Source organism: Pseudomonas sp. FFUP_PS_473 (genome assembly GCF_002858665.1).
GTDB lineage: Bacteria > Pseudomonadota > Gammaproteobacteria > Pseudomonadales > Pseudomonadaceae > Aquipseudomonas > Aquipseudomonas defluvii.
On the sequence record NZ_PJQQ01000013.1, the window covers coordinates 1 to 56,674 of the forward strand.

Annotated in this window: 51 protein-coding genes and 2 pseudogenes (1 of these 53 cut by a window edge); 27 read left to right on the top strand and 26 right to left on the bottom strand. The window is 59.7% G+C overall.

Annotated elements, in window-relative coordinates; all coding sequences use genetic code 11:
* Positions 1-184: 184 nt before the first annotated feature.
* The gene (locus CYD26_RS10895) at positions 185-928 is read right to left on the bottom strand and encodes a phosphatase PAP2 family protein (RefSeq protein WP_102052608.1); all 744 of its coding nucleotides are present in this window, start codon (positions 926-928) and stop codon (positions 185-187) included.
* Between the two features lie 226 nt (positions 929-1,154).
* On the opposite strand from CYD26_RS10895, the gene colR reads away from it, so the two are divergent.
* The 5 genes and pseudogenes from colR to CYD26_RS25490 all read left to right on the top strand — a co-directional run bounded on the left by colR (position 1,155) and on the right by CYD26_RS25490 (position 4,315).
* Positions 1,155-1,838, top strand: a complete 684-nt coding sequence (colR, locus tag CYD26_RS10900; RefSeq protein WP_065758939.1) for a two-component system response regulator ColR — start codon at positions 1,155-1,157, stop codon at positions 1,836-1,838.
* Positions 1,828-3,138, top strand: coding sequence for a HAMP domain-containing sensor histidine kinase (locus CYD26_RS10905; protein ID WP_065758940.1), 1,311 nt, complete (start codon positions 1,828-1,830; stop codon positions 3,136-3,138). Before colR ends, CYD26_RS10905 begins: the two co-directional genes overlap by 11 nt.
* Positions 3,139-3,259: 121 nt before the next feature.
* Positions 3,260-3,943 carry a class I SAM-dependent methyltransferase gene (locus tag CYD26_RS10910; RefSeq protein ID WP_102052609.1) on the top strand — a complete coding sequence of 228 codons (684 nt, stop codon included), beginning with the start codon at positions 3,260-3,262 and terminating at the stop codon, positions 3,941-3,943.
* Positions 3,944-4,001: 58 nt separating this feature from the next.
* Positions 4,002-4,097 (top strand): annotated as a pseudogene (locus CYD26_RS25485) (InaA protein); the annotation flags it as partial.
* Complete coding sequence (locus CYD26_RS25490; protein ID WP_065758942.1) at positions 4,097-4,315, top strand: hypothetical protein; 219 nt, start codon at positions 4,097-4,099, stop codon at positions 4,313-4,315. The pseudogene CYD26_RS25485 and the gene CYD26_RS25490, both read left to right, overlap by 1 nt.
* Positions 4,316-4,374: 59 nt before the next feature.
* On the opposite strand, the gene CYD26_RS10925 is transcribed toward CYD26_RS25490, so the two are convergent.
* The 11 genes from CYD26_RS10925 to CYD26_RS10975 all read right to left on the bottom strand — a co-directional run bounded on the left by CYD26_RS10925 (position 4,375) and on the right by CYD26_RS10975 (position 18,898).
* A complete protein-coding gene (locus CYD26_RS10925) occupies positions 4,375-7,428 on the bottom strand; it encodes a multidrug efflux RND transporter permease subunit (protein ID WP_102052610.1) in 3,054 nt (1,017 codons plus the stop codon).
* Between the two features lie 13 nt (positions 7,429-7,441).
* Positions 7,442-8,593 carry an efflux RND transporter periplasmic adaptor subunit gene (locus tag CYD26_RS10930; protein ID WP_102052611.1) on the bottom strand — a complete coding sequence of 384 codons (1,152 nt, stop codon included), beginning with the start codon at positions 8,591-8,593 and terminating at the stop codon, positions 7,442-7,444.
* Between the two features lie 126 nt (positions 8,594-8,719).
* On the bottom strand, positions 8,720-9,817 hold the full coding sequence (locus CYD26_RS10935) for a DUF1513 domain-containing protein (protein ID WP_065758945.1): 1,098 nt from the start codon (positions 9,815-9,817) through the stop codon (positions 8,720-8,722).
* A 2-nt stretch (positions 9,818-9,819) separates the two neighbouring features.
* Entirely contained in the window at positions 9,820-10,884 is a 1,065-nt protein-coding gene (locus CYD26_RS10940) for an imelysin family protein (RefSeq protein WP_065758946.1), read from the bottom strand.
* A gap of 15 nt (positions 10,885-10,899) precedes the next feature.
* Positions 10,900-12,318 (bottom strand): di-heme oxidoredictase family protein, encoded by a 1,419-nt coding sequence (locus CYD26_RS10945; protein ID WP_065758947.1) that lies wholly within the window; start codon positions 12,316-12,318, stop codon positions 10,900-10,902.
* A gap of 194 nt (positions 12,319-12,512) precedes the next feature.
* Complete coding sequence (locus tag CYD26_RS10950; protein WP_102052612.1) at positions 12,513-12,896, bottom strand: hypothetical protein; 384 nt, start codon at positions 12,894-12,896, stop codon at positions 12,513-12,515.
* Positions 12,897-12,921: 25 nt separating this feature from the next.
* Positions 12,922-13,404, bottom strand: coding sequence for a hypothetical protein (locus CYD26_RS10955; RefSeq protein ID WP_102052613.1), 483 nt, complete (start codon positions 13,402-13,404; stop codon positions 12,922-12,924).
* Positions 13,405-13,707: 303 nt separating this feature from the next.
* Positions 13,708-15,039 carry an imelysin family protein gene (locus tag CYD26_RS10960; protein WP_102052614.1) on the bottom strand — a complete coding sequence of 444 codons (1,332 nt, stop codon included), beginning with the start codon at positions 15,037-15,039 and terminating at the stop codon, positions 13,708-13,710.
* A gap of 138 nt (positions 15,040-15,177) precedes the next feature.
* A complete protein-coding gene (locus tag CYD26_RS10965; protein ID WP_065758951.1) occupies positions 15,178-17,229 on the bottom strand; it encodes a bifunctional diguanylate cyclase/phosphodiesterase in 2,052 nt (683 codons plus the stop codon).
* Positions 17,230-17,511: 282 nt separating this feature from the next.
* The gene (locus tag CYD26_RS10970; protein ID WP_065761069.1) at positions 17,512-18,108 is read right to left on the bottom strand and encodes a superoxide dismutase; all 597 of its coding nucleotides are present in this window, start codon (positions 18,106-18,108) and stop codon (positions 17,512-17,514) included.
* A gap of 190 nt (positions 18,109-18,298) precedes the next feature.
* Positions 18,299-18,898 (bottom strand): LysE/ArgO family amino acid transporter, encoded by a 600-nt coding sequence (locus CYD26_RS10975; protein WP_065761068.1) that lies wholly within the window; start codon positions 18,896-18,898, stop codon positions 18,299-18,301.
* Between the two features lie 134 nt (positions 18,899-19,032).
* On the opposite strand from CYD26_RS10975, the gene CYD26_RS10980 reads away from it, so the two are divergent.
* The 3 genes from CYD26_RS10980 (at position 19,033) to CYD26_RS10990 (ending at position 21,878) form a co-directional block, all read left to right on the top strand.
* Positions 19,033-19,923 (top strand): LysR family transcriptional regulator ArgP, encoded by an 891-nt coding sequence (locus tag CYD26_RS10980; RefSeq protein ID WP_099775696.1) that lies wholly within the window; start codon positions 19,033-19,035, stop codon positions 19,921-19,923.
* Positions 19,924-19,972: 49 nt separating this feature from the next.
* Positions 19,973-20,968, top strand: coding sequence for an NAD(P)-dependent oxidoreductase (locus CYD26_RS10985; protein ID WP_065761066.1), 996 nt, complete (start codon positions 19,973-19,975; stop codon positions 20,966-20,968).
* Positions 20,969-21,056: 88 nt separating this feature from the next.
* Positions 21,057-21,878, top strand: coding sequence for an ATPase (locus CYD26_RS10990; RefSeq protein ID WP_102052615.1), 822 nt, complete (start codon positions 21,057-21,059; stop codon positions 21,876-21,878).
* 107 nt (positions 21,879-21,985) lie between these two features.
* On the opposite strand, the gene CYD26_RS10995 is transcribed toward CYD26_RS10990, so the two are convergent.
* The 3 genes from CYD26_RS10995 to CYD26_RS11005 are packed head-to-tail and all read right to left on the bottom strand — an operon-like array spanning position 21,986 to position 24,541.
* A complete protein-coding gene (locus tag CYD26_RS10995; protein ID WP_065761064.1) occupies positions 21,986-23,035 on the bottom strand; it encodes an alkene reductase in 1,050 nt (349 codons plus the stop codon).
* Positions 23,036-23,055: 20 nt separating this feature from the next.
* Positions 23,056-24,225 carry an MFS transporter gene (locus CYD26_RS11000; RefSeq protein ID WP_065761063.1) on the bottom strand — a complete coding sequence of 390 codons (1,170 nt, stop codon included), beginning with the start codon at positions 24,223-24,225 and terminating at the stop codon, positions 23,056-23,058.
* Positions 24,226-24,238: 13 nt separating this feature from the next.
* A complete protein-coding gene (locus CYD26_RS11005) occupies positions 24,239-24,541 on the bottom strand; it encodes a helix-turn-helix transcriptional regulator (RefSeq protein ID WP_065761062.1) in 303 nt (100 codons plus the stop codon).
* 153 nt (positions 24,542-24,694) lie between these two features.
* On the opposite strand from CYD26_RS11005, the gene CYD26_RS11010 reads away from it, so the two are divergent.
* Positions 24,695-25,270 (top strand): ACP phosphodiesterase, encoded by a 576-nt coding sequence (locus CYD26_RS11010; protein ID WP_065761061.1) that lies wholly within the window; start codon positions 24,695-24,697, stop codon positions 25,268-25,270.
* Here CYD26_RS11010 and CYD26_RS11015 read toward each other — a convergent pair.
* On the bottom strand, positions 25,267-26,052 hold the full coding sequence (locus CYD26_RS11015) for a 1-acyl-sn-glycerol-3-phosphate acyltransferase (protein WP_099775691.1): 786 nt from the start codon (positions 26,050-26,052) through the stop codon (positions 25,267-25,269). The genes CYD26_RS11010 and CYD26_RS11015 overlap by 4 nt on opposite strands.
* Positions 26,052-26,807 (bottom strand): L-ornithine N(alpha)-acyltransferase, encoded by a 756-nt coding sequence (gene olsB / locus CYD26_RS11020; protein ID WP_065761059.1) that lies wholly within the window; start codon positions 26,805-26,807, stop codon positions 26,052-26,054. The genes CYD26_RS11015 and olsB overlap by 1 nt, the downstream gene beginning before the upstream one ends.
* Before the next feature lie 134 nt (positions 26,808-26,941).
* Between olsB and CYD26_RS11025 the strand changes: the two genes are divergently transcribed.
* The 7 genes from CYD26_RS11025 to CYD26_RS11055 all read left to right on the top strand — a co-directional run bounded on the left by CYD26_RS11025 (position 26,942) and on the right by CYD26_RS11055 (position 32,026).
* A complete protein-coding gene (locus CYD26_RS11025) occupies positions 26,942-27,829 on the top strand; it encodes an acyl-CoA dehydrogenase (RefSeq protein WP_102052616.1) in 888 nt (295 codons plus the stop codon).
* Between the two features lie 44 nt (positions 27,830-27,873).
* The gene (locus tag CYD26_RS11030) at positions 27,874-28,962 is read left to right on the top strand and encodes a serine hydrolase (RefSeq protein ID WP_102052617.1); all 1,089 of its coding nucleotides are present in this window, start codon (positions 27,874-27,876) and stop codon (positions 28,960-28,962) included.
* The gene (locus CYD26_RS11035) at positions 28,959-29,255 is read left to right on the top strand and encodes an amidase (protein WP_102052618.1); all 297 of its coding nucleotides are present in this window, start codon (positions 28,959-28,961) and stop codon (positions 29,253-29,255) included. The genes CYD26_RS11030 and CYD26_RS11035 overlap by 4 nt, the downstream gene beginning before the upstream one ends.
* Before the next feature lie 45 nt (positions 29,256-29,300).
* Positions 29,301-29,882, top strand: a complete 582-nt coding sequence (locus tag CYD26_RS11040; protein ID WP_065761055.1) for a YceI family protein — start codon at positions 29,301-29,303, stop codon at positions 29,880-29,882.
* A gap of 1 nt (position 29,883) precedes the next feature.
* A complete protein-coding gene (locus CYD26_RS11045) occupies positions 29,884-31,041 on the top strand; it encodes a phosphatidylserine/phosphatidylglycerophosphate/cardiolipin synthase family protein (protein ID WP_102052619.1) in 1,158 nt (385 codons plus the stop codon).
* A 96-nt stretch (positions 31,042-31,137) separates the two neighbouring features.
* Positions 31,138-31,719 (top strand): DJ-1/PfpI family protein, encoded by a 582-nt coding sequence (locus tag CYD26_RS11050; RefSeq protein WP_065761053.1) that lies wholly within the window; start codon positions 31,138-31,140, stop codon positions 31,717-31,719.
* 10 nt (positions 31,720-31,729) lie between these two features.
* Complete coding sequence (locus CYD26_RS11055) at positions 31,730-32,026, top strand: ribbon-helix-helix domain-containing protein (RefSeq protein ID WP_102052620.1); 297 nt, start codon at positions 31,730-31,732, stop codon at positions 32,024-32,026.
* A gap of 45 nt (positions 32,027-32,071) precedes the next feature.
* On the opposite strand, the gene CYD26_RS11060 is transcribed toward CYD26_RS11055, so the two are convergent.
* Complete coding sequence (locus tag CYD26_RS11060) at positions 32,072-33,595, bottom strand: fumarate hydratase (protein WP_099775683.1); 1,524 nt, start codon at positions 33,593-33,595, stop codon at positions 32,072-32,074.
* A gap of 297 nt (positions 33,596-33,892) precedes the next feature.
* Here CYD26_RS11060 and CYD26_RS11065 point away from each other — a divergent pair, with 297 nt between their 5' ends.
* Together CYD26_RS11065 and CYD26_RS11070 are read left to right on the top strand one after the other, a co-directional pair.
* The gene (locus CYD26_RS11065) at positions 33,893-35,005 is read left to right on the top strand and encodes a diguanylate cyclase (protein WP_065761050.1); all 1,113 of its coding nucleotides are present in this window, start codon (positions 33,893-33,895) and stop codon (positions 35,003-35,005) included.
* On the top strand, positions 34,998-35,936 hold the full coding sequence (locus CYD26_RS11070; protein WP_102052621.1) for an iron-sulfur-binding ferredoxin reductase: 939 nt from the start codon (positions 34,998-35,000) through the stop codon (positions 35,934-35,936). Before CYD26_RS11065 ends, CYD26_RS11070 begins: the two co-directional genes overlap by 8 nt.
* Before the next feature lie 27 nt (positions 35,937-35,963).
* Here CYD26_RS11070 and CYD26_RS11075 read toward each other — a convergent pair whose 3' ends face one another.
* The 3 genes from CYD26_RS11075 to pyk all read right to left on the bottom strand — a co-directional run bounded on the left by CYD26_RS11075 (position 35,964) and on the right by pyk (position 41,937).
* Positions 35,964-36,929 carry a DUF6708 domain-containing protein gene (locus CYD26_RS11075; RefSeq protein WP_102052666.1) on the bottom strand — a complete coding sequence of 322 codons (966 nt, stop codon included), beginning with the start codon at positions 36,927-36,929 and terminating at the stop codon, positions 35,964-35,966.
* Positions 36,926-40,270, bottom strand: a complete 3,345-nt coding sequence (locus CYD26_RS11085; RefSeq protein WP_256588007.1) for a toxin VasX — start codon at positions 40,268-40,270, stop codon at positions 36,926-36,928. Before CYD26_RS11085 ends, CYD26_RS11075 begins: the two co-directional genes overlap by 4 nt.
* Positions 40,271-40,485: 215 nt before the next feature.
* The gene (gene pyk, locus CYD26_RS11090) at positions 40,486-41,937 is read right to left on the bottom strand and encodes a pyruvate kinase (protein ID WP_065761857.1); all 1,452 of its coding nucleotides are present in this window, start codon (positions 41,935-41,937) and stop codon (positions 40,486-40,488) included.
* Positions 41,938-42,120: 183 nt separating this feature from the next.
* Between pyk and CYD26_RS11095 the strand changes: the two genes are divergently transcribed.
* From CYD26_RS11095 to sbcB, 3 genes are all read left to right on the top strand, one after another.
* On the top strand, positions 42,121-42,507 hold the full coding sequence (locus CYD26_RS11095; RefSeq protein WP_065761856.1) for a tol-pal system YbgF family protein: 387 nt from the start codon (positions 42,121-42,123) through the stop codon (positions 42,505-42,507).
* 127 nt (positions 42,508-42,634) lie between these two features.
* Complete coding sequence (locus CYD26_RS11100) at positions 42,635-42,994, top strand: PilZ domain-containing protein (RefSeq protein WP_065761855.1); 360 nt, start codon at positions 42,635-42,637, stop codon at positions 42,992-42,994.
* A gap of 36 nt (positions 42,995-43,030) precedes the next feature.
* A complete protein-coding gene (gene sbcB / locus CYD26_RS11105; RefSeq protein ID WP_099775680.1) occupies positions 43,031-44,461 on the top strand; it encodes an exodeoxyribonuclease I in 1,431 nt (476 codons plus the stop codon).
* A gap of 71 nt (positions 44,462-44,532) precedes the next feature.
* Here sbcB and mvaT read toward each other — a convergent pair whose 3' ends face one another.
* A complete protein-coding gene (mvaT, locus tag CYD26_RS11110; protein ID WP_065761853.1) occupies positions 44,533-44,910 on the bottom strand; it encodes a histone-like nucleoid-structuring protein MvaT in 378 nt (125 codons plus the stop codon).
* A gap of 301 nt (positions 44,911-45,211) precedes the next feature.
* Here mvaT and purU point away from each other — a divergent pair, with 301 nt between their 5' ends.
* Entirely contained in the window at positions 45,212-46,063 is an 852-nt protein-coding gene (gene purU / locus CYD26_RS11115) for a formyltetrahydrofolate deformylase (RefSeq protein ID WP_065761852.1), read from the top strand.
* Between the two features lie 128 nt (positions 46,064-46,191).
* Here purU and CYD26_RS25890 read toward each other — a convergent pair whose 3' ends face one another.
* Positions 46,192-46,956, bottom strand: coding sequence for a methyl-accepting chemotaxis protein (locus CYD26_RS25890; RefSeq protein WP_371917216.1), 765 nt, complete (start codon positions 46,954-46,956; stop codon positions 46,192-46,194).
* Between the two features lie 93 nt (positions 46,957-47,049).
* Positions 47,050-48,072 (bottom strand): annotated as a pseudogene (locus CYD26_RS25895) (cache domain-containing protein); the annotation flags it as partial.
* A 172-nt stretch (positions 48,073-48,244) separates the two neighbouring features.
* Here CYD26_RS25895 and CYD26_RS11125 point away from each other — a divergent pair.
* Positions 48,245-49,720, top strand: coding sequence for a helicase HerA-like domain-containing protein (locus CYD26_RS11125; protein ID WP_102052622.1), 1,476 nt, complete (start codon positions 48,245-48,247; stop codon positions 49,718-49,720).
* A gap of 66 nt (positions 49,721-49,786) precedes the next feature.
* On the opposite strand, the gene CYD26_RS11130 is transcribed toward CYD26_RS11125, so the two are convergent.
* Both CYD26_RS11130 and CYD26_RS11135 read right to left on the bottom strand, forming a co-directional pair.
* Positions 49,787-51,259, bottom strand: a complete 1,473-nt coding sequence (locus tag CYD26_RS11130) for an inorganic phosphate transporter (RefSeq protein WP_099775678.1) — start codon at positions 51,257-51,259, stop codon at positions 49,787-49,789.
* Positions 51,260-51,599: 340 nt separating this feature from the next.
* Positions 51,600-51,800, bottom strand: a complete 201-nt coding sequence (locus CYD26_RS11135) for a hypothetical protein (RefSeq protein WP_065758709.1) — start codon at positions 51,798-51,800, stop codon at positions 51,600-51,602.
* Between the two features lie 561 nt (positions 51,801-52,361).
* Between CYD26_RS11135 and pcaR the strand changes: the two genes are divergently transcribed.
* The 4 genes from pcaR to CYD26_RS11155 all read left to right on the top strand — a co-directional run.
* On the top strand, positions 52,362-53,237 hold the full coding sequence (pcaR, locus tag CYD26_RS11140) for a pca regulon transcriptional regulator PcaR (protein ID WP_065758708.1): 876 nt from the start codon (positions 52,362-52,364) through the stop codon (positions 53,235-53,237).
* Between the two features lie 282 nt (positions 53,238-53,519).
* Positions 53,520-54,866, top strand: coding sequence for an MFS transporter (locus CYD26_RS11145; RefSeq protein ID WP_099775677.1), 1,347 nt, complete (start codon positions 53,520-53,522; stop codon positions 54,864-54,866).
* A 221-nt stretch (positions 54,867-55,087) separates the two neighbouring features.
* Positions 55,088-55,945 (top strand): CoA transferase subunit A, encoded by an 858-nt coding sequence (locus CYD26_RS11150; RefSeq protein ID WP_065758706.1) that lies wholly within the window; start codon positions 55,088-55,090, stop codon positions 55,943-55,945.
* Positions 55,942-56,674, top strand: partial view of a CoA-transferase subunit beta gene (locus CYD26_RS11155; protein ID WP_176717404.1) — the 5' portion only. The gene runs 50 nt beyond the window's last position; 733 of the gene's 783 nt are visible here — the first part of the coding sequence; its start codon is at positions 55,942-55,944; its stop codon lies off the right edge, out of view. The genes CYD26_RS11150 and CYD26_RS11155 overlap by 4 nt, the downstream gene beginning before the upstream one ends.

A 56,674-nucleotide genomic window follows, 5' to 3' on the forward strand; every position in this document is an offset into this window, starting at 1 on the left:
TGAACCGCCGTGTACGGAACCGTACGCACGGTGGTGTGAGAGGACGGCGGGTGTGAACTCGCCTCCTACTCGATTTACGGGGATATCGCTGCCACAGGGCCTACCTGCGAAGGTAGCAGTAGGTCAGTGTGTTCGCTGCAGTTGGATCACACTGCTTGAACACATCCCCTGTAGGGCAATTCGCTTATCGGGTTTGGGCTGTTGCTGGTGCAGGCACTTCAGCGGTGGCCGGTCTGCGGTACAGCACGGCGTAGTAGCAGCCCAGGCTGATCAACCAGCAGAACACAGCAGTCCAGACATTGTGCGAGAAGAAGTGCGCGCCTTGCAGCATCCGTCCGACCGAAAACACGGTGCCCAGCCCAAAGGCAAACCACAGTGCTGCCCGTGCCATGCGTGGGCGTCGATCACGGAGCACGAAGAACAGTGCGAACAGGGTAAAACCAGTGGCCGCATGGCCGCCTGGCCAGCAGCGTCCGGGTTTGTCCGTTGCTGGGCGTGGGCTGAGCAGTTCGCTGTAGGTCTCTTTGCCGCCGAATTCCTGCAGGCTCCAAGGACACTGCACAGCGGTTACTGCCTTGAGCGGGGTTACAAAGCTGGTAGACACGGCCATTGCCATTACCAGGCAACCCAGTTCGCGGCGCCAGGGGTTGAGTTTCTTCAGCAGCAGGCTGGCGATAAACCCGACAATCGCTGCCAATCCCAAGACGATTACAACTTGTTTGGCCCGATCATGCAGGATGTCTTCAAGAAAGAAGCTGTGTCGTCCGATGAACTGGCCTGCCACAGGGTCATAGGCCCACTTGGCAATGTTCATGTCCAGGCTGGTCAGTTCCAGAAGGAGCAGGGCGGTGGCGACTAAAAGGGGAAGGCCGAGGTACAGCCAGGCGTTGATGGGGCGCGATGGTGGGCGGATGTGGGCTTCAGGCATGACAGGTCCTGGCAAACAAAATGGACAGTCCCGGTCGGCAAGCCCGAGCCGGGTATAGGCTTGACGTAGCGACCGGTGATTTTCTGTGGAGGGGGGTGCGTAGTCTGTGAATACTCGGTGAAAAAAACGTTAACCAGTGATAAATCTGTTCTGATCTGGCAGTACGTGAGCGATGGCCTTAAGCTGCGCCTGCCAAGCAGGCAAATGCAGTGAACGGGGGATACCCATGCGAATTCTATTGGTTGAAGACAACCGCGATATTCTGGCCAATCTGGCAGATTACCTTGGCCTCAAGGGCTACACGGTCGATTGTGCCCAGGACGGCCTCTCGGGTTTGCACCTGGCGGCGACCGAACACTATGACCTGATTGTGCTCGACATCATGTTACCCGGTATTGACGGCTACACGCTATGCAAGCGCTTGCGCGAGGATGCCCGGCGCGACACGCCGGTGATCATGCTCACCGCCCGTGACCAACTTGACGACCGTCTGCAGGGTTTTCGCTCGGGCGCCGACGATTACCTGCTCAAGCCATTTGCCCTGTCGGAGTTGGCCGCACGTATTGAGGCGGTGCTGCGTCGTGCTCAGGGTGGCGGACGCCGCAGCCTGCAAGTCGGTGATTTGAGTTATGACCTGGACACGCTTGAGGTCACGCGCCAAGGGCGCTTGCTCAAGTTGAACCCGGTCGGCCTGAAATTGCTTGCCGTACTCATGCAAAAAAGCCCCCATGTGTTGCGCCGCGAAGTGCTTGAAGAGGCGCTCTGGGGGGATGACTGTCCTGACAGTGATAGCCTGCGTAGCCACGTTCATCAACTACGCCAGGTGATCGACAAGCCGTTCGACAAGCCATTGCTGCACACGGTACATGGTGTGGGGTACCGCATGGCCGAGGGCCGCGATGGAGTTTAAGCAAAGCCTGGCGCAGCGGATCATCATCGCCTTTGCCTTGATGAGCGCCTTGGTCGCGGGAGCGTTCGCTTTCGGTATTGTGGCGACAGTACATCTGGTCGAAGAGCGTTTGATCTCTGCCGTATTGGGTGGCGATCTGCAGCGGTTGTTGTTGATGGACAGCGTGAGTGACTGGAGCCACAGGCCGCGGCCAGATCAACTGTTCTACTTCAGCGGCGGGCGCGATGACTTTGCCTTGCCCAAGGATCTCAGGCACCTGGACCCGGGGTTTCATGAGGTCTTTCGTGATCAACTGTCGTATCACGCGATGGTCGAGATCGTAGATGGCCGTCGCTATGTCCTGTTGCAGGATCAAAGTGATTTCGAAGAGCGCGAGCGTGTGCTTTTTGCCGTCGTGGTGGTCGGCTTTGTGTTGAGCCTGGCGCTGGCGGTGTTCCTGGGCTGGGTGTTGGCGCGCAAGGTAATGGCGCCGGTGATCCGTTTGGCTCGTCAGGTTCGCCACCGCGATCAATTGTTGGGCCTGGCACCGCCTCTGGCTCCGGATTATGCCGCGGATGAGGTCGGGCAACTGGCGGTGGCATTCGATGCCACCTTGGGCCGATTGCGCGATGCATTGACCCGTGAGCGCTTGTTCACCAGCGATGTCAGTCATGAGTTGCGTACACCCTTGATGGTGCTGGCCACGTCCTGCGAATTGCTGCTGGAAAACACGAAGCTCGATGACCGCGCAAGGGCACAGGTCGAGCGTATCGCCAGGGCCAGCGAGGAAATGCGTGAGTTGGTCAAAACCTTCCTGATGTTGGCTCGGGCTCAGCGTGATGAGGGGGCCGTTGCCTCGCAGGCGACCCTGAAAGAAGTCGCTGATGACCTGCTGGGGGTGTGGCGCGACACCATTGAACAGAAAGGTCTGCAGTTGTACTACAGCGCAGGCGCTGCGGGATCGGTTCTCTACAATGCAACCTTTCTGCAGGCGGTGATGGGCAATCTGCTGCGTAATGCGGCGCATTACACTGAACGCGGTTTCATTCGCTTAACCTTGGAGCCCTCCGGGTTCATGGTTGAAGACAGTGGCGTGGGCATTCCTGAAGAGCAGCGTGAAGCCATGTTCCAGCCGTTTGTACGCGGTGGAGAAAAGCGTGGTGAGGGGCTGGGGTTGGGGTTGTCATTGGTACAGCGGATCTGTGATGACCAGTGCTGGATTGTCAGCCTCACGGCCATGACACCCAATGGCTGTCGCTTCCATGTCGATCTGAGCCACGGCCGAAGTCAATTGACTGATCGGGATGAGATCATCGGCTAACCCCGTCCTGAAACAGGATGAAGTTGGTGTGAACGTGTTTAACGTTTTTTTCACATCCGCATGACCTGACGCCAACGCCCACCTGAATAAGGTGGGCGCCAATGGAGTCAGGAGAGGCAGAATGCGCAGTCCCATCAAGCTCGAGTTTTCCGAGAAGCACGATCAGCAACAGGCTCAGGATTGCTTTCTCAAGCATCAAGATGGGTTGGCGCGCCGTCTGTCCCACCAGCGTGATGAACAGTTGGCGCGTCGTGCGCTGGCGCTGTCGGGGGAGCCGGGTCTTGTGCTTGATCTGCCGTGTGGTGCCGGGCATTTTTGGCCGTTGCTGGCGGAAAAAAACAATCGTGTGATCCTCGGCGCCGACAACTCGGAAGCGATGCTTGAAACCGCTCGTACGTCGCAACCGGCCGGTGTCGTCGAGCGTGTGCGCACCCTGCAGACCTCTGCATTCAACATCGAGTTGCCCGACAATGCCGTCGACAGCATTTTCTGTATGCGACTCTTTCAGCAGGTTGGTGAAGCGGCGCACCGCAAGGTCATTCTCTCCGAGTTTCAACGTGTCTCCCGTGACAGCGTGATCCTCTCGCTCTGGGTCGATGGCAACTTCAAAGCCTGGCGACGTAAAAAGCTGGAAGCACGTCGCTTGGCGAAAACAGGTTCAGAAGAGGCTCGCCAGAATCGCTTTGTGCTGCCTGCTGCCACGGTGGAGCAGGAGTTCGTCGAAGCAGGATTCCGCATTCAGGAACGGTTGGATTTTTTGCCGTTCTACGCCATGTGGCGCGTTTACGTGCTGCGTAAAGGCTAGGAGGCGCCTGCCTGTCACCGCCACGGCAGCCGTTTGGCCGCCTACAACGATCACATAGTTGCGTCACCATTCGTCGTGGCGCAACGCAGACTGGCAAAAGCTGCTCTATTTTTACCTCAGGGTGTTTGGCAGCGCTGTCAAAGGTTTAGAGTAATGAAACTAGAAATTGCTCGAGGTCTGTTCTTCCTGGGTGGTCTGGCAATAGCCACCGCTGCGGCAGCCGCGTGGGATGAACCCGGCCCTGGTATCCTCAGCGACACGGCCCACTGCCCTACGCCACATGTTGTCAAGGATCGGGTCGTGGCCACGCCCGATCACGACTTGCTACTGTTGTTGTTCGGCTTGAGGCAAGGGCTTCGACCCCAAAGCTGATCCTGTTTTGGGTAACCTGAAAAGCCTCGTCAACGACGGGGCTTTTGATTATGGGCTATTCAGGTTGGTTGTGAGTCCCCGACCCCTGGCGGAGCGTCCGCCTTGGCCAGCAGGGTGTAGACGCAGGGCAGGACAAAGAGCGTGAACAGGGTTCCCACCGACATGCCGGTGGCAATCACGGTGCCGATGTCGAAGCGACTGACCGCCCCGGCGCCGCTGGCCAGAATCAAGGGCACCATGCCAAAGACCATCGCGGCAGTGGTCATCAGTACCGGGCGCAGGCGAATCGCGGCGGCCTCTTCTATGGCTTCTCGTACCGACAAGCCATTTTGCCGACGTAACTGATTGGCGAATTCGACGATCAGGATGCCGTGTTTGCTGATCAGTCCGATCAAGGTGACCAGCCCGACCTGGGTATAGATGTTCATGCTCGACAGGCCAAGGAACAGCGGAATCAGTGCGCCGCAGATTGATAGCGGGACTGTCACCAGAATGACCAGAGGGTCGCGGAAACTCTCGAACTGCGCTGCCAGTACCAAGAAGATGATGGCCAACGCCAGGCCAAAGGTGACCCACAGTGCCGAGCCCTCCTGGATGAATTGGCGTGCAACGCCACTGTAGTCAAAGGCGTACCCGGCGGGGGCTTCTTCGCGGGCGATGTTGCGTACGGTTTCGATGGCCTCCCCCATACTGACCAGCGGTACGCCCTGGATAATGGCCGAGTTCAGCTGTTGGAACTGATTCAGTTGGCGCGGTCGTGCGCGGTCGCTGACGGTGATCAGCGTCGACAGCGGCAGCATTTGCCCTTGTTCATTCTTGACGTAGTAGTTGTTCAGCCAGCCAGGGTTGTCACGGTAGGCGCGCTCGACCTGGGCAATGACCTTGTAGCTGCGTCCTTCAAGGGTGAACCGGTTGATCTCAGCCTCACCCAGCAAGGTCGCGAGTGTGCTCCCTAGCGTGGCCATGGTCACCCCCATTTGTGCGGCCTTGGCCCGATCAATATCGACGACGACTTCGGGCTTGTCGAAGGCCAGATCGATGTCGAGAAAGGCAAATTTTCCGGTGGCCTCGGCGCGTGTTTTTACCTGCTCGGCCACTTGCAGCAGCGATGCGTAATCGTTCGGGGTGTTGATGACAAACTCGAAGGGCAAACCTTGGGTCGTACCGGGCAGTGATGGCAGATTGAAGCCGAAGACCTGCAGGCCACTGATCTGGTTGAGCTTTGCCTGAACCTCTGGCAATAGTGCCATTTGGGTTCGCTCCCGCTCATTCCAGGGCTTTAGCAGGAAACCTCCGATGCCTGACTGCACCCCGTTGAAGCCATTGATCTGGAAGGATGAGTAGTACTCCGGGAATGCCTTGAAAATGTTTATGAATTCGTCGGTGTAGGCATTCAGGTAGTTCAGGTTGGCTGGCTGTGGTGCGGTGGCCAGCATGAACACGATGCCTTGGTCTTCGTCCGGTGCCAGCTCTTTCTTGGTGAACATCAGCAGCACCGGAATCAGGCACAGGACGATCACGGCAAACACCAACACTACGGGGCGCGTGTTGAGTGTGCCGTGGAGGATTTTCTGGTAACGCTGCTTGAGGCGTTCAAATAGCTGGTCGAGGCGATAGGCCAGGCCGTGGGTGTTGGCTTGATGGCGCAGGAGCATTGAGCACATCATGGGCGACAGGGTCAGGGCGACGATCCCGGAGATGATCACGGCGCCAGCGAGGGTCAAGGCGAACTCCTTGAACAGTGCGCCGGTAAGGCCTTGTAAAAAGCCAATCGGCGCGTACACCGCTGCCAGCGTGATGGTCATCGAGACCACGGGTATCGCAATTTCTCGCGCCCCTGCCAACGAGGCCTCCAAGGGCGTCTCGCCAGCTTCGATGTGCCGGTGGATGTTTTCCACGACGACAATGGCGTCGTCCACCACCAGACCAATCGCCAGCACCATGGCCAGCAGGGTCAGCAGGTTGATTGAGTAGCCCATCAGTTGCATGAAAAACAGTACGCCGATCATCGACAATGGAATGGTGATGACCGGAATCAGCACCGAGCGCAGCGCCCCGAGGAAGAGAAAGACCACGACGATCACGATCAGCACGGCTTCCGCCAGGGTTTTGATCACTTCGTTGATCGAGGCCTGGATGAACAGTGTGGCGTCGTAAGCGATGGAGGCTTTCAGGTTGGGCGGTAACTGGCTGTTCAGTTCCGGCATCAGTTTGCGCACTTCCTTGATGACATCCAGCGGGTTGGCCGCTGGCGTCGCCTTGATGCCGATGTAGACCGACGGGGTGCCATCGAAAGAACTGACCGTATCGTAGTTCTCCGCGCCCATTTGCACCCGGGCCACATCGCGCAGCAGCACCCGGCTATCGCCCATGGTTTTCAGCGGGATGGCGGCGAAGGCTTCGGCCGACTTGAGCTCAGTGCTGGCGTTGATACTGGTGACCACGTATTCGCCTTTGACTTCGCCCGCTGCAGAAAGGAAGTTGTAGCGCCGTACCGCGTCAGTCACATCGCTGGCGCTCAGGCCATAGCCTGCGAGTTTGACCGGGTCGATCCAGATGCGCATCGCGAACAACTGGTTGCCGAGGATCTCTGCTTCAGCCATGCCCGGCAATGTTGCCAGCTTGGGCTGGATCACCCGTGACAGGTAATCGGTGATCTGCGGGTTGCTCAGTTCGCTGCTGTAGAAGCTGATGTACATCAGCGCCGAGGCGCCAGCGGCCTCCTTGCTCAGGACCGGGTCTTCGGCATCTTGAGGCAGTTTGTTCTTTACCTCATTGGCCTTGGCCAGCAGTTCGGTAAACATCCGGTCACTGTCCGAGCCGATTCGGGCGTAGATCGATATCACCGAGAAATTCTGCCGGCTCACCGAGGTCATATAGTCAATGCCCTCTGCGCTTGCCAGGCTCTGCTGCATGGGCTGGGTGATGTAGCCTTGAATGGTTTCCGCGTTGGCGCCGGGGTAGGCGGTGGTCACCGTGATCAGGGCGTTTTCCATCTGCGGATACTGACGGATCTGCAACGAGCTCCAGGCCTGGAAGCCGAGCAGGACGATCAGCAGGCTGACCACACTGGCCAGTACAGGGCGGCGAATGAACGGATCGGTTAAGGCCATGAAGGTTCCTTGATCAATCGACGCGTGGCGAGGTGGCCGGCTCGCCCGTCAGAGTCTTGTCCGGGCTGACGGTGATCAGGGCGCCTTGGCTGAGTTTCAGTTGACCGGCCGTCACCACCTGTTCACCTACCTTAACGCCTTTGGCGATGACCACCAGGCCTTCACGGCGCTCGCCGGCTTCAATGAAACGGCGCTCTGCCACCCACACCGGTTGGCCGTCAGGGGTCTTTTGTGGCTGGCCGTCCTCGGCGGTCTTGGGCACTGCGACGTACACCGAGGTGCCATACAGGGTGTAGGTGACCGCAGTCTCAGGGACGACCACTTCCGTGCGCGGGTTGGGCAGCAGTATTTGCAGGCTGGTGAACATGCCGGGTAACAGCTTGCCATCGGGGTTCGCCAGGGTGGCGCGGACCTGCACATTACGGGTGCTGTCTTCAACCTTGGGGTTGATAGCGCTGATGGCGCCAGGGAACGTCTGGTTGGGGTAGGCTGCAACGCTGACCAGTACCTGCTGGCCGATGCCCAGTTTGGGAAACGCCTGTTCGGCCACGTAAAAGTCAGCGTACAGGCTGCTCAGGTCCTGAAGGGTGGCGATCACTGTGCCACTGGGCAGGTAGTCGCCGATATCGACCTGGCGGATACCAATGGTACCGCTGAACGGCGCAAGGATCGTCTTTTTCGCCAAGGAACCTTTGAGTTGGGCGACCACGGCTTTGCTGCGCAGCAGTTGTGCTGCGAGGCGATCAAACTCGCCTTTGGAGATTGCCTGACTGTCGATCAGCTGGCTGCCGCGTCCATACTCGACCTGCGCCAGCCCGAGGTCCGCCATCGCGGTGCCCAGCAAGGCGCTTTCCACGTCGCTGTCGAGCTGCAAGAGGGGCTGGCCTACTCTGATCCGCTGGCCTGACTCGAACAGCAGGGTCTTGACCGTACCGGCGGTCTCCAGGCTCAGATTGACCCCCTGAAACGCCTTGAGGCTGCCAACTGCGGGCAGTCGACTCTGCCAGAGCTGTTCGCGCGCGGCAGTCGCCGCTACGCTCACGGGAGGTCTTGGCGCGCTGAATTGCTGAATTTGCTGATAGATACTGAAGGCTTTGTAGCCTCCCAGAATCAGCACAATCAGCAACACGACACCCAACATGATCAGCATGCGGCGGCGCAGCATATTCCATTTCCTTGGAGGCTAGACAGGCAGGCACAGCACTGACGAACACCTGCTCACTGTTGTGCAGTGTTGTCGAATATTACGCCTTTGCCTAATGCAGGGAAGTCCATTTCCCCTTGATGCTACTCACGTCAGGTGCAGATGGTTGTCCCAAAGCCCGGGCGGCAACTGCAACGGTTGGCCGACCGGTTCTGCCTTGCGGCAATCATAGAGCCGGCAGCGGCCCTGGCCCGAGGTGACGACGAAACCGTCTGCGACTGCGCCAACACCGGCGCAGTCGGGCATCGGGGCATCCAGGCGCGTTGCACCCGTGTCCAGATCCCAGATGAACAGGCGGTTGGCCCGAGGTGCGGTCAGTGCAACCAGTCGCAACTCACTGTGTACCGCGACACTGGCGGTGTAGTTCGCCATTGACTGCAACTGTGCCTGCGCCACGGGGAATGGCAGGAAGGGCTGCCCTGGGCGTTTGATCGCCAGCAGTTCAGCGGTTTCGTGAGCGTCGCCCATGAACTGCTGACAAGCGACCAGCGTGCCGTCGCTGGCAACGGCCAGGTGACGAACGCTGTTCATTTGCTGGCTCAGGGTTTCCTTGCTCAGCAAGGTGCCGTCGCGGTGCATCAATACCAGGCTGGGTTCCATGGCATCGAGGTTCATCTCGACGCGGCTTTCGGCTTCGGTGCGAATACCGCCGTTGGCGACCACCAGGGTTTCACCATCGGGTAGCCAGGACACCTGATGCGGGCCAAGGCCGTGGGTGGGCAGCTCGCCACTGTGCTGCAGCCGTTCGCCCTCGAATCGGTAGACCCCAAGTACACCCCGCCCCGGATCAGTGGTGTCGTTCTCGGTGGCATACAGCCATTCACCGCCCTTGTGAATCACCGCGTGGCCATAGAAATGACGGTTCGGCTGTGAGGTGACGGTTTGCAGCAGGCGGCCGTCGCGCAAGTCGACCAGATAGCTCTCGGTACCGGGTCGACGCGCCACGAACAGGGCGATGGGCAGTTCAGGGTGATTGATGATGTCGTGGCAACGCTGTCCGACCTGGGTCGCGAATACCTGGCTACCGTCCAGGCGGTAGCCGACGGCGTAGTGGTTGCCGTCGCTATCGTCGCGGGCCGAGAGCAGCAGGGGCTGCTGACGCTTGTTCTGGAACAGGGTCCATCCGCCTAGCGTGAGGGCAGCAAGCACCGCGCTACCGACTTTCAGAGCCTGACGTCGCAACATGATCAGTCACCGTCGTTGGCGTTGAAGCCCAATTGAATACCCAGCGCCTTGGCCAGATCAGTCTCGTGCAGGCGGTGGACGGCGTTCAGGCTGTCATAGATCGCGTTCAGCTGCTCACGACCGGCTTCATCTTCCAGCAGCTCGCCAAGGGGCTTCGGCGTGTCGGCCAACAGCTTCAGCGATGCCGCATAGGCAGCGTCGATCTTGTCGGCAAGGGCCTTCTGGTCGCTGCCGAGCAGGCTGCGCAGCCCTTGATTGTCGACCCCGGCCCATACTGTCTGTGCAGCACTGAGGCTGGCATGCAGGCTCTTCAGAGACGACTGGCTACGCCAGGCTTCTGCCTGCAGTGGCTGCGGGATGCCCTTGCTCATGCGACCCATCGGCGTGCCGAGTTTTTTCTTCAGGGTGTCCAGCGCAGTGACCTGGGCGCGGAGCACGTCGGCAATCGCTTCGTGAGAGTCGGCATAGCGCTGGTTCGGGAACTTGGTCATCTGTGCGAGCACGCCGTCGTTCTTGTTCCAGCCCTTCAGGATTTCTTCGGCCAGGGCTTTCTGACGCTCGCCGATGGCAACCAGCAGCGGGCAGTAGCGGGCTTTCTGCTCGGCATTGGCGGTGTCTGGCTTGCTGTCAAACAGGATGTACTCGTAAGCCGAGAGCCCCTGGACCACGACGCTGGAGTTGGCGAGGGTGCTGGCATCGATCGGCTTGTCACTGTTGATCAGTTGTTCTACCTGGCGTCCTACCAGGTTTTTCTTGTCTGGCCAGAACTGCACCTGCCAGGCGCGGTTGCCCTCGGCCAGCGGCCCGATCAGCAGTGGTTGCAACTCTGCCCAGGCCTTTTGGGCGTGAAGGAAGTCAGCCCGTGCGGTTTCCAGGCTGTTCTTGCCTTCGCAGAAGGCCAGCGCGCTGACGGCCAGCTGACGGTCGGCTTCGACCCAGCGGCTGTAGGTGGGCAGGATCACTTGCTTGGCAATCGCGGCGGAAGTGACCGCTTGCGGATCCTGCGGCGAGCAGGCGCCCAGCGCTAGGGCGGCGAGGCTGGTAAATAACAGTTTGGGACGGAACATGCCCGGCTCCTATGGCTAGAGTGAGTTCAGGAATGCCAGCAGCGCGGCGCGTTGCTCTGCATTGAAGGTCAAGACGTGTTGTTGGGCGGCCTTTGCTTCGCCGCCGTGCCAAAGCACCGCTTCGAGCAGGTTGCGCGCCCGGCCGTCGTGCAGGAATTGGGTGTGGCCACTGACTGTTTCGGTCATGCCGATGCCCCACAGCGGTGCGGTACGCCAGTCGCGGCCACCGGCGGCAAACTCGCTGCGATCGTCCGCCAGATCCGGCCCCATGTCGTGCAGCAGCAGGTCGGTATACGGGCGGATCACCTGGTTGGCCTGCTCCGGCTCCGCGGCGTTTGCCGAGGTGGTGAACGTCGGGATATGGCAGCGTTGGCAACCGGCTTCGAAGAACAGGTTCTTGCCGGCCAGCACCTGTGGTGAGTCGACATCCTTGCGTGCGGGCACTGCCAGATTGCGGGTATAGAACAACATCAAACGCAGAATGTTATCGCTGACCTCCGGTTCACCACGGTCTTGGCGGGCATTCAGGCAGTCGGTTTGTGTCGGTGTGCAGTCGTCTATCGGGCGCAGGCGGGTGGTCAGGCCCATGTCGCCGGAGAAGGCGTGCACGTTTTGCTGGTTGAGATTCGGTTGCCCGGCTTTCCAGCCAAAGCGGCCCATGACGGTTTTACCCTGGGCGTCGTCCCACACCTGATTGACATGGCCTCGGATGCCGTCACCGTTGCTGTCGTAGGGATCGGCGTTGGCCAGGATGGCCTCTTCCGGAATGGCTTCCAGCAGACCTAGGCCAATCATCGGCGGTGCGACACGTGCGGAGAAACGTGTGTCGGGATGCATTGGCCCGTAGCCAAGTTGGCTGATAAGCAGCTTTGGCTTGCGCAGCTCGACCGTGGTGCCGTCTGTGAAGGTGACGCTGTGTGGTGTGTATTCCACCCGGACCTTGCCTTCGGGTGCAACCCCAGGCACAGCCATATCCTGCAACTGTCCGCCATAGGCCGGTTCGGGGACGACACCCAGGCGTTCGATGACCGGCAGATATTCTGTTGCATTCGGGATCGACAGGCGCACCAGCATCGAGGCTGCGCTTTTGGCATCTGGCCCAGGAGGGTGGCCGCGACCGTCCCTGATGTGACAGTTCTGGCAGGCATTGGTGTTGAACAGGGGGCCCAGGCCGTCACGAGCGGTGGTTGTGGACGGTGCAATTACCCAAGGGTTGCGGAAGAAGCTGTTGCCGACACTGAAGTCCAGTTGTCGGCTCGCTGTCAGGTTGGCGGAGGCCATCGAAAAGGCATTTTTGTCGTGCTTGTTGACCGTCGACGTGCCGCCACCCATGGCTTCCCCTGGCTCAGCCTGAGTGAAGCGCGGGGCGTCGTCACAGGCTGCCAGCGGCAGTACCAAGAGCAGGAGAAAAAGGCAGCGAAGCAACGAGGACATCTGAAATCCTGAGGCGCGAGCAAAAACCGGCTCGCAAGCTTAGCAGGCTATCCGCTTGTTGAATAAGAGGGATTTGCGTTTGCTTGATGAAATTTTGCGCGTGGCGGCTCATGCGGGGGAGGGCGCTGCCGACCCGAAGGCCGGTAGCGGTGCTTGGCGGGCTGTAATGCCGAAGTGCGGTATACGCTGCAGTTTTACATCATTTTCAAGGTAAAACGATTGCCCTCCAGGCTGATGATCAGGTTGTGGTTACCGCCACCCCGGTTGTTTCCCGGCACTTCCAGGGTGCCGCCCGTATAATCCATTTTAGTGCCGAATAAATATTTAACCGCATTTTCATGTGCCGGCTCCCAGTAATCTTGAAACAGCCACAGTGTTGTTTCGGCTTTAGCGCCCATGACCAGTTCAATGGCTTTATAGTTTTCTGAGACCTTTCCGATCCAGGGTACGTTCATGCAACCGTTCCATGCGGATTGTGCGCCGATGGAAAACAGATCGCTTTTGCTTTCGCCATTGCGAATGGACAAGGTGTACGGGGTGTTATTTGCGATGGATCGCAGAATGCTGACGCTCGCCATAGAATGCTCCAGTTACCAGGTGTGTTCAAAGTTCAATGTTGGGGGTCGGACGGGGCTCTGTTGCTTGGCCATACACATAGACGGCGTGCATGGTTATTTCGTTTAGCGGGGAAGGAAGTGTTTCAGGTGAATAGCGTCCCTCTAGGAATAGTCCGTGACCGCGTGCCGTTGTTTCGAAGGCCTTTCTGAAGGGCTCGGCAGGGTCATAGAGGTACACTTTGCCAGCCGGCGCGCTCAGTACCCTGCACATTTCCTGAGCGGCGCCCACGGTTATAGGAGCCCCCATCAGTGTTTCGCAGGGGTACAGGTTTTCTGCGAGTGGAAAAATGGGGTAGTCATAATCATTCACGGGAATAAGACGGGGTATTTCCTTTCCTGTATCCGGGCCGTTGGATATCTTTTGGCCATCTTTATTGATGTTGTCTGCATCCGTAAAGCCGGTGATAAAGACGGTGTCAGATATTTTGTCAACGATTCGGCCTTCTCCCCAGACGTCGAGTATTTTCATCGTGGCAGGCTCCTTGAGTGTCTCTATATTGATATATGGAGGTGGAAGAACTTCCGGTGTTCATGTTTTATAAATTGTCATTTCTGTGCGCAGTTGATGTGTAGAGTTGAACACTCTGAAACAGTGATAACAATGCGAACGCTGGACAGTAACGTGTAGGAGGAGGGCGGTTTGACAGGCGGGTTATTGGCGAGGCAAACGTGCGGGGTCTAGTGGCGGTGTGTGAAGTTCAAGTTATATAACGCAACATGCCCGATGCAAGGCATCGGGCATGTGGTTTACAACGGAGTGCTGAACGGCTGATCAGAATTCGTGATCGGCGGTGTCTGGTTTCAGGTCATTGATCCCCAGCTTGGCGGCTGCCTGCTCAATGGCGCCGGTCTGTTTGACCAGGGCGGCAATGGCATCACGGATGATCTGGTTACCGGCAGCGTTGTCAGCGGCGATGAGCTGGTCGTAGTGTTCGCCTTTGGCGGCATGGTCAACGATGACCTGCAGTTTTGCCTCGGTGGCTTCCAGGTCGGCCTTGAGCGTAGCATCGGCTGCTGGATCGGCCTTGGCTACCAGCGATGACAGGCTAGGGCCAGTCAGCTTGGTACCGTCGGCTCGGGTGTACTCGCCCAGGTAGACGTTACGGATACCTTTGGCATCGTAGAAGTGCGAGAAGTGGGTGTTGTCGCTGAAGCAGTCCTGCTCGTCTTCAGGGGAGTTGGCCTCCAGGGATACCTTCATGCGCTCGCCGGCCAGCTCGCCCAGCGACAGGCTACCCATGCCGAACAGCATCTTGCGCAAACCATCGGTAACCGGCTCGGCTTCGAGGGTGGCACGGTAGTTGTCAGCAACACCTGGCTTCCAGTTGCCGACCATGGTTTCCAGGTCATCGACCAGCAGTTGGGTGACGGCCTTGAGGTAAGCGCGGCGACGCTCGTTGTGGCCACCGGTGGCGCCTTTACCTTCCAGGTAGTCCGATGCAGGACGTGCACCCGCACCTGGGCCGGTGCCGTTCAGGTCCTGGCCCCAGAGCAAGAACTCGATGGCATGGTAGCCGGTGGCGACGTTGGCTTCGGAGCCGCCCAGCTCGTTCAGGCTGGCCAGTTTCTCGGCAGTGATGTCCTTGACGTCGACCTTGTCTTCACCCACCTGGATTTCAGTGTTGGCAATGATGTTGGCGGTGCCGCCCGGGTTGCCCAGGGCGTGCTCATAGTTGGCATCGACATAATCGATCAGGCCTTCGTCCAGCGGCCAGGCGTTCACTTGCCCTTCCCAGTCGTCGATGATGGTGTTGCCGAAGCGGAAGGTTTCGCTCTGCAGGTACGGAACACGTGCAGCGACCCAGGCGGCCTTGGCGGCTTTCAGGGTTTCGTCGTTGGGGGTGGCGAGGAAGGCGTCGATGGCGCCTTGCAGGGTTTTGGCGGTGCTCAGGGAATCGCTGAAGACGGCGTAGACCATCTCGGTGTAGTGCTTGATCACGGCCTTGCTGGCGGCTTCGTCAAGTGCACCTGCGGCAGGGGCGGCAGCACTGGCGGCGGGTGTCTGTGCTTGCGGCGCGCTGGCTTTGTCCTTGCTATCGCCGCAACCGGCGAGAGAGATGGCAATGGCCAACAGACTGGCGGTGGCCAGAGGCATACGAATCATGGCGATTTCCTGCGTCGAGAAGTTGAACAGGTGTGCGGGTGCACGCAAAACTGCAAAATAATGCGAAAGATTTGCATTTGATGTAAAGGGGCAATACATAAATATTCAAATGCTTGTCGCTGGCGTTTTGCGTGCGCGTCAGAGGATTGAAACCTGACTTCGGCTTGCCTGTTTGAGGAACGTGGTCAGCTCTCGAGCGGGTAGCGGCTTGCTGTAGTGGTAGCCTTGGCCTTCGTGGCAGCCTTGGGCAACGATGTAGGCCTCCTGCTCGGCCGTCTCAACGCCTTCGGCGATGACCTGCATGCCCAGGCTCTTGCCAAGCTGGATGATGGCCCGAACGATGGTGGCGTCATCATCATCCTCGAACAGGTCTTGCACGAAGCTCTTGTCGATCTTGATCTTGTCCAGTGGCAGCGACTTCAAGTAACTGAGCGACGAGTAGCCAGTGCCGAAGTCGTCAATGGCAATCATCGCGCCCGAACGGCGCAAGCTCAGCAGGTGCTGCGCTGCGGTGCTGATGTCTTCCATCAGGCCGGTTTCGGTAACTTCCAGCTCCAGGCTGCGTGGCGGCAGGCGGTAGATCTGCAGCAGGTTGTTGACCACCCGTGGCAGTTCATTGTGGTGCAGTTGCACGGTGGACAGGTTGACCGCCATGCGCAGTTCGCTGAAGCCCTGGTCATGCCACTCGCGCAACTGACGGCAGGCCTGGTCGAGCACCCATTCACCGATGCTGATGATATTGCCGTTCTGTTCGGCCAGCGGGATGAACTGGTCGGGCGGTACCATGCCCAGTTCGGGGTGCTGCCAGCGGAGTAGCGCTTCAACCCCGACGACCCGGTGGTCGCGATAGCTGATCTGTGGTTGGTAGACCAGGAACAACTGGTTGCGTGGCAGGGCCTCGCGCAGGTCTTTTTCCAGTTCGCGGCGGCGACGCATCTCGCTGTCGACACTGGCAATGTAGAACTGGTAGCGGTTGCGTGAGCGGGTTTTGGCCAGGGTCATGGTCTGCTCGGCCTTTTGCAGCAGTTTCTCGGTGCTGTCGCCATCTTCCGGGAACAAGGTGATGCCGATGGTCGCACGCAGGCGAATTTCCTGGTGGTCCAGTGCAAAAGGGGCTTCCAGATCATCGAGTATGCTTTGCGCCAGCTCGGCGGCTTCGTACGGCTGCTCGATATCGGCCTGAACCAGTGCGAATTGGTCACCACCGAGCCGGGCAAGGGCTCCCAGACGGCCGCTGTGCGCACGCAGGCGGTCGGCCAGGGCCAGCAGCAGTTGGTCACCGGTCTGGTAGCTGAACTGTTCGTTGATGCTCTTGAAGTCATCCAGGCCAACGCACAGTACGGCCACGCGACGCTGCAGGCGTCCAGCGTCGACCAGGATCTTGTCCAGTTGCTGCTGCAACTGCTGGCGGTTTGGTAGCCCGGTCAGAAAATCATACTGAGCCATGCGCTGCAGACTGTTTTCGGCTTCGTGACGCAGGTGGGTATTGCGTTCGATGGAGGCCAGCAACTGGTTGGCAGTATTGACCCATACACCCAGTTCGTTCTTTTCGTGCCCCTTGAGCAGCGGCAATTTGTGTTGGCTTGGGCGGTCCGGATTGATCTGGGTGAGATGGTTGATGATCTTTGAGAGCGGTTTGGTCAGTAACCAGTGGTAGACCAAATACAGCACCAGGCCCATTGCCAGAGCGCGTAGCACGCCAGAAATGAAGATGATCACCGAGCTGACGATGAAGTCCTGGCCGTAGGTAGCGGTATCGAGGGTAATGCTCAGGTCGCCGTAATACTCACTGTACGGGCCTCGACCGATCAGCGGTGTCTTGAAGGTCTTTTGCCGGCCCAGAATCAGGTCGGTCAACCAGCGCGTTTGCAGTTCCTGCAATGGCCGATTCTTTTCTGCAAGCATGGTTTCGTTGGGATGGCCAATGGACGCCATCCGCACCGATTGGTCCTGGAACAGGCCTTCGATGACCTGCATGCCCATTTCCCGATCGAGGCTATAGACCGCCTGCGTAGAGGGGTCTCGGAACATGTCTAGGATACGCTGGGCATCGGTTGCGACAGCCTGGCGCGTCTTGTAAGCGTCGAACACGATCTGCGCGCAGCTAAGTACTACACCGACGACCAGCGCCGAGAGCAATACCACCCTGAGCAACTTGACCGATAAGCTGTTCTTGAGTTCCAGCTTCAATGGGGTTTCCTTAATCCATGCGCATGGCATCATTTTGCCATCAATCTTGGCAATCCACTATCGGCCTTCAACACGTATTACTCGATCTTCTGAGTTACTTCGTCAGAGGTTTGCGATCCTTGTGTCACTGTATCGGTTGTAAGGCCTTGCGACTTTAGTGTGGGGTGACAACTTTCCCACGCCTTGATGTTAGCGCGGTATCGGTCTACGGCAAGCGCGCAGAGCGGTAGAGTGTGCGAAAAAAAACCCGGCCAGGCCGGGTTTTTTTCAAAGCAGTTGCATTCAGGCAGTGAAGGTTTTGCCTTCGAACTGCTCGGCAACGAACTTCCAGTTAACCAGGTTCCAGAACGCCTCGACGTACTTTGGACGCAGGTTACGGTAGTCGATGTAGTAGGCGTGCTCCCAGACGTCGCAGGTCAGCAGCGGGGTGTCGCCGTTGGTCAGCGGGTTGCCGGCGCCGATGGTGCTGGCCAGCGCCAGGGAACCGTCAGCTTTCTTCACCAGCCAGCCCCAGCCCGAACCGAAGGTGCCGACGGAGGTCTTGGTGAACTCTTCCTTGAACTTGTCGAAAGAGCCAAACGCAGCGTTGATGGCGTCAGCCAGGGCGCCCGTTGGCTGGCCGCCGGCGTTTGGTGCCAGGCAGTTCCAGTAGAAGGTGTGGTTCCAGACTTGAGCGGCGTTGTTGAAGATACCGCCCGAAGAGGTCTTGACGATCTCTTCCAGGGTCTTGCCTTCGAACTCGGTGCCAGGCACCAGGTTGTTCAGGTTCACGACGTAGGTGTTGTGGTGCTTGTCGTGGTGGAACTCCAGGGTTTCCTTGGAGATGTGCGGCTGCAGGGCGTCGTGGGCGTAAGGCAGCGGCGGCAGTTCAAAAGCCATGGTGATTCTCCTAATCAGGTCTGTTGCGGTGAGCGCAAGGCCGATCACGGGCGGCCGGAAGTGCATCGGCGAGTCTGTACTCTTTGCGACGCAGGGTCCGGATCATAGCACCGGACCCCAGGCTTAACCACGCAACAAGTGTGTGGGAAAGAGGTTCCAGAGCCTTCTTCCGGTTTTAAGCGATGTTGTCTCAGCCCAGGATCAGTTGAGCGGCCACCGCAAACATCATGACCGCCACCATGAGGTCGAGCATCCGCCAGGTATTCGGCCGGGCCAACCAGGGCGCGAGCCAGGCGGCGCCCAGTGCGAGGGTAAAAAACCACAGTGCCGAGGCACTGGCCGCACCGGCCACGTAGGCGCCGGGCATGGTTTGCTGAGCGCCGAGCGAGCCAATCAACAGCACGGTGTCCAGGTACACATGTGGGTTGAGCAGGGTGACAGCCAGGGCGCTGAGCAGTACTGCCTGGCGCGAGCGTTGTCCTTGGCCTTCGGCGTGTTGCAGGCTTTGCTGCGAACAGGCACGTATCAGCGCTTTGCTGGCGTACCAGATCAGGAAGACCGCGCCGCCCCAACGGGCGATTGCCAGCAGCGTGGGGTTCTGGGCCAGCACCGTCGCCAGGCCGAAGACGCCTGCGGCCACCAGGATTGCGTCACACAAAACGCACAGCATGGCCACCGGCAGGTGATGTTCACGGCGCAGGCTTTGGGCGAGAACGAAGGCGTTCTGGGCGCCGATCGCCATGATCAGGCCAAAGGCGACCAACAAGCCGTTTAGATAACTTTGCCACATAGGAAGAGCTCCACAGACGACTGCCGTTGCCCCTCGTCAGGCCACGCAGCAGATATAAAGAAGATGCTGGTGATTCTGGGCAAAACAGCTGTATAAGAAAAACAAATAAAGCTGATCTGGCATTAGGAAAAATAATGTTCGATTACAAATTGCTCTCGGCCCTTGCTGCGGTGGTCGAACAGGCGGGCTTTGAGCGTGCCGCGCAGGTGCTGGGTTTATCGCAGTCGGCCATCTCGCAGCGGATCAAGTTGCTTGAGGCCCGGGTGGGCCAGCCGGTGCTGATCAGGGCCACACCGCCGGGCCCGACCGAGATCGGTCGGCGTCTACTCAACCACGTACAGCAGGTGCGGCTGTTGGAGCGCGATCTGCAACGGCAGGTACCAGCATTGGACGAGGAGGGCATGCCCGAGCGTCTGCGTATTGCTTTGAATGCCGACAGCCTGGCGACCTGGTGGGCGGCAGCAGTGGGTGAGTTCTGTGCTGAGCAACGCTTGTTGCTGGACATGGTGGTGGAAGATCAGGACGTCGGGCTCAAGCGCATGCGGGCGGGTGAAGTGGCCGCCTGCCTATGTGGCAGCGAGCGGCCGGTGGCCGGTGCACGCAGCTTGTTGTTGGGTGCCATGCGTTACCGGGCGTTGGCGAGCCCGGCGTTCATGGCGCGTCATTTTGCCAATGGCTTTGAGGTCACGCGGTTATCACGCACGCCTGCATTGGTGTTTGGCCCGGACGATTTCCTGCAGCACCGCTACCTGGCGTCGCTGGGGGTCCAGGAGGGGTTTATGCACCACTTGTGCCCGTCCTCGGAGGGGTTTCTACGGATGACCGAGGCCGGTCTTGGCTGGGGGCTGGTGCCCGAGTTGCAGGTGCGCGAACAGCTTGCATCGGGTCGTCTGGTAGAAATACTTCCTGATACCCCTATCGATGTGCCGTTGTACTGGCATCATTGGCGCAACGGCGGGCAATTGCTTGGGCAACTGACTGAGCATCTTGCGACGACAAGCCGGCAGTGGCTGGTGCCGTTGTAGGCGCGACTCGCGTCTGCAGCATCTGAGATATTTCTAAGCGGAGTGGTTCATGCGAATTCTGGTCACCGGCGCAAGCGGCTTTATTGGCGGGCGCTTTGCGCGCCATGCGCTTGAGCAAGGCCTGGATGTCAGGGTCAACGGCCGACGCGCTGAGGGTGTTGAGCACTTGGTACGTCGTGGTGCGCAGTTCATTGCTGGCGATCTGGGTGATCCTGAACTGGCCCGGCGCTTGTGCCAAGGTGTCGATGCCGTTGTGCATTGTGCGGGTGCAGTGGGGCACTGGGGGCGCTATCAAGACTTCCATCAGGGCAATGTGGTGGTCACCGAGAACGTCGTTGAAGCCTGTCTGAAGGAGCATGTCCGACGCCTGGTGCACCTGTCATCCCCGTCGATTTACTTCGATGGTCGGTCGCACATGGGGATCACCGAAGATCAGGTGCCTCGACGCTTCCATGATCATTATGCGAGTACCAAGTTTCTTGCTGAGCAAAAGGTCTTCGGGGCGCAAGAGTTTGGCCTCGAGGTACTGGCCCTGCGTCCGCGCTTTGTCACCGGTGCCGGGGACGTCAGCATTTTCCCGCGGCTGCTGCAGATGCAGCGCAAGGGGCGCCTGGCCATTGTGGGCAATGGCCTGAACAAGGTCGATTTCACCAGTGTGCAGAACCTCAACGAGGCGTTGTTCAGCGCCTTGCATGTTGGTGATGAGGCGCTGGGCAAGGCGTACAACATCAGCAACGGGCAGCCGCTGCCCATCTGGGACGTGATCAATTATGTCATGCGGCAGATGCAGGTGCCGCAGGTGACACGCTACCGCTCGTTCGGCCTGGCATACAGCCTGGCGGCGTTGAATGAAGGGGCTTGCCTGCTATGGCCTGGTCGCCCACAGCCGACCCTGTCACGCCTGGGCATGCAGGTCATGAACAAGGACTTCACGCTGGACATCAGCCGAGCCAGGCATTTGCTTGACTACCGTCCGACGGTCAGCCTTTGGACGGCGCTGGATGAATTTTGTGGTTGGTGGAAAGCACAGCACATCGGCCACTGAACCGATCGGTTCGCAGGTGGTCGATCAGTGCGGCCCTCGGGCGGTTTATACTAATGCTCATTTGCTATCACGGCGGTTGAAGGTACCCATGCGTAACGATGCCCATGACGATTTCGATGATGTCCCAAGCCTGAGGGCCGAGGCGCGTGATCACGACGACTTCACGCCGGCTGCTCAGCCGCACGCCGGTGTGCGTCAGCCTGCCCGCAAGGGCGGTGCAACAGGCCCGCTCTGGGCGTTGCTGGGGGCGTCCTTCATTACGCTTGCCGGGCTCGGCTGGTGGAGTTTCCAGCAAATCTCATTGATGGAGCAGCAGCTGGTTGCCACCCAGGAGAGTTTTGCGCGTATCAGCGAAGATGCAGCGGGGCGCCTGCAGGCGATCAGTGGCAAGGTCGCTGCCAGTGAGTCCAGCGTGACCACTGGCAGCGAAGCGCTGAAGTTGCAGATCAAGCAACTGCAGGCCAGTCTGGCTGAGCAACACAAGCAGCAGCAGGGTGTCGCCGGTCAGCAGGGTGATTTGGGCAAGCGTCTGGAGCAGGCACTGGCACAGGCCAGTGAGCAGCAGGCAGCCAATGCCCAGGTGCAAGCCCAGCTCAAGGCGGTTACGGCCGAATTGGCTGCCTTGAAGGCTGCGCAGGCCGAGTCTGACAAGCTCGATGCTCAGCTCAAGGGCTTGTCGGCTGAAGTCGCGGCGCTGAAGAAGCAAGGTAATCCAAACGCGGCGATCGAACGTTTGGAGCAAGACTTGATTGTGCTCAAGAGCGAGCAGGAACACCGCCCGGCAGCGAGTGCAGGCGCGGGGGCGTCTACGGCTGAATTCGATGCCTTCCGTGGCCAGGTGACACGGAACATCAATACGCTGCAAAGCCAGATACAGAACCTGCAGCAGCAGATCAACGCGCGGCCTTGAGGCCGCGGTTGAACGGATCATCTGCCTGCGCCCCTTGCCCTTGTGTGGGCGGTTGCCGCTGCTGGGGCGCGGGGTGCCTTGATCGCAGGCAGCTTCCGTATTGTTAACTACATCCGTGGGTAGTCGATGTACCCGACCGGGCCCTTGCCATAGAAGGTTTCCGGGTGCGGTTCATTCCACGGTGCATCGGCTTTCAGGCGCGCGGGCAGGTCCGGGTTGGCAATGAATGGAATGCCAAAGGCCACTGCATCTGCCTTGCCGTTGGCCAAGGCTGCGCTGGCAGAGGCTTTGTCAAAGCGCTCATTGACGATGTAAGGACCACCGAACGCGGCTTTGATCAACGGGCCGATGCTGTCATCAGCCTCTTTTTCCCGTGAGCAAATGAAGGCGATACCCCGTTTGCCCAGCTCGCGGGCGACATAGGTGAAGGTTTCGGCACGGTTCGCGTCGCCCATGTCATGGGCATCGGCGCGTGGCGCCAGGTGCATGCCGACACGTTCTGCCCCCCAGACCTCGATCACTGCATCGGTGACTTCCAGCATCAACCGTGCGCGGTTTTCCAGTGAGCCGCCGTACTGGTCGGTACGCTGGTTGGTGCTGCTCTGCAGGAACTGGTCGAGCAGGTAGCCATTCGCACCATGGATCTCGACGCCGTCGAAGCCTGCCGCCTTGGCATTCTCGGCACCGGTACGATAGGCCTCGATGATGTCGGCAATCTCTGCGGTCTCCAGCGCTCGAGGGGTCGGAAACTCGCTGATTGGCCGTACCAGGCTGACATGGCCTTTGGGTTGAATGGCGCTCGGTGCCACCGGTGCTTCACCATTCAGGTAGCTGGGGTGGGAAATGCGTCCTACATGCCACAGCTGCAGGAAGATCCGACCGCCGGCCGCATGCACGGCCTTGGTGATTTGGGTCCAGCCACGGACCTGATCATTGGACCAGATACCGGGGGTGTCCGGGTAGCCGACGCCCATGGGCGTCACTGAGGTGGCTTCACTGAGGATCAGCCCGGCGCTGGCCCGCTGCACGTAGTACTCCGCCATCAGCGCATTGGGTACGCGGCCTTCGTCCGCCCGGCAGCGGGTCAGCGGAGCCATGATGATACGGTTCGGCAATTGCAGATCGCCGAGGGTAATGGGGTCGAAAAGCGTCGTCATTTACGTAGACCTCGTTGCAATCAGTGGGTGGCAGGTGCCAGTTCGGCGTTGTCGCCGTTCTGGCGGAAAGTAATCAGGGTGACGATCAGGGCCATAACCGCCAGTGCGGCAGCAGCCAGCGGCACACGGGTCAGCCCCAGGCCTTGGTCGATGACCGTGCCACCGACCCAGGCGCCGAGCGCATTGCCCAGGTTGAAGGCGCCGATGTTCAGGGTCGATACCAGGTTTGGCGCGGCCTTGCCGAAGCTCACTACGTTGACCTGCAAGGCCGGTACGGCGGCGAAAGCGGCGGTGGCCCAGAGAAACAGGGTGATTTCGGCAGGGATCAAGGCGGTGCTGGTCCAGGACAGCGCCGTGCTGATCAGCGCCATGGTTGCAAACACGCCCACGAGGGTGGCCGCCAAACGGCGATCAGCCAGTTTGCCGCCCAGAACATTGCCTACGGTCAGGCCCAGGCCGATCAGCAGCAGGGTCCAGGTCACGCCTCGCGGGCTGACGCCGGTGACATCACCGAGCAGCGGTGCGACGTAGGTGAAGAGGGCAAACATCGACGCGGAGAACAGTACGGTCATCGACAGCGACAGCCAGATACCCGCACCTTTGAGCGCTGCCATTTCCGAGCGCATGTCGAGTTGTTCTTCATCATGCTTGTTGGGCAAGAAGCGGATCAGGCCAAACAAGGCGACGACACCGATCAGGGTCACGGCCCAGAAGGTCGAGCGCCAGCCCGCGACCTGGCCCAACGCTGTGCCCAGGGGCACGCCGAGGACGTTGGCCAGTGTCAGGCCGGTAAACATCAAGGCCACAGCCGACGCACGACGATTGGCCGGTACAAGGTTCGCCGCCACTACCGAGCCGATACCAAAGAACGCACCATGGCAAAGGGCGGTGACCACACGGGCGAACATCAGCACGTTGTAATCACTGGCCAGTGCGCACAGCAGGTTACCGATGATGAAAATACCCATCAGTGCAACCAGGGCTGCCTTGCGCGGCAACCTGGCGGTGGCCAGGGCCATGAACGGTGCGCCGATTGCCACGCCCAGGGCGTAGCCGGTGACCAGCCAGCCGGCGCCTGGAATCGAGACGCCCAGGTCGGCAGCGACATCGGGCAGCAGGCCCATGATGACGAATTCGGTGGTGCCGATAGCAAACGCGCTCAGCGCCAGTATCAGTAAGGGAAGCGGCATGCGAGGGTCCTTGTCAGAGCTCTTGGCTCATTTGCTTGAGGAACGCCTGAATGGTGTCCTCATTGCGTTTGAAGAAATGCCACTGCCCGATCTTCTGGCTGCTGATCAGCCCGGCGCGTTGTAGGGTTGCCAGGTGCGCCGACACGGTTGACTGCGACAAGCCGCAGCGTTGATCGATCTGCCCTGCGCAGACACCGTATTCGGTACTGTGCTGCTGATCGGGAAACTGTACGTGTGGGTCTTTCAGCCAGTTGAGGATTTCTCGCCGTACTGGGTGGGCCAGGGCTTTTATTATTTCGTCGAGATCAAGGGTCATTGTGGTGGCTCATGAGGGGTAACGGTATATCGCGATGCGGCGAAATATAAATCGGTATTTCGCGATATACAAATATGAAGAGGTTCTTAGCACTGCGTAAATCGATATATCGGGTTATAACGATATGTGCAGGCCAGGTGCTAAACTGCGCGCATGAACTACCTTGCACATCTCCATCTTGGCGGCCAGCAGCCCGAGCAATTGCTCGGCAGCCTGTATGGCGACTTCGTCAAAGGGCCGCTGGACGGTCGCTTTTCGCTGTCGCTGGAAGCGGCTATCCGTCTGCACCGACAGATCGATGTATTCACTGACAGTCACCCCGTGGTGCACGAGGCGCTGGGACGGTTTCCACGCGAGCGTCGGCGCTATGCGGGGATCATTCTTGATGTGTTCTTCGACCATTGCCTGGCCCGGGACTGGCTGGATTATGCCGATCAGCCGTTGACGCAGTTTACTCACCGGGTCTATCGGGTGCTGGCCGAGCAGCCGGTGTTGCCGGGTCGCCTGGCGCAGATAGCCCCTTACATGGCGGCTGACGACTGGCTGGGTTCATACCGTGAGTTCGCGGTGCTGGAGCGCGTGCTCAAGGGCATTTCCCGACGGCTGTCGCGCCCCGAGGGGCTCGACGGTGCCTGGGAGGAGGTGCAAGCGTTGTACGAGCCTTTGCAGGAAGACTTTCGGCTGTTCTACCCGCAGTTGCAGGCCTTCGCACAGAAAGCCCTGCGTTAAGCCGCTTTGGCCCGCCGTTGCGGCATGGCCTCTGGGGGCTGACCGTACAGCGCGCGATGCACGGCCTGCTGAGCGTTCAGGGCCAGTACGGCGCGCTCCTGATCATGGCTGGCGATGGGCTCAAGCAGGTGAATCTCGACCTCGGCGCGTTCATGGCTGAACAGGCGCAGCAGGTGCGAGAGCAGGTCATCATCGCCGATAAAGGGGGCGATGGCGTCTGCTTCGCCATTGCGCAGGTAGCGCAAGGCGACCGGTTGCACTGGCACGCCGGTATCGATGGCGCTGGCCAACAAACGGCCGTGAAACGTGCGCAGGCTGCGCCCATCGGTGGTGGTGCCTTCCGGGAATATCAGCAGGTCGCACTGTTGTTGCAGGTGCTGGCTGATCTGCTTGCGCAGCAGTTGGCTGTCGCCGCCTCCGCGACGGATGAACAGTGTGCCCGCCTTGTGCGCCAGCCAACCGGCTACAGGCCAGGTGCGTACTTCGGCCTTGGACAGGAACGCCAGTGGCGTGATCATGCCGAGCAACGGAATGTCCGTCCAAGACACATGATTACTCACCCACAGCATGGGTTGTTGCGGCAGATTGCCCACCACCGTGACCTTGAAGGGCAGGGCATTGCTCAACTGGCGCATGAACAGCTGCGACCAGCGTTGCCGGCGCTGTAGCGAGGGATTCAGGCGAAGGCGTTCGTAAAGGCTGAACAGGCTTGCCATGCTCAGCCCGAGCAGAACCACCAGCAACAGGCGCAGAACGCGTCCCTGGACGCGCAGGCGCCGCATCAGACGGCCGCCTTGAAGTGGCGAGCGTAGCGCGGGCAGAGGTTGTCGCGCTTGAGCAGGATGAACACGTCGGCGACCTGAAACGCCTCGTCCCAGCAGGGTTCGCCACAGATCTTAGCCCCCAGGCGCATATAGGCCTTGAGTAGCGGCGGCATTTCGGCGATGACATTGCCTGGCAGGGCCAGGTTCGGCAGTGGCGTTTTCGGCTCTGCGCGCAGGTGCTCGTTACACAGGTAGCGCTCGCGCAGGCGCTGCATGATGGCATGGGCCTGAACGCCACCATCCTGCATGGGAATACTGGCGCAACCCATCAGGTAGCTGTAGTTGCCTTCGTTGAGCACTTCAGCCAACTCGCTCCACAGTACGGCGATGGTGCCGCCATTGCGGTAGGCCGGGTCGACGCAGGTTCGACCCAGTTCCAGGATCGGGCCATGCAGATGGCCGAGGCCGTGCAGGCTGAATTCTTCTTCACTGTAAAAGCGGCCCAGCGTACTGGCTGCCTGATGGTCAAGCAGTCGGGTGGTGGCCACCAGGCGCCCGCTGGTCAGGTCGCGTACACCGATATGCTGACAGTGAGGGTCGTAGTCATCCATGTCCAGGCCGTGTTCTGCACCGTTTAGCTTGGCCTTGAATTCACTGCTGAACACGTTGAAGCGCAGGGCCTGTGCTTCTTGCAGGGCCTCTGGGCCGACCAGACGTTCGGCTTGCAGACGGCGTTCAGTGCTGTTGTCGCCAGAGCGAGCGATCTGAGTCATTGCGAGTCTCCATAAGCCAGCCATGGGGTTGCGGCCGGTCGACTTTGTTGTGCAAAGTCAGCCTAGGTAGACGTGGTGTCACCTCGGTGAATGATTGGTGATGCTTCTATGACAGCCTTCTAAGGAGTCCCTCAATGGTCTGGCTGGAACGACTCAACCACATGCCGTCTCAACCGCTGTTGGCGACGTTGGGTGAGACTTACAGTGTGTTGCTCGAGCGGCTTGGCACCTGCAGCCCGTTCGAGTTGGCAATCCTGGGTGGACGGTCGATGCCGACCCCGGGCTTGGCCTTCTTGCTTGGTTATCAGGCCGCGTTGCGGGTGCTCTGGCCCAGTGCACCGCAGAGCCTTGGTGCCCTGTGTGCCAGCGAGCGACGCAGTGTGCGCCCGGCCGACATGCAAACCCGGCTTGATGAACTGCGCCTGAGTGGCAGCAAGGATTTTGTCACCGCCGGGCTGGATGCCGACTGGCTGTTGGTGGCCGCCCGCAGCGAGGCCGAGGGGCAATCACCGCGCTTGAGCCTGGCCGTGGTGTACCCCGGCGAGCCAGGCGTCCGCTTGGAGCCTTTGCCAGCGCTACCGTTGATGCCAGAAGTCGGGCATGCCCGGCTGCACCTTGAGCAGGCGCTGTGCGAGCGTCTGGCCGGGGATGGCTGGGATGCCTATGTCAAACCCTTTCGCACCCTCGAAGACCTCTATGTGCTCAGCGCTCTGTGTGCCTGGCTGTATGGCGTTGGCCAGGTCAGCGGATGGCCGCAGAGCCTGCAACTACGCCTGATCAGTCTGCTTGCCGGCTGTGCCGAGGGCAGTCGGCTGTGTGCGGATACGGTGGCTTGTCACCTGCTACTGGGCGGGCTGTTTGCCCAGTTCGCGGGCTTGCGGGAGGAGATCAACCGTGCGTTGCTGGCCAGCAATGGGCAGTGGGCCAGCCTCTGGCAGCGCGATCAGGGCGTTCTTGATATCGCCAGTGCTGCACGTGCCAAGCGCCTGGCCAAGGCCTGCGCCGCTGCGGGATTGTCATAGAGCCGGAGTAGTCTGGGGCGGATCGACTGTCGTGAGGTCCGGCCATGGGCAAGGCTGTGCTGCTGATCATTGCATTGAGCGTGTTTGCGCTGGAGGGCCGTGCAGCAGAGATCTGGCCCGATTCGGACTGGGCTTCGACAAGCCCGCCGGCAGGCCCCGCATTGCAGGCTCTGGAGGCGTACGCGTTTGCGCCGCGTGGCAGTCAAGGCCGTGAGGGCGTACGCACGGATGCCTTGCTGGTCGTCCAGGACGGGCGCATCGTGTATGAGCGCTACGTGGCGCCGACGTCAGCACAGACACGCCATTTGACCTGGTCGATCAGCAAGAGCGTGCTGGCGACGGTGCTCGGCGTTGCCTACGGCCAGGGGCGTTTCAGCCTGCAAGATCCAGTGGCGCGTTATTACGCGCCGATGCAGGCTCACCCGGAGGTGCGCATTGCGGACCTGCTGCACTGGGCCAGCGGCCTTGCGTGGCAAGAGGACTATGAGTACGCGCCGCTCAATTCTTCGGTCGTGGCCATGCTCTATACCCGAGGGCGCGCGGATATGGCCGCCTACGCCGCCAGCCGGGCACGTGTTGTCGGCCCCGGTGAGCGTTTTCTCTACTCCAGCGGCGACAGTAACCTGTTGGCGGCGGCGCTGCGTGGCATGGTCGATAGTGAGGATTATGCCTGGCAAGCCCTGTTCCAGCCGTTGGGGATCACTCAGGCAACCTGGGAACGGGATGCCAGCGGTACGTTGGTCGGCTCCTCTTACCTGTACCTGAACGCCCGTGACCTGGCCCGCATTGGTTTGCTGATGTTGCGTGATGGGCGCTGGCAAGGGCAGCCGTTGCTGCCGCCTGAATGGGTGGCGTTCAACCGCCGGCCGTTTACAACGGCGAGCGCAGCGCCGGGCGAAGCAACACCCGGTGGCCACTGGTGGTTGAATACGCCCGTCGCAGGCAGCACCAGGCCCTGGCCGGATGCGCCCGCCGAGACGTTTGCCGCCTTGGGGCATTGGGGTCAGGCACTCTACGTGTTGCCCGCTCAGAAACTGGTGATCGTGCGCTACGCGGATGATCGCGATGGGCGTTATCAACATAACGAACTCCTCAAGCGGGCCCTCGCGGCCTTCGCGGGAGAACAACCATGAAACGTGTGTTACTGGTGCTGCTGATTAGTGCGTGCGCCTGGGCCGGTTGGGAGCGGGAGGCCTTGCTGGCGTTTCCTGGTGTGCTGAGTGCCTACTCTGCCAAGGAGTACTGCTCCTGCCGATACGTGATGGCATTTCCTGCCGAGTATTGCCGTGGATATGTTCAGCAGTACCTGCCATTGAGTACGCTGCGCGATGAGCCGTCCTTGCACTTGGTCAGCGCTACAGGGTTGGGGCGTAGCAATCGTGCCGCGTGGGAAGGGCCGAGGCAGGGCTGTCGCTTGCTGCCATGAGGGTGTGCAGGTAAGGTTGGCGGCTACTGTGCCTATGGATTTCACATGTTCAAATCGTCCCGTCTGTTCTTCGCTCTGCTCGCAGTATTGGCCTTGCCGGCCCAGGCTAATTGGTACCTGGACAACGAGTCGTCGCGGCTGTCGTTTATTACCAACAAGAATGGTGATGTCACCGAAGTCCATCGTTTCCTGGTGTTGCATGGCAAGGTCGATAGCAAAGGCGCGGCTGAGTTGCAGATCGAGATGGACTCGGTCAATAGCGGCATACCACTGCGTGATGAGCGCATGCGCAAAGACCTGTTCGAGGTCGCCCGTTTCCCCGATGCACTGATTCGTGCCCAGCTTGACCTGCGTCCGATCAATGACCTGGCCAATGGTGCTCAGTTGGAGTTGCGTTTGCCGGTGACGGTCAGCCTGCATGGCAAGGAGCATAGTTACAGTGCTCAACTGCTGGCGACTCGGCTTGATGAGCGGCGCTTTCAGGTGGTAACGCTTGAGCCGCTGATGCTGCGGGCTGAAGAGTTCGACCTGGCACCGGGCCTGGATGCCTTGCGCAAGGTCGCCGGGCTGCAGTCCATCAGCCTGTCGGTTCCGGTGGGCGCGGTGCTGATTTTCACGGCGCGCTGAGATGGCCGGGGCGGTCTTTCCCTGGCGTGGGGGTAACCAGTTCGAGTTACTGATCGACGGCCCCGAATTTTTCCCCCGGATGCTCACCGCCATCGTTCGTGCCCAGTATCAGGTAGACCTGGAGCTCTACCTGGTGGAGGCCGGTGCCTGCGCCGAGGCGATGGTGTCGGCGCTGGTTCAGGCTGCCGAGCGTGGTGTGCACGTACGCTGCCTGTTCGATGCTTACGGATCGTTGGCGTTTACGCTGAGCTTGCGCCAGCGGCTGCTGGCGGCCGGTGTCGAGTTACGCTTTTACAACCGGCTGAGCTGGCGCCGTGGTGTGCGCAACCTGTACCGCGATCACCGCAAGTTGCTGCTGGTGGATCAGTCTTGGGCGGTCGTCGGCGGTACGGGTGTCACGGATCAATTCTGGACCCCAGGTGAAGAGGTCAGCGAGTGGCATGAGGTCATGGTCGAGATGCGCGGGCCGCTGCTGGCGGACTGGCAGATGCTGTTCGACCGGCAGTGGCGAGCCAACTTGCGCCGCACGGCCTGGCGCCCACCGACTCATTTTGGTTTGCCACGGGTGCCTCGGGTACCGCCAGAGGGCAAAGGGCAGGGGCGTGTGGCTTATGCCGATGCCCGGCAGCACCGCGATATCCTGCAGTCGCTGGTGCGTGCACTGAACACTGGGCAGCGTCGGGTCTGGTTGGCGACACCTTATTTTCTGCCGACCTGGAAAGTGCGTCGTTCATTGCGTCGGGCAGCTTCACGGGGCGTCGATGTGCGCCTGCTATTGACGGGGCCGCGTACCGATCATCCGTCGGTGCGCTATGCCGGCCATCGCTATTACCCCCGGCTGTTGCGTGCCGGGGTGAAGATCTTTGAGTACCAGCCCTGCTTCCTGCATTTGAAAATGGTGCTGATTGACGATTGGGTGAGCATCGGCTCGTGCAATTTTGACCATTGGAACCTGCATTTCAACCTCGAAGCCAACCTTGAGGCGCTTGACCCGCCGTTGACCGCCGCAGTGGCCGCCAGCTTCGAGCGAGACTTCGCCCAGAGCACGGTCATTGACCTCGAGCATTGGCACGCCCGGCCCTGGTGGAAGCGGGTTCAGCAGCGGATGTGGGGCTGGCTGGATCGTCTGGTGGTCAACCTGTTGCATCGGCGCGACTGAACGACTGTCGCTGTAGTACCAGACTATTACCCGCCGTTGGCTGGGGAGGGCTATTGTGATGGAGAACTTTCCCCCTGTGCCCAAGGAGTCAGCGAAATGGCCGCGAAGAAAATCCTGATGCTGGTCGGCGATTACGTCGAAGATTATGAAGTGATGGTGCCCTTCCAGGCATTATCGATGGTCGGCCATACCGTGCACGCCGTGTGTCCGGGCAAGGCTGCGGGGCAGACGGTACGCACGGCAATCCATGATTTTGAGGGTGACCAGACCTATAGCGAGAAGCCGGGGCATAATTTTGCCCTGAATTTCGACTTCGCCAAGGTACGTGCCGAAGACTACGACGCACTGGTGATTCCGGGTGGGCGGGCACCGGAGTACCTGCGCCTGAATGAGCAGGTGTTGCAACTGGTCAAGGCTATCGATCAGGCGGGCAAGCCGATTGCTGCCGTCTGCCACGGCGCCCAACTGCTCGCCGCTGCGGGCGTACTGTCAGGCCGCGAGTGCAGCGCCTACCCGGCGTGTGCACCGGAAGTGCGCTTGGCGGGTGGTCAGTATGTCGACATCGAAGTGACTCAGGCCCATGTTCAGGGCAACCTGGCCACGGCGCCTGCGTGGCCGGCACACCCGGCGTGGCTGGCCGGTTTCCTGGGCTTGCTCGGCACCCGGATCACACTCTGAAGGAGGCGGTATGTGCGAGCTCTACGTGAAGGCCGATCCCATCCTGTATGAGTCGCGCAGCCGCTCTTTGCGCATTCGCGGGGTCGTGACCACGGTGCGGCTTGAGAACCAGTGTTGGGATGTGTTGCAGGAGATCGCCGAGGTCGATGGAATGACCGTCAACCAGTTGATCACGAAGTTGTATGAAGAAGTGATGGCCTACCGCGGCGAGGTCGTGAATTTCGCCTCGTTCCTGCGGGTGAGCTGCATTCGTTACCTGAGCCAGCGTCAGCTAGCGCAGCCGGTGTCGTTGCGCGTCGTGGGATAAAACACTGCGGCGATGAGACCCGGCTGGGCCTCATCGCCGTGCAGCTTACTTCACTTCTACTGCCAGGCTCTCGGCGATCTTGTGTTGCCAGATCGCTGGACCGGTGATGTGAACCGACTCACCTTTGCTGTCGACCGCAACGGTAACAGGCATGTCCTTGACCTCGAACTCGTAGATCGCTTCCATGCCCAGTTCGGCGAAGGCCAGCACCTTGGACTTCTTGATCGCCTGGGCGACCAGGTAAGCCGCGCCACCGACCGCCATCAGGTAGACAGCCTTGTTGTCCTTGATCGCCTCGATTGCAGTCGGGCCGCGCTCGGACTTGCCGATCATGCCCAACAGGCCGGTTTGCTCAAGGATCTGACGGGTGAACTTGTCCATCCGCGTCGCGGTGGTCGGGCCGGCTGGGCCAACGACTTCGTCACCAACCGGGTCGACTGGGCCTACGTAGTAGATGAAACGGCCCTTGAGGTCTACTGGCAGCGCCTCACCCTTGTTCAGCATCTCGACCATGCGCTTGTGCGCAGCGTCGCGACCGGTGAGCATCTTGCCGTTGAGCAGGATGGTTTCGCCCGGCTTCCAGCTTTGAACGTCTTCCGGGGTCAGGGTGTCGAGGTCGACACGGCGAGCCGATGGGCCGGCTTCCCAGACGATTTCCGGGTAGGCGTCCAGCGACGGCGCTTCCAGCTCTGCCGGGCCCGAGCCATCGAGCACGAAGTGCGCGTGACGGGTTGCGGCGCAGTTCGGGATCATGCACACCGGCAGCGACGCGGCGTGGGTCGGGTAATCCATGATCTTGACGTCGAGTACAGTGGTCAGGCCGCCCAGGCCCTGGGCACCGATGCCCAGTTGGTTGACCTTCTCGAACAGTTCCAGGCGCAGTTCCTCGATACGGTTCTGCGGGCCGCGGGCTTTGAGCTCATGGATGTCGATGGACTCCATCAGTACTTCCTTGGCCATGACCGCAGCTTTCTCGGCGGTACCGCCGATGCCAATGCCGAGCATGCCAGGTGGGCACCAGCCAGCACCCATGGTCGGAACGGTCTTCAGCACCCAGTCAACGATCGAGTCGGACGGGTTGAGCATGGCCATCTTCGATTTGTTCTCGGAGCCGCCGCCCTTGGCTGCCACATCCACTTCCACGGTGTTGCCGGGAACGATGGAGTAGTGAATCACCGCCGGGGTGTTGTCCTTGGTGTTCTTGCGAGCGCCAGCCGGGTCGGCCAGGATCGAAGCACGCAGGACGTTCTCCGGCAGGTTGTAGGCGCGACGGACGCCTTCGTTGATCATGTCGTCCAGGCTCATGGTGGCGCCATCCCAGCGCACGTCCATACCGACGCGCACAAATACGGTGACGATGCCGGTGTCCTGGCAAATTGGCCGGTGACCTGTGGCGCACATGCGCGAGTTGATCAGGATCTGGGCGATGGAGTCACGGGCTGCCGGCGACTCTTCGCGCAGGTAGGCCTCGTGCATCGCCTGGATGAAGTCCACGGGGTGGTAATAGGAAATGAACTGCAGGGCGTCGGCAACGCTCTGAATCAGGTCGTCTTGCTTGATCACGGTCATGCAGCGCGCTCCTCTTAAAGACGGGAACATTCAATAAGGAGTTTCGACGCAAACGGGCTGTCGAAACGACTTTCAAGGCGCGCCGACTGGAGCTGGCGACGCAAAAAAGGCGCCGCAGTATAGCGTGCATCGGCAGTCGATACACGTTTGTGTCGTGCAACAAAGGTCGGCAGCAGACAGGCATCGATTTTGCGTGGTACGTCAGTGCAAACATGGCAATTGTTGTGTTCAGCGCCTAAAGTGGCACCTAGCCATCTTTCAACTTGTCGCCATCAATGGCAGCACGGTGAGTCATTTGTGACCGAAACAGCGCTGCAGAAGCTTCTCATCAAGCGTTTCCTTCTGGCTGTCAGCACCTACTCGCTGGTTGTGGTGCTGGCCTGGGTGGCATTTCTGTGCGGCCATTTCCTTGCGCCACCGGGGTTGTTGGTGGCAGGCAGTGGCTTGATGCTGTTGACCCAAGTGCTACTGGGCCTGGTTTTTCTCAGCGGGATCAACTTGCGCTTCAAGGACCCGAGCCTTACCGAGCTGCAAATCGTCCTGGCGTTGATCGGGTTGACCTGGTTGTTGGCCCACCTGGGGCAGGCGCGCGGAACCTTCATGGTGGTCTATCCATTGATTCTGATGTTTGGCCTGTTCCATTTGCGTGGTTGTGCATTTGTCCGCTGCGCCGCGCTGGTGTTTGGCTGCTTCCTTGTCCTCAATGGCTGGGAGGGCTTCACCGGCCGGATGGCCAACCCATCGCTTGCGTTGCTGCAAGGCAGTGCGTTGCTCGTGGTGCTGGTCTGGTTGTGCCTCTATGCCCGCTATGTACAAGCCTCGCGGCAACGCATACGCAAGCATCGCTTCGCCCTTCAAGCCCATCAGGACACCTTGCGCGGCATGATGCGTCAACTGGAGGCGTTGGTGGCCACTGACGAGCTGACCGGTCTGTTCAATCGCCGACATTTTCTGCGTCTGGCCGAGCAGGAGCTGGGTCGCATGGAGGCGGGTGGCCAACATGGGCTGGCGCTGATCGACCTTGATCATTTCAAGCGTATCAACGATGTGTACGGGCATGCGGTCGGCGACCAGGTCCTTCAGGCATTTGCCCATATTGCCCGGGCGTGTTTGCGTGAAACCGACATTGTGGCGCGTTACGGCGGCGAAGAGTTTGTGTTGCTCCTGCCCCACTGCAGTGCCCAGCAACTGTCGGTGTGTTGCGAGCGCCTGCGCCGAGCCTTTGCCGAGGCTGAGCTGGCAGCAGTCGTGTTGCCAGGCTCGCATTTGAGCTTGTCGGCGGGCATGACCTTGCTCACCAAAGATGATGATCTGGACGCGGCCTTGCACCGCGCCGACCAAGCCCTCTATCGTGCCAAGCATGGCGGTCGCAATCGTTGCCTGCCGGCTTGGGAGTATGCCGATGCCTGAACTGCATGTAGGGGAGCACTGCTGGACTGTGGCGGCCGGTAGCAACTTGCTTGATGCCTTGAATGACGCCGGTATGGCCATCCCCTACAGCTGCCGGGCCGGCAGTTGCCATGCCTGCCTGGTGCGCTGCCTGGAAGGTGTGCCGACCGATACCAATCCTACTGCGCTGGCCGAGGAAAAGCGTCAGGACGGCTGGCGGTTGGCCTGCCAGTGTCGGGTGGACCAGGACCTGCGCATTGCGCGCTTTGATCCTCTTGAGGATGGTGTGCCCGCTGAAATCGTGGCACTCGACTGGCTCGCCCCTGAGGTGTTGCGCCTGCGTGTTGTGCCGCTTAAACCGTTGCGTTACCAAGCCGGCCAGCACCTGGTGTTGTGGACGGCCGCAGGTGTTGCCCGGCCCTACTCGTTGGCGAGCCTGCCGGGCGAAGAGGGCTTTCTGGAGTTTCATATCGACTGTCGTCGGCCTGGGCTGTTTTGCGATGCGGCTCGACAACTGCACGTGGGTGAAATGCTGCGCCTGGGGGAATTGCGTGGCGGGGCGCTGCACTATGACGCCGACTGGCAAGAGCGCCCGCTATGGCTGCTGGCCGCCGGCACGGGCTTGGCGCCGCTCTGGGGCATCTTGCGCGAAGCCTTGCGTCAGGGCCACCGCGGGACGATTCGGCTCTTGCACCTGGCGCCCGACCCGCACACGCACTACCTGGCGGCGCCGTTGCAGGCGCTGGCGCGGGAACATCCATTACTGCAGGTGGAATTGATCACCCCAGAGCAGTTACCCGCTGCGCTGGCGGCATTGCGCCCTCCGTCACGGCAAACCCTGGCGTTGATTTGTGGCGCGCCGACCAGCGTGGAGCAGTTCGCCCGTCGACTGTTCCTGGCCGGCGTGCCGCGCAATCAGGTTTTGGCGGATACCTTTACCGACCACGCCTGAAGCCTCCGCTGCGTCCGAACCTGGCAGCTAGCGCGCCTGACCGGCGTGTGCCGATGCCGCCAGCTCCGCCTCACGTTCAGCGATGGCAGCTTCCAGTTCAGGAGAGCGCTTGGCCCACTGTTCGGGTGGCAGGGGTTTTGACCATTCGCTGATTTCGGGGTAAGGCAGGTCGGGGGGTGGAGAGAGCTTCCAGGTTTGCAGCATGAAGGCCAAAGGCGCGCCGAACACGAACAGGGCAAACACCAGCCATAGTGCCTTGTGCATGCGCCCAGTGACGGCATACTCGCGAATGCCATCCACGTAATTACAACATTCGCCCCAGAAGACGTTTCGCCCTTTCAGCCTTGCGCGGGCACCGTCAAAGTCGTTGGCTTCAGGTAGCGCCTGCGGCCCGATTTCCATATAACTGCGCATGCACTCCCACAAGGCCATCGCCGTGGTACCGCCGCCACAGTTAAAACCCAGGCTGAAGTGCTGGTTGCCTTCCTGTGCATCGGGATCGGGGTTGTCAAAGCCGATGAATAACAGCCCCATTTCCATTCGGCCCCCTTGGCTGACGGTCGAATGCTGGACAGCTGCTGCGGTCACCGATTCCCACGGCACAATCCAGTATTCGCCGTCTTCGCGAGGGACGCAGACCTCGCGGCGCTGGCGGTTGAAGCGCAAGGGCAAGGGGACTGGGCGGAACAGGCCGTGGATCAAGATAAATGATGGAACACCAACGATGAGTCCTGCTCCAATAGCGAAGATGTACCAGAGGTCATCATCCCAAGAGTAATACCCCATAATCAGAAACATCATCGCAAGGGGCCATATGACCATCACCCCTGATCCAATGCTGTAGCTCCCAATATCGAGAAACACCTCATTCTTGCGCCAGATGGTGTTGAGCACATCTGCCGGTGGTTCACCCGTCGGGATCGGCAGGGGGGCCAGGTAGTCACGTTGTGAGAACAGGCGCTTTTGGGTTGTACCGGCTGCGGGTCTACTCATTTTCGCCACGTCGGCTGCAGGTAGCGCGAACATTGCTGCTGGTCACTCAACAGGTAATGCCGGGCACTGTCCAAACCGGGAGTGGGATCGTCACGCAGGCTGATGACGCCATCTTTATGGGTGATGGTAAAGGCCTTGCCCCGTTCACCGCCGACAAAGGCGCCCTCGCCGAGCAGCGAGATCAGTGGTGTCCGGTAGTACACGCGCAGCGAGACGTTGGCGGGGTGCGAACTGAGGTTGTTCGACAGGCGAAACTCACCGTGCAAACGCAGGCCTTGCCCCTCTTGGTGGGGTATCCAACTGCACCGGCTTTCCGCCAGCCAGTACTTACCGACATCGCACCATAAGCGCGGCGGTGCCACGGTGCTGAGCGGGTTCATCTCCAGTTGCATATCCCAGGTATCGCGATCGACCGGGTCACCGATCATGGCCAGCGCCAGGTAGGTACTGTGGGGTTCCGCACCCGGCAGGTCGAGTGTCAGGCTTCTGATGACCGACAGGCTGCGTTTAATGTAGGGATGGGCTGAATAGGTCAGCGTGTTGAGCACCTCAACACTGACCTTCGGCGCGTACAGGATGCGGTACAACTGGGCGAACTCCTGCTGCTGCGCTTCGGGCGAAACGGGCCCCAGGTCGCGCGCCCGCCGTTTGGACCAGCAGCAGTTGGCGAGAAAGGCCTGCAAGGGCTTTTGCTGGAAAAACCAGGCGATCAGGTACAGCACCCCCAGCCCGGCGATCAGGATCGCGACCGGCCCCATCCAGAGTGAAAAACCCGCAATTGCGGCATCGACGGTCATGACACCAGCGATAGCCCTGGCGGTATAGGCTACACCGAGTAATGCTTGGGTGCCGAAAACCGCCACTTGAGCGCCAACGACGGAGTGGCGCATGTCCAGCCATGGATCTATAGAGTTGTGGGAGTTTTCCAGTTGCGTTTGTAGTGAGCTGAATTCTTTAAATGCTGCATAAAATGACAACCCACCAATAACACCACCAAACAACGTCAATACAGGTGCGCTTGCCCAGATATTATTAGGAAGCTTTGCTGAAACTTCTTTTACCCCCAACCCCTTCCGAATCTGCATATCCACCACCGCCGTCAACGCCGCCCCGGCATACAGCGTCGCGGAAATCGTGTCGTTGATCCGCTGCTTGTCCATCCCCTCCAGCGCACTGGCCTGGCTCAGGTGACTATTGGCATTCCAGCTGTTGAGCAGGAGCACCATCAGGGCAATCAAGCCGCCGCTGTTTTGCACCACCTTGCTGTTGAAGATGCCCGCCGGTTGCCCCAGGCCAATGGCCCGCCCGGTCGACTGGGCCCAGCGCCACAGTTCCTCGGCCGAGTCACCAAACAGGCGCAGTACCGGTTTGCCAGCTTCGATGCCCCAGCGCGCCCCGGCCCCCGTGCCCAGCTTGATCGCCACCAGCAGGCTGTTCCAGGTCGGGCTCAGGGCCATGGCTTCCTCGCCCCTGAGCCGCAGCAAGGCCGCGCCGAGGCGTTTGACCAGGGTGTTCCACTCGCCGTGCGGGTTGCTGGCCCGCGCGCCGATATCATCCAGGACTGCCCGGCTCAGCGGCGCCAGGGCCTTGGCCAGGGCTTCATAGGCGTTGCCGCGGTTTTCCTGGGCCAGGGCGCCGAGGATCTCGTTGTGGCGCGTGGCGCTGTTCAACGCCGCTTCCAGGGTTGGGCTCCAGGCGAAGAACAGCTGGCGCAGTACACCGGGGTCGGGGCTGCGGACATAGTCGGCATATTGTTCGGCGCCTTTATCGTGCAGGCACTGGGCACTGAGGCAGGCGGTGGCCAGGCGGTCGAGCCAGGCGCGGGTGCCGCTGTCGTCATAATCGACCCACCAGGTCGCACGGTGGTGACGCTTTAAATACAGGTCACGGTCGGCATACAGCAGCGCATGGCGCTCGTTGACCTGCGCATAGTGGGCCGGTGCGGTGTGGTCGAGCCAGGTGTTCAGGGCCGGCAGGTCGATGTATTCCTCGACCCGGGCACCCGCCCGCTCCGTGAGGTGGGTGACTTTTTCAGCGCGGTACTGACCAACCAGGGCTTCGACCTCGTTGTACAGGTCAATCGGAATGAAGGCGCGCACCGGGGCGGTGGCCTCGGCGATTTGCTCGCGCAGCGCCCAGAGTTTTTCATCCGCCTGCCGGGAGCTGTAGGTGTGCCCGCGTTGTTGTTCGATCAGTTGCTCTTCCTTGAGCAGCTCATCGAGGCGCCGGTGAGCCTTGAGCAGGATGTCGCCCTGCTCGGTGCTGAACTCGATTTCACGGCCCGGGCCGCCGTCGTTGCTCTTGTGGTAAACGTAACGCAGCCGGCCCGCCACTTCCGCGGCATCCTCGGTGATCAGGCTGCGGACAAAGCCCCCCACGCTCAGGCGCAGGGTGTTGTCCTGGGTCCACTGCTCATGGCGGGTTTGCACCTGCTCCTGCTCATGGTTGATGTCGCGCAGCACGCCCAGCTCATCGTCCAGGCAGGCGAACACGCGGTACAGGGCCCGGGCCTGAGCGTGGATGGTCGCCAGCCAGTCCTTGACCTGCAGGGCGTCCCAGCGCTCGGCGCTCCATTCACCGGTGGGCGGGGTGTCGGCGCTCACTTCGGCGTACTGCTCCGCCGCCTTGGCCCGCTCCTGGTTGTGGTACATGGCATCGGTGTAGGCCTTGATGCTGGCCGGTGTGGGTGCCGCGATCATCTGATCGCCGAGGATTTCGGCATGCTGCGCGTACTCCGTGCGCTGATGCTCAATGGCCAATGCCCGCAGATAACTCTCGGGCAGTAGCTCGGCGAGCACCTGGTCGGCGTGTTCCCAGGGCGGGCAATGCGGCGCCTGCAGGGTGTCGGCCACCTGCCGCAGGTCCACGTGACGCATGTGCCGGTCGCGCACCTTGCGTTCACTGAGCCGGGCACACTGTTCAGGCCCGATGGGGTGTTCGGTGAAGCTCATCCAGGCGTCGTGGTGTTTATCTAGCGCCAGGCCGACGCGGGTGCCGCTGGCCACACGGCCAGGCGCGTCGTGGAGTGCCTGTTCCAGCAGCAGGCCGTTGTCGGCCACCGCATAGCGCTTGAGCGGGCCTTCGTGGTGCCACAGGTAGAGGTAACCGCAACGCAGCCGGCGCGCCGCCATGGCATGGCTTTGCGGCACAACCCCAGGATCACAGCACGGGTGGCGGGCCCACTCTTCGGCCAGGGCATAGCGCACCGGAACGACGAAGATCTCAGGCTGCGAGGCTTGGCAAAGCTCGACGGGGCTGTTGATGTCGACATGGGGATGAGTCCTGGCGGCACGGTCGGCTTCGGCCAACTGGCAGACATAGGCTTTCTTTTCGGCGCTCATTCCATGCGCTCCTTGTTGTTGAGGGGCTGTGCTTGTCAGCGGGGCGCTGACCGCAAAGCGCCGAACGCTAGCAAAGATGCTTTGGGATTGATGTAGGGCGATTCCGAAAGTGTTGGTGCAGGCAGCGTGGCGCAGGTGCAGAAGGGCGTGTGGAGCGCAAAAACAAAAAAGCCCCGCAGTGTGCACTGCAGGGCTTTTGAGGGGCTGGCTCGACCTTAGACGATCGGGTCGCCGACGTGCAGGATCTTCATGCCATTGGTGCCACCGATGGTGTGGTAGCTGTCACCCTTGGTCAGGATGACCCAGTCGCCTTGCTCAACCACGCCACGCTGGATCAACTCGTCAACCGCGGCCTGGCTGACTTTGTCCGCTGGCAGGGCTGCTGGGTCGAACGCCACCGGGTACACGCCACGGAACATCGAGGCACGAGCCTGGGTGGCACGGTGTGGCGAGAAGGCAAAGATCGGCACCGAGGAGCGCAGGCGCGACATGATCAGTGGGGTGTAGCCACTTTCGGTGAGGGCGATGATCGCCTTGACACCCGGGAAGTGGTTGGCCGTGTACATGGCCGCCAGGGCGATGCTTTCGTCGCAGCGCTCAAAGCGGGTGTGCAGGCGGTGGCTGGACTTCTGGCTGGTCGGGTGTTTTTCCGCGCCCAGGCAGATGCGCGCCATGGCCTGGACGGCTTCGACCGGATAGGCACCGGCAGCACTTTCTGCCGAGAGCATCACCGCGTCAGTGTTGTCCAGTACGGCGTTGGCGACGTCGGACACTTCGGCACGGGTCGGCATCGGGTTCTGGATCATCGACTCCATCATCTGGGTGGCGACGATCACGGCCTTGTTGTTGCGGCGGGCGTGCTGAATGATCTTCTTCTGGATCGCGATCAGTTCGGCGTCGCCGATTTCCACGCCCAGGTCACCCCGTGCCACCATGACCGCGTCGCTGGCGGCGATCAGGCCGTCGAGGGTTTCATCGTCGGCAACGGCTTCGGCACGTTCGATTTTTGCCACCAGCCAGGCCTTGCCGCCGGCTTCGTCACGCAGGCGACGGGCATACTGCATATCGCTGGCGTCACGCGGGAAGGACACGGCCAGGTAGTCCAGGTCCATCTCGGCAGCCAACTTGATGTCGGCTTTGTCTTTCTCGGTCAGGGCCGGGGCGGTCAGGCCACCGCCTCTGCGGTTGATGCCCTTGTGGTCAGACAGTGGGCCACCGATCAGCACGGAACAGTGCAGCGCATCCTCGGTAGCGGTTTCGACACGCATGACCACGCGGCCGTCGTCGAGCAGCAGTTCATCGCCGACGCCACAGTCCTTGACCAGGTCCGGGTAGTCGATACCGACGATGTCCTGGTTGCCCTCGGTCAGTGGGTGAGCCGTGGAGAAGGTGAAACGATCGCCGACCTTGAGTTCGATCCGCTTGTTGGCGAACTTGGCGATACGAATTTTAGGGCCTTGCAGGTCGCCGAGCAGGGCCACATGGCGGCCGAGGCGGGCGGCGATTTCACGGATCAGCTGGGCGCGAGCCTTGTGCTCTGCGGGGCTGCCATGAGAGAAGTTCAGGCGCGCGACATCCAGACCGGCGAGGATCAGTTGCTCGATAACTTCCGGTGAATTACTGGCGGGGCCGAGGGTGGCGACAATTTTGGTACGGCGGATGGTCATGCACAGACTCCTTTAGTGAAGCGCTGCGAAAGGCTACTCCTGAAAAAGCCTGTAGTCATTGTTCCTGTGTACTACCTTGCAGGCGGAGTGCAGGTCGTTTGAACCGTAGGACGTGTGTCGGGTGGCTCGTCTTCAGATTTGCGGCCAAAAGCCGATACACTGCACATCACAGGAGAATCCCCCATGCGAGCCTTGATAGTCTTAGCCTTGGCGACCAGTGTCGTCGGCTGTACCCGCTGGTCGATGGACCACCATTTGAATAATGCCTACCGTGCCTATGATCGGGGTAACTGCGAGCGGGTGATGCTCGAGCTGTCCCAGGTCGACCGTACCAGCCGAGCCCGGCCGTTCGTACAGCCGGAAGTCGCGATGCTGCGGGGGCAATGCCTGGAGCGCCAGAAGCTCTACCCGGACGCGGTACAGACTTACCAGTACATCATTCAGCGTTACCCACAGAACGAATATGCGTTCCGTGCCCGGGCACGTTTGCAGACGCTGGAACGCCTTGGCCACTACCGCGCAGGTGAGGAGGCGATTACCCGCCCGGCAGCGGTTACCTCCTGGCGCTAGTGCGAAAGTACTAGGGTTCGATTGTGACGTATGGGGTATGTTGCGCTAGTCTTGTCATAGGCAAGCGCCTCCCCATCGGCAGTACTAGCGCGACCCTGCTCAAGGGTTTCCGACAGTGGTTCGAACCATGTTTACCGAGCGCCATATCGAGCGACACCAGCTCCCTTATTTCCTCAAAGTCTTCAACCGCCTTACCGATCAGCCTATTGGTTACTTGGGTAATGTGTCGGAAGACGGCCTGATGCTGATCAGCCAGCTGCCTCTGCTGGTGGGACCGGATTTCGAGTTGCAGATCCGTTTGCCCGGCATTGACGGTGCCCAGCACCTGATCAATCTGACGGCCAGTTGCCTCTGGTGCCATGAGGACCAGACGCCAGGCCACTACGACTCTGGCTTCATGCTGCTGCACCCTCCTCGTGAGTATGATCACCTGGTGCTTGCCCTGCGCAACTACTTCAGCTTCTACCCATTGAGCGCTTCGGCTTGAGGTAGACTCGGGGGATTTTCTGATCAGGGAATTCCCGTGAGCTCCAGCATCTTCTGGCACGACTACGAAACCACCGGCATCAACCCCCGTAGCGATCGCCCGTTGCAGGTTGCCGGTGTGCGCACTGACCTTGAGCTCAACGAGATCGAGGCGCCGGTCAACCTCTACTGTCGACCCAGTGACGATATTTTGCCGCACCCAGCGGCGTGCCTGATCACTGGCATTACGCCGCAGCACTTGGCCGATCATGGCCTTGGCGAAGCTGAATTCATGACGCGCATTCATGCCGAGCTGGCGCGCCCGGGTACCTGTGGTGCGGGTTACAACACCTTGCGTTTTGACGACGAGGTCACGCGTTACAGCCTTTACCGTAACTTTTTCGACCCCTATGCCCGAGAGTGGCAAGGTGGCAATAGCCGTTGGGACCTGATCGACACGGTACGGGCCGCCTGCGCTTTACGCCCGGATGGCATCAATTGGCCTGAGCAGGACGGACGCATCAGCCTGAAGCTCGAACTGCTGACTGCCGCCAATGGTATCGATCACGGCCAGGCGCATGAGGCGTTGTCCGACGTGCGTGCCACTATTGCGATGGCAAGGTTGATCAGACAAAAACAACCGAAGCTATACGACTGGCTGTTTCAACTGCGTAGCAAGCAGAAAGTACTCGACCATATTCGATTGATGCAGCCCGTTGTACATATCTCCGGTCGCTTTTCCGCCGCGCGTAATTATCTGGGTGTGGTGTTGCCTTTAGCGTGGCACCCACGTAATCGCAATGCACTGATTGTCTGTGACCTGCACCTGGATCCCCAGCCTTTGCTGGAGGAAGAGGCCGAGGTAATACGCCAGCATTTATACACGCGCCGTGAGTCGTTAGCCGAGGGGCAGCTACCGGTACCCTTGAAGTTGATTCACATAAATCGTTGCCCGGTGATTGCACCGTTGTCGGTATTGCGCAATGAAGATCAGCAGCGCTTGGCGCTGGATATGCAGCTGTATCACGACAGGGCTGCTGAGCTGCAAGGTCATCAGGCGATTGTTCAAGATAAGTTGAAAACGGTTTATGCCTCCGAGGAATTTTCGTCCTGTGAAGACCCCGAACAGCAACTGTACGAGGGTTTTTTAGGCGAGCGTGATCGTCGCTTGTGCGAGCAGGTGCGCAGTGTTGATCCACAACAATTGGTGAGCGGGCAGTGGATGTTTGATGACGAACGCTTACCGGAGCTGTTGTTCCGTTATCGTGCCCGAAACTTTCCTGAGACCTTGAGTGCTGAAGAGCATCAACGTTGGGTCGAGTTCTGTCGACAGCGTTTGACGGACGAGGCCATGGGCGCGCCCAACACGCTGCCCGCCTTCGAACAGGCGCTGGAGGGGTGTTGGGCTCAGGCAACGGAGCAGCAGCGTGGATTGCTCGGTACGTGGCGTGAATATGTTCAGGCGCTGAAGGTGCGTTTACAGATGTAAAATATTGCGAACATAAAAAACGCCAGCATGCTGGCGTTTTTATTACAGGCATCAGTATATGCCGGTCGTGATTAACCGAGCAGCGTTGCCCAGCCTTCAACCACGTCGCCGCCCCACTTGGCTTTCCACTCTTTCAGTGTCTTGTGGTTGCCACCTTTGGTTTCGATGACTTCGCCGTTATGTGGGTTCTTGTATTGTTTGACCTTGCGCGCGCGCTTGGTACCGGTGGTTTTCACCGCGCCACGTGGTGCTTTGTTCAGTTTGGCTTCTGGGTCCAGCAGGGCAATGATGTCGCGCAGCGACTTTTGATACTCGCCCATCAGCTCGCGCAATTTGCCTTCGAACTCCAGCTCTTTCTGTAGTTTGTCGTCTTCCGACAGGTTTTTCAGACGGGCCTGCAGTTCTTTGATGGCTTCTTCTGTAGCGCGGTATTCGTTGATCAGGGACATGGGGTAATCCTTGGTGGAAAGGGAAACAGTGCCGCAATAATAGTCAGAGGTTTTCGTCAAGTAAACATTAAACTCGAAAATCACATGAACGCATTTTAATGTCTGGAATCTGTCAGGTAGAAATTTACAAACTTAAAGTGTCTTGGAACAAGTAACTTTTTGTCGCAGCTGGCGTAGCGCCAGTGGTCGAAGACCTTGCGGCCACCGTCCATCTGCCGACCCGGCAGTTGCAATCATTACTGCAGTTTTGCTGGGCAATCGTTAGAATGAGCACCTTTGCGAAGTTCTGGAGTCCATTTTCATGCGCACCTATCGGCTGGTGATTGCGTGCCCCGACCGCGTCGGCATCGTCGCCAAAGTCAGTAATTTCCTGGCGTCCTACAACGGCTGGATCAACGAAGCGAGCCACCATTCCGATGAATTGAGCGGCTGGTTCTTCATGCGTCACGAAATTCGCGCTGAAACCCTGCCGTTTGGTATCGAGGCTTTTCGCGAGGCCTTCGCGCCTATCGCAGAAGAGTTCTCCATGGTTTGGCGGATCACCGATACCGACCAGAAGAAGCGTGTGGTGTTGATGGCCAGTCGCGAGTCCCATTGCCTGGCCGACCTGCTTCACCGTTTTCACAGCAATGAACTGGATTGCGAGATTCCGTGCGTGATTTCCAACCACAACGACCTGCGCAGCATGGTTGAGTGGCACGGCATCCCGTTCTTCCATGTCCCTGTCGACCCTCAAGACAAGCAGCCTGCATTTGCCGAGGTTTCGCGCCTGGTCAAAGAGCATGCCGCCGATGTGGTCGTGCTGGCGCGCTACATGCAAATCCTGCCACCACAGTTGTGCCAGGAATATGCGCAGAAGGTGATCAATATTCACCACAGTTTCCTGCCGTCGTTCGTTGGCGCCAAGCCCTACCACCAGGCGGCAGTGCGCGGCGTGAAGCTGATCGGTGCAACCTGCCACTATGTCACTGAAGAGCTGGATGCCGGCCCGATCATTGAACAGGATGTGGTGCGCGTCAGCCATAGCGACACCATTGAAGACATGGTTCGTTTCGGCCGGGATGTCGAGAAGATGGTGCTGGCCCGTGGCCTGCGTTATCACCTGGAAGATCGCGTACTGGTGCACGGCAACAAAACCGTGGTGTTCAACTGATTCGGCGGTTTCGCGCGATTTCGGTATGAGCCATCCGTCCGCGCTTCGCGCCAGAGACTGCAGGTGTGGTCGGTTGGGTGTGCGGGGGGAGGGCAGGCAGCGACGGGCGTCGCTGCCTGCAGGTGGCGTTAAATGCGGAAGCTGCCGACCAGGTGTTTCAAGCGGGTAGCCTGTTGTTCCAGGTCTGAGCAGGCGCGCAGGGTCGATTGCAGGTTCTCGACACCTTCCTGGTTGAGCATGTTGATTTCATTGATGTCCATGTTGATCGAGTCGACAACCGCCGTCTGCTCTTCAGTAGCGGTAGCGACCGATTGGTTCATGCCGTCAATCTCGCCGATGCGCTGTGTCACGCTGCTCAGGCGCTCGCCTGCCTGGTTGGCGATCGACACGCTGTCCTGGCTGTGGCGCTGGCTCTGACTCATGGTGTCAACCGACTCACGGGCGCCAACCTGCAACTCCTCAATCATGTTCTGCACCTGTTGTGCCGACTCTTGCGTGCGGTGTGCCAGGTTGCGGACTTCATCGGCAACCACCGCAAAACCACGACCGGCCTCGCCGGCTCGCGCAGCTTCGATCGCTGCGTTGAGTGCCAGCAGGTTGGTTTGCTGCGAGATGCTGGTGATGACTTCAAGAATTTGGCCAATGTTGACCGTCTTGTTGTTGAGCGTCTCGATGTGGGCGCTGGACGTGCAGATCAGGTCAGACAGGCGATTCATGGCCTGGATATTGCGGTCGACCACCTGCTGACCTTCTTCGGCCAGGTGCCGTGCAGAACTGGCCTGTTGTGAGGCCTGCGCAGCGTTATGGGCGATTTCCTGGGCGGCGGCACCCAACTGATTGATTGCTGCGGCAACGCTGTTGGTGCGGTTGGACTGTTCGTCAGAGTTGACCATCGACGAGTTTGAGGCGCTGATTACACGCAACGCCACTTCGTTGACCTGTTGGGTCGCCGAAGACACTTCGCGAATAGAGCCGTGGATGCGCTCGACGAAACGGTTGAATGCCTTGCCCAGGGTGCCGAACTCATCGTGGTTGTGAATGTTCAGGCGTTTTGTCAGGTCACCTTCACCTTCAGCAATGTCTTCCATTGCCTTGGTCATGATGTTCAAGGGTTGCAACAGCATGCGAATCAGCAGGCCTAGCAGGGCGATGATGATAACGATGGCGACCAGGGTGGCGATGATCGCCGAGGTGCGGAATTTGCTGAGCATGGCATAGGCTTTCTCCTTGTCTATGGACAGGCCGATGTACCAGTTGGCTGACGGCAGGCCTTTGACTGGCGCAAAGCTCAGTACGCGGGTGCGGCCGTTAAGCTCGACTTCGCTCATTTCCTTGGTGAGGCTTGGGGTGTTCTGCGGGAACAGGTCCGACAGTGACTTCATCACCAGGTTTTTGTCGGGGTGCACCAGGATTTTGCCCTGATCGTTCACCAGGAAGGCATAGCCCATGCCGCCAAAGTTCAGCGAATTGATGATCTCTGTCAGGCCGTCGAGGGCCAGGTCACCGCCGACCACGCCGATATTACGGGCTGCCGTAACCACCACGGAAATCACCATCTTGCCGGTGCTGGCGTCGATGTAAGGTTCGGTCAGGATCGGGCCATTGGCTGCCAGGCCATCCTTGTACCAAGGGCGAACACGTGGGTCGTAACCGTCGGGCATCTTGGTCAGCGGACGAATGGTGAAGCCACCATTGATGTCGCCCAGGTAAACCGTCAGGAAGCTTGAAACAAGCGATTGTTGGCCGAGTATCGTGCCGATGGCTTCTTGATTGGGGAAGGCGGCGATGTTCTGGGCCGCGTTTTGTACCAGCAGAATACGACCGTCAAACAGGTTCTTGATGTTGGTCGATGTGGATTCGCCCATTTCCTCAAGATAGTTTTTCAGATCATCGCGAATCGCATTACGCTGCAGGTAATCGTTGTACAAGGTAAAGAGGGCGAAGGCGATCATGACGATCAATGAAGCGGCCATTAGGATCTTATGGCTGAAACGGAGGCTTTTGTTCATAACGTATATGTCCGCTAAGGTCTTCTAATCCGGGTCTGTCGCACAAAGAACAGCTTCAAAGCAGTGCAGGGGCCGATGTCCTTGTCGGGTCTTTTTCTGGCTTTTGGTGCGGTGCATCACACCTAGCTATCGACCGCTTTCATGCAAAGCTTGAATAGAGGAAGAAAAAATAATGACTGACTCCGCACACGTCGTACTGGGCGCAGATGTTGATGGTCAGCCCGTCGTTCAGGCGCTGCGTCTGACCAACCGTCACGGGCTGGTGGCGGGTGCCACGGGTACCGGAAAGACCGTGACGTTACAGCACTTGGCCGAGGCTTTTAGCGACGCGGGTGTGGCGGTGTTTGCCGCCGATGTCAAAGGTGACTTGTGCGGCCTCGGCGCAGAGGGCGATCCGCAGGGGAAAGTCGCCGAGCGCATCGCCTCGATGCCGTGGCTTGAGCATCGCCCGCAGGCCTACCCGGTTACCTTGTGGGATGTTCACGGCCAGTCGGGCCACCCCTTGCGCACGACGCTCAGCGAGATGGGGCCGCTACTGTTGGGTAACTTGCTGGAGCTGACAGACAGCCAGCAAGCCGCGCTGTATGCCGCGTTCAAGGTGGCGGATCGAGAAGGGTTACTGCTTCTTGACCTCAAGGACCTCAAGGCACTGCTTGCGCACTTGAAGGACAATCCGCAGGTATTGGGCGACGATGCAGCATTGATGACCAGCGGCTCCAGCCAGGCGCTCTTGCGTCGTCTGGCCAGTCTTGAGCAGCAGGGCGCCGAGGCGCTGTTTGGTGAGCCTGCGCTGCAACTGGAAGACCTTTTGCAGCCGGCTGCCGATGGGCGCGGGCGTATCCACCTGCTGGATGCCAGTCGTCTGGTGCATGAGGCGCCAAAGGTGTATGCAACCTTCCTGCTCTGGCTCCTGGCCGAACTATTTGAGCAGTTGCCTGAACGTGGCGATGCAGACAAACCCCTGTTGGCATTGTTCTTTGATGAGGCGCACCTGTTGTTCAGCGGAACGCCAAAGGCATTGCAAGAACGCTTGGAGCAGGTGGTTCGGTTGATCCGCTCCAAAGGCGTTGGGGTCTACTTTGTTACCCAGTCGCCGGGAGATCTGCCTGACGATGTTCTGGCTCAGTTGGGGTTGCGTATCCAGCATGGCTTGCGTGCATTTACCACCAAAGAGCAGAAATCGCTCAAGGCCGTAGCGGATGGCTTTCGGCCTAATCCGGCGTTTGACACGCTTTCAGTGCTCACGGAGCTTGAGATCGGGGAAGCATTGGTGGGAACCCTACAGGAGAAGGGAACCCCCGGGATGGTTCAGCGCGTGCGGATTGCGCCACCGCAGTCACGTATCGGGCCATTGAGTGACGCGCAGCGAGCACATCTGATTGCAACTTCGCCGCTGGCCGGTCGTTACGATAAGCCGATAGACCGCGAATCGGCTTATGAAATGTTGTCGGCACGTAAAGGTACTGCGCCAGTGCCGGAGCAGGTGCCTGCAGCCAGTGAGGACAGTTTTGCCGATAAAGCCGGTGAGTTTTTACAGAGTGCTGCAGGGCAGGCGATCAAGTCGGCAGTGCGCCAGGCGGCCGGTCAGTTGGGGCGGCAGTTGGTAAGGGGGCTGATGGGGTCGTTGCTGGGGAGTAAGCGCCGCTAGTGCTGGGGAGCTTTCAAGCATAAGAAAGGCGCCGTGAGGCGCCTTTCTTTACTGTGCTGCTACGGGTCAGGCGATGGCTTTGGATGCCAGCCAGAACAGCCCGGCTGCCAGCGACATCGATGCTGGCAAGGTCAATACCCAGGCCAGAAGGATGGTGCGGACAGTGCCGCCTTGCAGGCCGCTCTTGTTCGCGACCATGGTGCCGGCAACGCCAGAGGACAGTACATGGGTGGTCGACACGGGCAGGCTGAACACGTTGGCCATGCCGATGGCGCAGGCTGCGGTGATCTGTGCCGACATGCCCTGGGCGTAGGTCATGCCTTGCTTGCCGATTTTTTCGCCAATGGTCAGTACAACCCGTTTCCAGCCAACCATGGTCCCGACACCCAGTGCTAGGGCGACAGCCAGGATTACCCAGAACGGCGCGTACTCGGTGGTGGCGGTGAGGTCTTTACGCAGCTTCTCCAGGTCGGCTTTTTCACGCGCTTGCAGGTTCGGCAGCTTGCCGACCTTCTTCGCGGTGTCGTCCAGGCAAAGCAGGTAGCGTCGCACTTCGACGCGCTTTTCAGGCGACAGCGAGTGGTAGTCGGAGACGCCCGCGAGCGATTGTGTCAGGGCATTGATGGTCGGTTCGGTCTGCTGCGGGTTGCAACTGAACTGCTCCGGCAGGTCGCCATTCTTTGCCTTGCCCAGTGCGAGGAACTCGCCAAGGGTAGCGTTGTTGCGCTGATAGAACTGGCTCAGGTGCAGGGTTGCGTCGCGGGTGCGCTCGATCTGGTAGGTGGTGCTGTTCAGGTCGAGGACGAACTGCGCCGGGACGATGCCGATCAGTACCAGCATGATCAGGCCAATACCTTTCTGGCCGTCGTTGGAACCGTGTACAAAGCTGACGCCCATGGCTGAAATGACCAATACCAGGCGGTTCCAGAACGGTGGGTGTTTCTTGTCGTCGACCTGGCGGCGTGTCTCCGGAGTCTTGTGCATCTTCGACAGCGGGCGCCACCATTTCAGGGCAAGCAGCACCAGTGCGGCGACCAGGAAGCCGGCCATTGGCGACAATACCAGCGACATGGCGATATCGATTGCTTTCTGCCAGTTGACGCCATCACCCAGCGGAATGTCGTTGAGCATCGCGTTGGCCAGGCCTACGCCCAGGATCGAGCCGATCAGGGTATGGGAGCTGGATGCCGGAATCCCGAAGTACCAGGTGCCCAGGTTCCAGGTGATCGCCGCGGCTAGCAGCGAAAAGACCATGGCCAGGCCGTGACCGGTGTTCACATTGATCAGCAGTTCTACCGGCAGCAGGTGGACGATGGCGTAAGCCACCCCGACGCCGCCGAGCAGAACACCGAGAAAGTTGAACACGCCGGAAAAGAACACGGCCAGGTGCGGTGGCATGGCTTTGGTATAGATGACTGTGGCAACCGCGTTGGCGGTGTCATGAAAGCCATTGATGAACTCGAATGCGAGCACGAAGGTCAAGGCAAGCAGCAGGCTTACCAGGACCCAGGCATCAAGTCCGCTGAATAATTCGATCATGAAGGTTTTCTGACCCGGTCATAAGGGGGCGCGATTATGCCAGAAATCATCGGTAATCGATGCACTAGCTGCTGGTCGGTAAGTACCTGTCCAGCGATGGATCGCGACGGTGAAAAAAGAGGGTTTGCGGGTTCAGGCGGATAAATTTCGGTGAAATTGCGGTTAAATTCCGCGAAATCAAGGATTTTAAACGAGCTCAAAAAAATCATACGTTTGTATGAAATTTGTGAGATTACGTAACCGTTAACTGATCCAGCGCAAGACTCCTCCAGCTATGGCGCTGCACGCATACCCGATAAGAGCCCTCAGGGCAAGGCGGGTAGGCGGTTTGAAAACGATGCTAAGGCTCCTCGGCCTTGAGCTCCTTTTCCATTTTCTGCAGTTCCTGGGCAAATGCCTGGTCAAGAACGCTGGCGCGTTTGCGCCACGGTTTGCGTTCCGGGTCGGGCTGGGCCGCGTAGGTGGTTACTTCACCACCGTAAACTTCCTTGTAACGTTGTTCCTGGCGCTCAAGTTCCGCGCGCAGTTCATCTTTCGTCACAGTTGTTACCTGATAGTTGAAATGACACTCTGGTGTTAAGGCGGATGCTGTCCCGCAGGCAGGCTTCATACGCGACAATTGTGTATGAAACACCGTGGGCAGTCCGGGGTATTTCCGGGTAAACGGATGACCACGCGTATTTTGAAGCTTTCAAGGCGCTGTCGTCGAGCCGTTGAGCACATTTGCATGAGGCTCGAGTGACGGCGTGCACTACCGTGTCATCCAAACGTAAGTTGGATTATAGCAAGTGAGTTGAATAACTCTATCGTTCGGTACTGCCTCGGCTGCAACAACAAAGTTCTGTTGCGCATTCATGAACGTAAATGATGATCGTCCATACATGCGCTGAACGGGTTGTTGAGTCGCTGCAAAAAATAAAAAACGGCCTCGCTTCGAGAGCAAGGCCGTGCCTGGGACTTCTACGGTGGGTACCTGACCAGTCTCTCCAAGAAGCCACATGGTGGCTGGAGAAAGGTATAAGCAATTGTGGGGTGCGGTCAATTGCGATTATCGGTCGATGGTTCGATAATCGCACTCGTGAGCGTTTTGCCGAGGTAAGCCATGAACGACGAACTACAGCCTAAAGGGCCAGGACTCAACGACCAGCTGCGAAGCTCCTTTGCTTCGTTGGCACCCCCGATCGTGGCTTCGCCGGCCAAGCGCATCCAGGCATTTACTGGCGACCCGGACTTTATGACTTCGTTGGCCAGGGGGCTGGCGGTCGTGCAGGCTTTTCAGGAGCGCAAGCGCCATCTGACCATTGCCCAGATCAGTCACCGTACCGAGATCCCTCGTGCTGCGGTGCGCCGCTGCCTCCATACCTTGATCAAACTAGGGTATGCGACCACGGACGGCCGTACCTATTCGCTGCTTCCCAAAGTGCTGACCCTGGGGCATGCCTACCTGTCGTCCACGCCGTTGGCAGTGTCGGCCCAGCCATATCTGGACCGTATGAGTGACCAGTTGCATGAAGCCTGCAACATGGCCACGCTGGAAGGCGACGATATCCTGTACATCGCGCGTTCGGCCACGGTACAGCGGCTGATTTCAGTGGACCTGTCGGTGGGCGGGCGGCTACCGGCTTATTGCACCTCGATGGGCAGGATCCTGCTGGCGGCACTTGACGATGCCACCTTGCATGAGTACCTGGAACACGCGGATTTACAGGCCAAGACCAGTCGAACCATTCGTGATCCAGAGGCGCTGCTTGAATGCTTGCAGCAGGTTCGCCAGCAAGGCTGGTGTATTGTCGATCAGGAGTTGGAGCAGGGCCTGCGCTCGATCGCTGTACCGGTCTACGATTCGTCGGGCCAGGTGCTGGCAGCCTTGAATGTCAGTACACATGCCGGGCGTGTCAGTCGCAGCGAACTGGAACAGCGGTTCCTGCCCATCATGTTGGCGGCCAGTCGTGATCTGAGTGCGCAACTGTTCGCTTGAGTGGGCTGTTCAATGTTGTTCGATAAACGCACAGAGTTGCGTTTGTCGAATTGCGCGGTATCGGGTGCCTGATTAATGTCCCTCGCATCGAGTAGCCCGACTGCTCGAACATAATAATGAGCGAGAGGCCAAGCCCCATGAATACTATCCTTCCTGTTCCCGCACGCCTGTCCGACCGCGTCCTGCGCGGAAGCTGAGCCCCCGAAAAGACTGCGTCCTCCATCCGTCTGTGCCGTTTACGCGCGCATGCGTACTTTCACGCATTTTTTCTGGATAACAATAATGAACAGTCCTCAAGCTTCAGTTGGAAACTGCCTTGATGTGCAGTCCTTCATCAATGCACAACCCCTCTCACGCTACCAATGGCGTGTGGTTGTTCTGTGTTTCTTGATCGTTTTCCTGGATGGTTTGGATACCGCCGCCATGGGCTTTATCGCGCCCGCGTTATCCCAGGATTGGGGTATCGACCGTGCCAGCCTGGGGCCGGTCATGAGTGCCGCGTTGATCGGCATGGTTTTCGGCGCCTTGGGTTCTGGCCCGCTGGCTGATCGTTTTGGGCGCAAGGTAGTGCTGGTGGGGGCAGTGATTCTGTTTGGTGCCTTCAGCCTTGCTTCGGCGTATAGCAGCAATGTCGATCAGTTGCTGGTGCTGCGCTTCCTGACAGGCCTGGGGCTTGGTGCCGGTATGCCCAATGCCACAACGCTGCTGTCTGAGTACACCCCTGAGCGGCACAAGTCGCTGCTGGTCACCAGCATGTTCTGTGGTTTCAACCTGGGCATGGCCGGTGGTGGTTTTATTTCTGCCAAGCTGATTCCCGTGTTTGGCTGGCATAGCCTGCTGCTGATTGGGGGTGTTCTGCCCTTGCTGTTGGCGTTGGTGCTGCTGGCCTGGTTACCGGAGTCAGCGCGTTACCTGGTAGTTCGCAACCGTGGTAACGACAAAGTACGCAAGACCCTTTCCCCCATTGACCCGGTTACGGTCGCCCAGGCCGCAAGCTTCAGTGTTCCTGAGCAGAAAACGGTCAAGGCGCGCAATGTGTTCGCGGTGATTTTCTCCGGAACCTACAGCATTGGCACCCTGCTGTTGTGGCTCACTTACTTCATGGGCCTGGTGATCGTGTACCTGCTGACCAGTTGGTTGCCGACCCTGATGCGCGAAAGTGGCGCCAGCATGGAGCAGGCAGCGTTCATTGGTGCGCTGTTCCAGTTTGGTGGTGTGCTGAGCGCCGTCGCGGTGGGTTGGGCGATGGACCGTTTCAACCCGCACAAGGTCATCGGCGTGTTCTACCTGCTGGCAGGCGTCTTTGCCTACGCAGTAGGGCAGAGCCTTGGCGATATCACCCTGTTGGCGACGCTGGTATTGATTGCGGGCATGTGCGTCAACGGTGCGCAATCGGCCATGCCGTCGTTGGCAGCGCGTTTCTACCCAACCCAGGGGCGTGCCACAGGCGTGTCGTGGATGCTGGGTATCGGTCGGTTCGGCGCGATCCTCGGTGCCTGGATGGGTGCAACGCTGCTAGGGCTTGGCTGGAACTTCGAGCAGGTACTGACCGCATTGGTGATCCCTGCTGGCCTGGCCACGGTGGCGGTGATCATGAAGGGCCTGGTTAGCCACGCTGACGCGACCTGATAGCGCATTGCGGCCGATCCTCGACAGGGTCGGCCGCTGATTGTTCCCTCCATTCCCCACCCTGCAGGCGTTGCCTGTGGGAGCGCGCAAGCAGCGATCGGAGTAGGAACAATCGGTTCGATTATCGAACGCTTAGTCGATTATCGGATTGAACCGCGTTCTGGACGGCCTTAATCTGAGGTCAATCTTCCTTCGACTTCAGCGAATACCAGGAGTCTGTAATGGCTGAAATCCTCTCGCTCCACGACGCCGTGAAGCAGTTCGTCAACGATGGCGACAGCGTCGCTCTCGAAGGCTTCACACATTTGATCCCGACCGCGGCCGGTCATGAAATCATTCGTCAGGGCAAGAAGAATCTGAGCCTGGTTCGTATGACGCCTGACTTGATCTACGATCAATTGATCGGTGCCGGTTGTGCCAAGAAACTGATCTTCTCCTGGGGCGGTAACCCAGGTGTAGGTTCCTTGCACCGTCTGCGCGATGCAGTGGAAAAACAATGGCCGCACGCCATGGAAATCGAAGAGCACAGCCACGCCGACCTGGCCAACGCCTATGTTGCAGGTGCTTCCGGTCTGCCATTTGCAGTGTTGCGTGCTTACGCCGGTTCTGACCTGCCGAAGGTCAACCCGCTGATCAAGAGTGTCACCTGCCCGTTCACCGGTGAAGTGCTGGCTGCGGTGCCGTCGGTACGCCCCGATGTCACGGTGATTCACGCGCAGAAAGCCGACCGCAAGGGCAACGTGCTGCTGTGGGGCATCCTCGGTGTACAGAAAGAGGCCGCCCTGGCTGCCAAGCGCTGCATCGTCACCGTCGAAGAGATCGTCGACGACCTGAATGCGCCGATGAACGCTTGCGTTCTGCCGACCTGGGCTCTGTCTGCTGTCTGCCTGGTTCCTGGGGGCGCGCACCCGTCCTATGCCCATGGCTACTACGAGCGTGACAACCGTTTCTACCAGGCCTGGGACCCTATCGCCCGCAGCCGTGAGACCTTCACCGCCTGGATCGATGAATACATCCGCGGCACTGCTGATTTCAACGCGTTCAAGGCAAAACTGGCCAGCGCTTCGGAGGCTGAATAATGAGCTACTCCACCAATGAAATGATGACCGTCGCCGCAGCACGTCGTCTGCGCAATGGTGCCGTATGCTTCGTTGGCATTGGCCTGCCATCCAAGGCCGCCAACCTGGCGCGGCTGACCTCGTCCCCGGACGTGGTACTGATTTATGAGTCGGGCCCGATTGGTGCCAAGCCGACTGTCCTGCCGCTGTCCATCGGTGACGGTGAACTGGCCGAGACCGCTGATACCGTTGTGCCGACCGGCGAAATTTTCCGCTACTGGCTGCAGGGCGGGCGTATTGACGTGGGCTTCCTCGGTGCTGCCCAGGTCGACCGCTTCGGCAACATCAACACCACGGTGGTGGGTGATTACCATCAACCCAAGGTTCGCCTGCCAGGTGCAGGTGGCGCACCAGAAATCGCCGGCTCCGCCAAACAAGTGCTGATCATCCTCAAGCAGTCGTCGCGTGCCTTCGTCGACAAGCTCGACTTCATCACATCGGTCGGTCATGGCGAAGGCGGCGACTCGCGCAAACGCCTGGGGCTGCCAGGTGAAGGGCCGGTAGGCATCATCACCGACCTGTGCATCATGGAACCGGAAGCGGGTACCAACGAGTTTGTGGTGACCTCGATCCACCCAGGTGTTACCCGTGAACAGATCATCGCCGCGACCGGCTGGCCGATCCGTTTCGCCGAAAATGTAGCGCAGACTGCCGAGCCGAGCGAAGTCGAACTGACTGCCCTGCGTGATC

Coding starts and splice junctions, on each gene's coding strand:
- CYD26_RS10895 (WP_102052608.1), bottom strand. CDS start 928: ATGCCTGAAGCCCACATCCGCCCACCATCGCGCCCCATCAACGCCTGG.
- colR (WP_065758939.1), top strand. CDS start 1,155: ATGCGAATTCTATTGGTTGAAGACAACCGCGATATTCTGGCCAATCTG.
- CYD26_RS10905 (WP_065758940.1), top strand. CDS start 1,828: ATGGAGTTTAAGCAAAGCCTGGCGCAGCGGATCATCATCGCCTTTGCC.
- CYD26_RS10910 (WP_102052609.1), top strand. CDS start 3,260: ATGCGCAGTCCCATCAAGCTCGAGTTTTCCGAGAAGCACGATCAGCAA.
- CYD26_RS25490 (WP_065758942.1), top strand. CDS start 4,097: ATGAAACTAGAAATTGCTCGAGGTCTGTTCTTCCTGGGTGGTCTGGCA.
- CYD26_RS10925 (WP_102052610.1), bottom strand. CDS start 7,428: ATGGCCTTAACCGATCCGTTCATTCGCCGCCCTGTACTGGCCAGTGTG.
- CYD26_RS10930 (WP_102052611.1), bottom strand. CDS start 8,593: ATGCTGCGCCGCCGCATGCTGATCATGTTGGGTGTCGTGTTGCTGATT.
- CYD26_RS10935 (WP_065758945.1), bottom strand. CDS start 9,817: ATGTTGCGACGTCAGGCTCTGAAAGTCGGTAGCGCGGTGCTTGCTGCC.
- CYD26_RS10940 (WP_065758946.1), bottom strand. CDS start 10,884: ATGTTCCGTCCCAAACTGTTATTTACCAGCCTCGCCGCCCTAGCGCTG.
- CYD26_RS10945 (WP_065758947.1), bottom strand. CDS start 12,318: ATGTCCTCGTTGCTTCGCTGCCTTTTTCTCCTGCTCTTGGTACTGCCG.
- CYD26_RS10950 (WP_102052612.1), bottom strand. CDS start 12,896: ATGGCGAGCGTCAGCATTCTGCGATCCATCGCAAATAACACCCCGTAC.
- CYD26_RS10955 (WP_102052613.1), bottom strand. CDS start 13,404: ATGAAAATACTCGACGTCTGGGGAGAAGGCCGAATCGTTGACAAAATA.
- CYD26_RS10960 (WP_102052614.1), bottom strand. CDS start 15,039: ATGATTCGTATGCCTCTGGCCACCGCCAGTCTGTTGGCCATTGCCATC.
- CYD26_RS10970 (WP_065761069.1), bottom strand. CDS start 18,108: ATGGCTTTTGAACTGCCGCCGCTGCCTTACGCCCACGACGCCCTGCAG.
- CYD26_RS10975 (WP_065761068.1), bottom strand. CDS start 18,898: ATGTGGCAAAGTTATCTAAACGGCTTGTTGGTCGCCTTTGGCCTGATC.
- CYD26_RS10980 (WP_099775696.1), top strand. CDS start 19,033: ATGTTCGATTACAAATTGCTCTCGGCCCTTGCTGCGGTGGTCGAACAG.
- CYD26_RS10985 (WP_065761066.1), top strand. CDS start 19,973: ATGCGAATTCTGGTCACCGGCGCAAGCGGCTTTATTGGCGGGCGCTTT.
- CYD26_RS10990 (WP_102052615.1), top strand. CDS start 21,057: ATGCGTAACGATGCCCATGACGATTTCGATGATGTCCCAAGCCTGAGG.
- CYD26_RS10995 (WP_065761064.1), bottom strand. CDS start 23,035: ATGACGACGCTTTTCGACCCCATTACCCTCGGCGATCTGCAATTGCCG.
- CYD26_RS11000 (WP_065761063.1), bottom strand. CDS start 24,225: ATGCCGCTTCCCTTACTGATACTGGCGCTGAGCGCGTTTGCTATCGGC.
- CYD26_RS11005 (WP_065761062.1), bottom strand. CDS start 24,541: ATGACCCTTGATCTCGACGAAATAATAAAAGCCCTGGCCCACCCAGTA.
- CYD26_RS11010 (WP_065761061.1), top strand. CDS start 24,695: ATGAACTACCTTGCACATCTCCATCTTGGCGGCCAGCAGCCCGAGCAA.
- CYD26_RS11015 (WP_099775691.1), bottom strand. CDS start 26,052: ATGCGGCGCCTGCGCGTCCAGGGACGCGTTCTGCGCCTGTTGCTGGTG.
- olsB (WP_065761059.1), bottom strand. CDS start 26,807: ATGACTCAGATCGCTCGCTCTGGCGACAACAGCACTGAACGCCGTCTG.
- CYD26_RS11025 (WP_102052616.1), top strand. CDS start 26,942: ATGGTCTGGCTGGAACGACTCAACCACATGCCGTCTCAACCGCTGTTG.
- CYD26_RS11030 (WP_102052617.1), top strand. CDS start 27,874: ATGGGCAAGGCTGTGCTGCTGATCATTGCATTGAGCGTGTTTGCGCTG.
- CYD26_RS11035 (WP_102052618.1), top strand. CDS start 28,959: ATGAAACGTGTGTTACTGGTGCTGCTGATTAGTGCGTGCGCCTGGGCC.
- CYD26_RS11040 (WP_065761055.1), top strand. CDS start 29,301: ATGTTCAAATCGTCCCGTCTGTTCTTCGCTCTGCTCGCAGTATTGGCC.
- CYD26_RS11045 (WP_102052619.1), top strand. CDS start 29,884: ATGGCCGGGGCGGTCTTTCCCTGGCGTGGGGGTAACCAGTTCGAGTTA.
- CYD26_RS11050 (WP_065761053.1), top strand. CDS start 31,138: ATGGCCGCGAAGAAAATCCTGATGCTGGTCGGCGATTACGTCGAAGAT.
- CYD26_RS11055 (WP_102052620.1), top strand. CDS start 31,730: ATGTGCGAGCTCTACGTGAAGGCCGATCCCATCCTGTATGAGTCGCGC.
- CYD26_RS11060 (WP_099775683.1), bottom strand. CDS start 33,595: ATGACCGTGATCAAGCAAGACGACCTGATTCAGAGCGTTGCCGACGCC.
- CYD26_RS11070 (WP_102052621.1), top strand. CDS start 34,998: ATGCCTGAACTGCATGTAGGGGAGCACTGCTGGACTGTGGCGGCCGGT.
- CYD26_RS11075 (WP_102052666.1), bottom strand. CDS start 36,929: ATGAGTAGACCCGCAGCCGGTACAACCCAAAAGCGCCTGTTCTCACAA.
- CYD26_RS11085 (WP_256588007.1), bottom strand. CDS start 40,270: ATGAGCGCCGAAAAGAAAGCCTATGTCTGCCAGTTGGCCGAAGCCGAC.
- pyk (WP_065761857.1), bottom strand. CDS start 41,937: ATGACCATCCGCCGTACCAAAATTGTCGCCACCCTCGGCCCCGCCAGT.
- CYD26_RS11095 (WP_065761856.1), top strand. CDS start 42,121: ATGCGAGCCTTGATAGTCTTAGCCTTGGCGACCAGTGTCGTCGGCTGT.
- CYD26_RS11100 (WP_065761855.1), top strand. CDS start 42,635: ATGTTTACCGAGCGCCATATCGAGCGACACCAGCTCCCTTATTTCCTC.
- mvaT (WP_065761853.1), bottom strand. CDS start 44,910: ATGTCCCTGATCAACGAATACCGCGCTACAGAAGAAGCCATCAAAGAA.
- purU (WP_065761852.1), top strand. CDS start 45,212: ATGCGCACCTATCGGCTGGTGATTGCGTGCCCCGACCGCGTCGGCATC.
- CYD26_RS25890 (WP_371917216.1), bottom strand. CDS start 46,956: ATGGTCAACTCTGACGAACAGTCCAACCGCACCAACAGCGTTGCCGCA.
- CYD26_RS11125 (WP_102052622.1), top strand. CDS start 48,245: ATGACTGACTCCGCACACGTCGTACTGGGCGCAGATGTTGATGGTCAG.
- CYD26_RS11130 (WP_099775678.1), bottom strand. CDS start 51,259: ATGATCGAATTATTCAGCGGACTTGATGCCTGGGTCCTGGTAAGCCTG.
- pcaR (WP_065758708.1), top strand. CDS start 52,362: ATGAACGACGAACTACAGCCTAAAGGGCCAGGACTCAACGACCAGCTG.
- CYD26_RS11145 (WP_099775677.1), top strand. CDS start 53,520: ATGAACAGTCCTCAAGCTTCAGTTGGAAACTGCCTTGATGTGCAGTCC.
- CYD26_RS11150 (WP_065758706.1), top strand. CDS start 55,088: ATGGCTGAAATCCTCTCGCTCCACGACGCCGTGAAGCAGTTCGTCAAC.